This is a genomic window from Flavobacterium sp. (genome assembly GCF_027531905.1).
GTDB lineage: Bacteria > Bacteroidota > Bacteroidia > Flavobacteriales > Flavobacteriaceae > Flavobacterium.
Map to the genome: position 1 here is coordinate 1 of NZ_JAPZSU010000014.1, position 57,671 is coordinate 57,671.

The window sequence follows — 57,671 nt, forward strand, 5'->3', positions numbered from 1 at the left end:
GCAGAAAGAATTAACGGTGCAATTGAAGAGCTAAAACGAATCGGTAGAGGATATAGAAACAAGCAAAATTTTAGAACAGCTATTCTTTTTTTTCACGGTGACTTAAATGGATATTCACACAAAACCCAGTAGAACCATAAATTTAAGGAATCGTATTTTTTTTTATTCTTATGCCCGTTGAGTAAAATTATTTTTTACCACATAGGAGAAACAGAAAACTTATAGTTTTTAAAAGAAAAAGATAGACGTTTTACTATTCACATAGCTATACTATGTGCAAAATAGTGCTATTTCTATTTATTCTTTGCCTAATTAGTTCAACCTATGATGCTCCTATGTGGTTAAAACTTTATTGTAATTTCACCCAATGGTTTTTATTCTTATATGACCTTACATTCCTTAAATGGTTATTTTATTGCTTCTGTAATTACTTACAAAGTTGAAGGTGCTGCCCCAAAATCAAAGAATGCGTTTTCTTTTGAACCAAAAATAGATGACCAAAGCAATGACTACCATCACGCCCAAGGTCATAAAATAGCCGAGAGGCCATTGCAATTCGGGCATATTTTCAAAGTTCATTCCATAGATACCTGCAATAAAAGTCAGCGGCAAAAAAAAAGCCGAAAAAATGGTCAACAATTTCATGACATCATTACTTTTTTGCGCATTGACCGAAAGATAGGTATTGAGTAGGTTATTCGCATTTTCAAGTACCTCGTCATAATTGAGCAGCAAACTCAGCAGCTTGTCTTTGATGTCTTGCAAAGCAGTTTTGGAGGACTCACTCACTTCGAGTTGGTGAATGACATTTTGAAATATCTGCAACAACTTTTTGGTGATACGGGTTTGCGCTTTCAGGAAATAGAGCTCTTCCAAGGATATTCTGGAATAATCTTGCAGGAAAATCGTCTTTTCGATTTGAATGATTTTTTCATCCAAATCGTTCAAAGGCACTTGATAGGTTTCTACCATTTTATGAATTAAATAAATCAAAATGGCTTCGGGTGTTTTGTGGTCTTTTTTTACGGTTTCCAAAAACGCAAACGGACTGCGATGCACCGTGATGATTTTGTGTCCGTTGTAAAAAAAAGCAATTTTATGCGACAATTCATTGATGGTAGTCGCTTTGCTGGCCATTCTCGGCGTAAAAGCCCTCAGAATTAAAAAATTATAATTGGGCTGCTTTTCAAATTTAGGCAAATGGCCTCGCTCCAAACTGTCTTTAATTTGAAAATAATCCAACTGGTATTCTTTGGCAATTTGATCTAGATTTTCTTGGCTCGGTTGACAAATGTCTATCCAAACAAAGTTATCGAATTGTGTTTTTTTTGGGGTTGGTGGTGTCATTTTATTTTGGGTTTGAATAGATGCGCTCATCGAAAGTTCAAGAAACCAAATATGAGAAGCATCACGAATTTTCATTGGGAGACGAATATAGAAAAAGGTATGAAAACTTTGAGATGTTAAGATTAAAATAATTTCTTAAAAGAAATCTTTAAAATTCTATATCAATTGTATAAGGTTCTATGGGTTCTTCTGCTAAATAAATTTGCAATTGATTTTTAGTTTCGAAACCATTCATTTTTTGACGATAATTAGTTGCAACTTTTTCGTCCTGAATTTCTAGTTTTCTATTCTTACTTATTTCTAAAAACTCTTTTTCCATATCTATCCCAAGAAATCTTCTGTTAGCAAGATTAGCAGCAATACCTGTTGTAGAACTGCCTGCAAATGGATCTAAAATCCAAGCTCCAGGTTTGGTTGAAGCTAAAATAATACGGGTTAACACTGACAAAGGTTTTTGTGTGGGGTGTTTACCACATGATTTTTCCCATTTGGCGATCGCAGGCAATTTCCAAACATCCTTCATTTGCTTGTTACCATTTAGTTGCTTCATTAACTCATAGTTGTAGTAATGTGGTACCTTTTCTTTTTTACGTGCCCAAATAATCAATTCAGCTGAATGCGTAAAAAACCTACATGAAAAATTAGGTGGTGGATTGTTTTTCTCCCATGTAATTACATTTAAGATTTTAAAATCTAATTCTTGTAATAATTGACCGATTGAGAAAATGTTATGATAAGTTCCACTTATCCAGATAGTACCATTATCTTTTAGTTTTTCTCTTACCAATTTTAACCAAGTACGATTAAAATCATATATAAAATCAAACCCTTCCGATTTGTCCCAAGCTCCTTTGTTTAAGGAGATAATTTTGTAGTTTTTCAAAAGAGATTAAGTTATATTTCTGTATATCAATTACTTCTATTTTTATTTCATAATATATTGAAAATGATCATATTACATTTGTTTAATCAAAAAAATGATCTAATATTTGCAATCAAATTTAAGCAAATGAATACATCTTTTGAGCGTTGTGAAAACACTAAAGTTGAATGGTTAACTCCTCCAGAACTTGTTAAGAAACTTGGAGAATTTGATTTAGACCCATGTAGTCCAGTAGGAGCACCTTTTTTACACGCACAACATAATTTCACAATTTTAGATGACGGTTTAAATAGAGACTGGTTTGGTAGAGTCTATCTTAATCCACCATATGGTCGTGGAATGGAATTATGGCTTGAAAAATTAAAGACTCATGGAAATGGAATTGCTCTAATTTTTGCAAGAACAGAAACTAGACTATTTTTTCAACATATTTGGAATGATGCAGACGCAGTTTTATTTGTTAAAGGAAGAATAAGATTTTATCATGTCAGTGGTATACAGGGAGGCACTCCTGGGGCACCAAGTGTATTCATAGCTTATGGTAAAGAAAATGCGATGTCATTAAAAAACTCAGGAATTGAAGGGAAATATTTAAATTTAAAATAATATTTCTAAAGAAAATTTAAGAAATTTCATAGCATATAAATTCAGCAACATTAAATTCAGCATCAATTATCCATTCATTTTCAATCAATAATTTTTTTAAAGCTTCATTTTCATTTTCTACATTCTCAACTGTACCAATAACTTGCATGTTCTCAACTTCATCACCATTTGGTGAAAATGTTGTTCCTTCTGGTGTAATAAATATGTATTGTTTCATAATCATAATTTATTATAACTTCCTCTTCCATTAAACTCGATTATTCCTTTATCTCTTAAAATCTGTAATTGCTGTCTAATTTTATCTTTGATATGATTATTGTTTGGATATTTTGTTTTTAGATAAGTTTCAAAAATATAAATTTCTTTTAATGAAAATGTATCATTATTTATTTTATCGATACAACTCATAATATCTAAAATCCAACCTCTACTTTCTATACTTTTAGATTTTAAAAAATCTGTGCTAGACCATTTTTCTTGTACCTTTTCTTGTGAAATTATTTCTGAATTTTTAATCAAAAAAATTCTGCCACTTTCAGGAACTTTTGAAATATCAATATTACAGCCTACCCAACCTGCTCGTTTTGCAGTTACACTTAATGGTTTTCTTTTTTCTATAATTTCTGGAACAAAAAAGTGCTTTGGAATTATTAGAAAATTATTTACCCTAAGATTAGTTTTGCTGTAATTTAAAAAGAAAAAGTTTGGATTGTTTTCAGAATTAATTCTTTCTATCATTGTTGAATAAGCACCATCTACAATTTTATCTCCAACTTTATTACCATCTTTGCTTTTTAATTCAAACTCTTCTAAACATTTATTACAAAAAAAATCGGCTACAGGTTTGTTATTTTCAAATTCTGATAACTTAGAGTTTCCACAACTTGGACAGTAACTATTGTGTTTGACCCAATTTTCAGTTAATACTCTAGCAATTTGAGAATTATTCGTATAATTATTTGCAAGATTAATATCAAATTGAAGATTCATTTTTAAGCAGATAGTTTTGCGTTAAGGATTGTAGAGGAAATCCTTTTGCTTTTTCCTTTAAAAAGCAAAAGATTGGAACGGAAAGCCTGGCCCTTTTGGGAAACGCCCATATTAAATTTATCAGCATTAGCATTGATACTTCTTCTTGCAAAAACTCTATTAATATTAAAATCTTCATAGATATCATCAAAGAAATTATCTTCTAAGTCTTTGCCTTTCACATCGGAATTGCTTAAAATCCAATTGTGTCCTAGGTTATTCAAGGTTTTACAAAAATCTCTCAAACGTATTTGTTCATTATCATCAAATTCTTCCTTAGCATACGAATTAAAACTAGAGGTTTTATTCAATGGTTTGTATGGTGGATCGAAATAAAATAGTGCTGGTTTTTCAGCATGTGAAAGTGTTTGTTGATAATCACCTGTTAATATTTCTACTTTTTGAAGTGCTTCGCTAACTGCTAATAAATTATCAGCATCGCAAATCATAGGCTTTTTATAACTTCCTATTGGAACATTAAACGCATTACTTTTATTTACTCTGAACAATCCATTGAAACAAGTTCTGTTTAAGAAGATGAATAATGCAGCTTGTGTTTCTTTATCTGTTGAACGTGTATTGAATAATGTTCTTTTAGCTGTATAATATTCTCTTTTGAGTTCTGTATCAATATCAATGTAGTGATATTCAGTTTGGAATTCTTTCAATAAAGAAATAAGCTCATTTGGGTTTGAAGCAATAACTTTATAAGTATTTGTTAAGTCTGTATTGATATCATTGATAACTGCCTTTTCTATTTTTGGAAAATTATTTAACATCCAAAATAAAATGGCTCCACTACCAACAAATGGTTCAATATAAGTGATTTTATTAGCAATAAATTTCTTTGGCAATACATTTTCTATATCTCCTATCAATTGTGTTTTACCACCAGCCCACTTTAAAAAAGGTTTTGCAATTTTGTCTGTCATTACTTTTTTACTATTAAAATTTAAGTTTTGCAAACATACGTTTATAAATTATTTTTACTTCCGTTTTAAGGTCCAATTTGATGCACAACATTATCATTTCCATTGTTTTTTTTTTAAGAAACTAGCTTAAGTATTCAAATACAAAAAAACTCCTTCTTAACTACCAAATCACAACAATCGACAAAAGTTGGTTTCACTGTATGCTTCCAAATATAACAATAATCCCTTTCAAAAATCGATAAAAGCAGTTTCTTTTCAACTTACAATTCCATCAAAAGTTTTGGTTTCCTACTGCCCTAGCCCCGATTGTAATGGAAAGCCCGGAGCACACAAAGCCAATTTTTCTTGCCCTAAAAGAGCGACCAACGGAAGCTCCTTTTGGGGCGTAGAAAAATGGCTTTGGGTGCGAGGACTTGTAATGAAAAGCGGGAATAGCTCCTAAAAATTAAACATATAAGTCATTGCAGTAATTGTTTTTACCACATAGAAACATAGAATTCATAGTTTTTAAAAGAAAAAAATAGACGTTTTACTTTTCACATAGATTTCTATGTGTAAAATAGTACTATTTCTATTTATTCTTTAAATGACCCACATCACTCTATGATTCTATGTGGTTCATTTTTTTTTCAATAAGTATTCCTTTAAAGCTGAAGTATTCATAATGGAATTTAACCGCAAAGAGCGCAAAGCATTTCGCAAGGTTCGCAAAGTAGTAAACTAGGTACGCTCTTTTTTCTATCAGCATTAATAGGCGAAATAAAAAAATTAGGAGGCTTTTAGATTTAAAATTAAGTGTTTTTTGAAAACCAAACTTGTAACAAAAATTGTATTTTCGTGACAAACTTACATGATGCTAAAATTATTCAAAGAAAATATTAAAATTGCGTTGGGTTCGATCAAAACGCAATTGCTGCGTACCATTCTTACGGTACTGATTATTGCTATTGGAATCACGGCTTTGGTGGGAATTTTGACCGTGGTGGCGGCTTTAGAAAATCAAATTTCGTCGGATTTTGCCTCGATGGGCGCCAATACTTTCAACATCAATCAATACGAAAATACAACGAGAAACCGTGGCGGCGGCGAACGAGAAATCATCAACCCGATTATCTCCTACCCCGATGCCGTGGCGTTTAGAAACAAATACAAATATCCTTTTACCGAAACTTCGATTTCGTTTACCGCAAGCTCGGCCGCCGAAGTGAAATACGGGAACACCAAAACCGATCCCGAAAACAAAATCGTAGGCGTAGACGAAATGTATGCCGTGAATTCGGGATTAGAATTTAGTGCTGGGCGTAATTTTACGAGTTTCGATATTGCCAACAATGCGTTTGTGTGTGTGGTTGGTTCGGATTTTGAGAAAGGACTTTTAAAGGATGTTAACCCAATTGATAAAATAATTTCAATTCGCGGGGCCAAATTCAGAGTCATTGGTGTACTCAAAGAAAAAGGCTCGACTTTTGGTAACAGTCAGGATTTACGTGTGTTGATACCGATCCAAGTGGCGCGTTCTCTTTTCAGCGCACCCAATATCAATTACAGTGTGAGTGTAATGGTAGGCAAAAAAGAATTACTCGACCAAGCCGTAGACAACGCCACTAGCGTAATGCGTCGCGTGCGAAAATTAAGCCCAGTAAAAGACAACAATTTTGGGGTAGTGCGCAGCGATGATTTGATCAACCGTATTTTAGGCATCACGCAATATTTAGGTGTAGCTGCCTGGCTCATCGGGGTGATTACCATTTTTGGTTCTTCCATCGCCTTAATGAATATCATGATTGTTTCGGTAACCGAAAGAACCCGAGAAATTGGCGTTCGAAAAGCCTTAGGCGCCAAGAAATCGACCGTTGCGATTCAGTTTTTCATAGAGACGCTACTCATAGGACAAATTGGTGGACTCGTTGGCATTATCTTCGGAATCCTAATAGGTTTTGGAATCGCTAGCGCCATGGATTTTGCCTTCGTCATCCCTTGGGGCGCCATATTCGCTGCCTTTGCTACAAGTTTTATGGTAGCCATTGTTTCTGGACTCTACCCTGCCGTAAAAGCTTCAAAACTCGACCCAATTGAGGCATTGCGATATGAATAAGTATTTGGGCGTGACCCCATAAAAAAAGGGACCCACTCAGCAATCGTGCTAGTGGGTCCCTTTTTTTATGCGGTCGGGCTATACGCGCTACTTCGGTAGCCAGCTGCTATCCCTCACGCGGAACGAAAAGATTTATGATCATAAATTTGAGCTCAAAATATCAATAGGAATGGGCTTTAGCCCATTCTGTATAATGAGTTTTGCATTGGGCTTTAGCCAAAATCTACTATGATTTTAGTTCAACAACTCCACTTACAAAGAAGCCAAAATCATCCTATAATTCCCGTAAATGTCTTTTTTCAACTCTACCTTTTGAAAGCCTAAAGTCATTAACAAATCAACCGTTTCCTTACCCAAATACTGATTGATTTCAAAAAACAACTTTCCGTTTGAACGCAAACTTTTCAATGCCAACTCCCCAATTTTTCTGTAAAAAATCAAAGCATCATCATCGGCTACAAACAAAGCCAAATGAGGCTCATATTCCAATACATTGTTCTTTATTTCTTGCTTTTCCATATTCCGAACATAAGGAGGATTCGAAACAATCACATCATAACTTTCCAACAAATCGGCTGTTTCTAAAATGTTTTGCAGCATAAAATGCACTTCCACTCCATTTAACTTCGCATTGCCTTTAGCAACCTCCAAAGCTTTTTCCGAAACATCAATAGCTGAAACTTTGGCCTGAGGCAACTGTTTTTTCAAACTAATCGGAATACAGCCACTTCCCGTTCCTATATCAAGAATGGAGAAATTATTTGTTGTTTCTCTTTTGCCACAATCCTCAAGAATCCATTCGACCAACTCTTCGGTTTCGGGCCTTGGAATCAACACGTTTTCGTTGACTTCAAAATCCAATCCGTAAAAACTGGTTTTTCCTAAAAGGTACTGAATCGGGATTTCTTTTTTTAAATCTTCTAAAATGCTGTTCCAAACCACGAGTTCGACCTCCAAAAAAGCCAAATCGGGTTGCAATGCCAAATCGATTCGTTTGAGTTGGTGCTTGGCTTCCAAAATCAGATAGAAAAAACTTTCGGCCTCAACTTCCTCATAAATAGAAGAAAGTTCCTGAATAAAATGAGTTCTGTAGGCTCTTATTGTCATAATTTATAGTACTAAATATCGAATCAAATTATTGAGGTGTTACAAATCCTTAAGCATCCAAACCGGACAACTGCTATGTCCCGTATTGCCCATAGCACTGCACAAGTACTCAAAACCTGTTTTCTTATACAACTTTTGAGCGGAATGCATAAACGGCATCGTTTCGAGATAGCATTGCTCAAACCCAAAGTCTTTGGCGGCTTGCAAACAAATAGCCATCATTTCGCTTCCAATTCCTTTTCCGCGGGTAGCAGGCAAAAAGTACATTTTTTGCAATTCGCAAATGGTTTCCTTTTCATTGGCCAAAGGCGCAATGCCTGCACAACCTACTACTTCGCTATCTTGCTCTACCACAAAATAAACAGAACGTGGCTTACTGTATTCCTCAAACATCAAATCCAAATAAGGGTCTTCGTAAGCGGTGCCTACTTTTGGAATTTCTAATTCATCAAAAACAGCCCTAATTAGCTGCGCCACGGCAGGATTGTCTTTTTTTTCTATTTTTCTAATGGTCCAAGATGTCATTACAGTTTATTTTCTTTGGTTACTCTGACAAAAATAGCATTGTTAATTGACAAATTAGCGAAATCTAACTCCTAAAAAATAGTACTTTTGCATAGTGAACACAAATAAAACTTATATAAAACGTTGCATCGAACTAGCCAAAAATGGCTTAGGCACTACATACCCTAACCCGATGGTGGGAAGCGTAATTGTTGCCAATGGAAAAATTATTGGCGAAGGTTGGCACAGAAAAGCCGGAGAACCTCACGCAGAAGTGCACGCCATTAATAGCGTAAAAGACAAATCGCAATTAAAAGACGCTACTATTTATGTAAGTCTTGAACCTTGCAGTCATTTCGGAAAAACACCGCCTTGTGCTGATTTAATTGTTCGAAGTGAAATTCCTAGAGTGGTTATCGGAACCGTTGACCCCAACCATCAAGTGGCAGGTAAAGGCATAGAACGTTTGAAAAATGCTGGTATTGAAGTGACTGTTGGTGTACTCGAAAAAGAATGCCAAGAACTCAACAAACGCTTTTTTACGTTTCACAACCAAAAACGCCCTTACATTATCCTAAAATGGGCCGAAAGCCAAGATGGTTTCATCGCTCCAAGTTCAAAACCAGATCAGCAAAGAGTCCCAATTTGGATCTCTAATCCCTATTCTCGGCAATTGGTGCACAAATGGCGCAGCGAAGAACAGGCAATTTTGGTGGGAACGCAAACAGTACTTGCAGATAATCCAAAGTTAGATACTAGAGATTGGCACGGACAACATCCAACTCGAGTAATTATTGACCGAGAAGGACGCCTACCTGAGGAAAGTTTTGTTTTGGACCAAAGTGTTCCTACACTGATTTTCACAGCAAACAAACACAATGAAAACAAGGAGAATTGTACTTTTGAAATCCTAGATTTCAATCAAAACATTGTACCACAACTCCTGCAAAGGTTATACGAGCACCGTCTTCAATCTGTTATTATTGAAGGTGGCACCACTACCATTCAGCATTTTATCGATTTGAATATGTGGGATGAAGCACGGATTTTTATTGGAGCAATTTCTTTTCATTCTGGAATAAAAGCACCGATACTCCAAAAAAAGAATCCAAATAAGTCAACTATTGCAACTGACGAACTTTTAATACTTAGCAATCATGATTAATGCCATCATTTTTGATTTTGGAGATGTATTTATCAATCTAGACAAGCAAGCCACGCAAGACCAATTACAAGCATTGGGTCTCAAAGCTTGGAATGAAGAATTGGACGCTTTAAACATCGCTTTTGAAAAAGGCGATTGTACACGAGAAGCTTTTTTAAACGGTTTTCAAAAACAAATTCCCAATGCGAGTCACGAAGAAATTCTTGCAGCTTGGAATGCAGTTTTACTTGATTTTCCCTTGTATCGTTTAGAGTTTTTACAATTATTGTCGCAAAAATACCGCTTGTTTTTGTTGAGCAATACCGATGCTATTCATATTGACACTTTTGAACAAAAAACAGGAAGTTCGTTTTATGGCGCTTTTTACCAATGTTTTGAAAAAGTGTATTTTTCTTTTGAAGTAGGGATGCGAAAACCCGATGCTGAAATTTACTTGCACGTTTTGCAACAAAATGATTTGTCACCCAAAAGAACCTTGTTTGTAGACGATAAAAAAGAAAACACTGATGCAGCTCAAGCTCTCGGACTTCAGGTCTGGAACCTGCAAGTAGGAAAAGAAGATGTAGTCGATTTATTCGAAAAAAACAGCTTGGGATAAAACTTTAAAATGTATCCAAAAAAGCCAACTGCTACTCCTTTAGCCCCGATAGCAGGCATCCTTTTTTATTTTACCCTGTCAGGGTTTTGAACCCTGACAGGGTAAAATAAAAAAAGATATAGCGGATAGCGGGAACCCTTGCCTACTAAAAATGCCTTGGGTTGGGCTCCAAAAAAAACTACTTTTGCATCAAAAAATATCCCTTTTGGAGAAGTACACCTAATGAAAGACACCTACCAAACCATTGCTGCACCCAACGAACCCATATTGTTTAAGGAGAAAAACAGTAAGTTTTTTGGCTATACGTTTCCGATTCGCAGCGAGGAGGAAGTAAAACCCATCATTGAAATACTCAAAAAAGAACATCCGCATGCGGTGCATTATTGCTATGCGTATCAAATTGGGACCGAATCGGTGGTTTTTAGGGCCAATGACGATGGGGAACCGAGTAACACCGCTGGCACGCCAATATATGGGCAAATTCAATCGTTTGGTCTAACGAATATATTGATTGTGGCGGTTCGCATCTTTGGCGGCACTAAATTGGGAGTTGGCGGATTGATTGCGGCTTACAAAACCACGGCTCAATTAGCGATAGAAGCGAGTGAAATTGTAGAGAAAACCATTGATGTTTTTTTCGTAATCACTTTCGATTATAAGAACATGAACAAAGTCATGCGCGTTATTAAAGAAAAGCAACTTCAAATTGTAAATCAAGAAATGGAAATCGATGCCGAAACAAATTTACCGATTGGCAAAATTGAGTGTTGTATTCGAAAAAAAAATGCCGAAATGGTATTCGACATTTTTGAAAATATGTTTGAAATACAAATCGCAAAAAAAGGATAAAATAGTGTTTTTCGTCGATGATTTTTGTCGTTAATCGATGGTTTTCAATAATTCCAAAATATAATCTGGAGGAGCGACTGGACGACCCGTTTTTAAGGACACAAAAACCAACACAAATTCAGCAGTTGTTAACAACTCTTGTAACTCATTATAAATTGCGCACTCAAATTCTATCTTCACAGTCGTCTGACTTTTGAAACGAGTATGCACCGTCAATAAATCATCATACCGCGCCGACTTTTTGTAATTAATATTCATAGAGACTATAGGAAGGGCTATTCCGTTTTCTTCCATCACTTTATACGAAACCCCTTTATTTCTAAGCCATTCCACGCGTCCTATCTCAAAATAAGGGATGTAATTACCGTGATAAACGACTCCCATTTGATCGGTTTCAGAATAACGAACACGTACTTGAACTTGATGATTTTTCATTAGTTATGCTTTAAAAAATTTAAATTTTGAAACGCCCCTTACGACATTTTTTTCTAAAATAATTGTTCAATATATTTTTTTATACAAAAAATTATTCACACTTTTGTTAACCTGAAAATCGCAAAAAAACGACGCCTTTTTTTGCAAAAAAAATCAACTAAAGTTAAAATAATTTCGCCAAATCTATGAATAAAACTGCACAATCGGTATGGGAAAACTGTTTATCTTTTATAAAGGACAATATTCAAGAGCAAGCGTTCAAAACTTGGTTTGAACCTATTAAATCAGTTGAGCTAACCGATAATGCTTTATATATTCAGGTACCTAGTAAATTTTTCTACGAATGGCTAGAAGAACATTACGTGAAATTGTTAAAAGTTGCCCTTACCAAAGAATTAGGTAAGAACGCAAAATTGCTTTACAAAATCAAAATGGAGAACACTTATGGCAACAAGCAACCGTTTACAGAACAGTTGCCAAGTGCCAATCGTGTGGTTATGAAACCACAGGAAGTAGATGCTCCTATCAAAAATTTGAATCCAGAATTGAAAAATCCTTTTGTAATTCCTGGTATTCGTAATTTGAAAATTGAATCCCAATTAAATCCTAACTACAGCTTCGACAATTTCCTAGAAGGAGATTCTAATAGATTGGCTCGTTCTGCGGGTATGGCTGTTGCCAACAAACCGGGTGGAACTTCTTTCAATCCGTTATTAATTTTTGGTGGCGTTGGATTAGGAAAAACACACTTAGCTCACGCTATTGGTGTAGAGATTAAAGACAAATATCCTGAAAAAACGGTTTTATACATTTCGGCCGAAATTTTCACACAACAATATATCGACTCTGTTAAGAAAAACAACCGTAACGATTTCATTCACTTCTATCAATTAATCGACGTGTTAATTATAGACGATGTTCAGTTTTTATCTGGAAAATCAGGAACTCAAGATGTATTTTTCCACATCTTCAATTATTTGCATCAAAACGGTAAGCAAGTAATTTTGACTTCGGACAAAGCTCCTGTTGATATGCAAGATATTGAGCAACGTTTGTTGTCTCGTTTCAAATGGGGATTATCTGCAGAATTACACCAACCAGATTACGAAACTAGAATTTCGATTCTTAAAAACATTTTGTATCGTGACGGTGTTGACATTCCTGATGACATCATTGAGTATGTTGCTAGAAATATCAAATCAAACGTTCGTGAATTAGAAGGCGCTATCATTTCGTTAATCGCACAATCTTCTTTCAACAAAAAAGAAGTAACCATCGAGTTGGCTAAAAGTGTGGTGGAGAAATTTGTCAAAAACGTCAAAAGAGAAATCTCAATCGATTATATTCAAAAAATTGTTTCGGATTATTTCCAGCTGGATTTAGAAACCCTACAATCTAAAACCAGAAAAAGACACGTGGTTCAAGCCCGCCAATTAGCAATGTTTTTTGCCAAAAAATTCACTAAAGCCTCACTAGCGAATATTGGTTCACAAATAGGCGATCGCGATCACGCTACAGTTTTACACGCTTGTAAAACGGTAGACAACTTAGTAGCAACAGACAAACAATTCAAAAAATTTGTTGACGATATCAACTCTAAATTAACGCTATAAACGCGGATTATGCCTGTAAAGATTTTAATGGTATGTTTAGGCAATATTTGCCGTTCTCCCTTGGCAGAAGAAATATTAGCCTCAAAACTACCAGAGGATCAATTTCTTGTTGATTCTGCCGGAACAGGCTCTTGGCACATCGGTCATGCACCAGACAAGCGCTCCATTGCAGTAGCAGAGCACCATAACCTTTCGATTGCTCACCAAAAAGGGAGACAATTTAGCACAAAAGATTTCGATACCTTCGATTATATCTATGTAATGGACGCCTCCAATTATGACACTGTGATGGAGATGGCCAAAAACGACACCCAGAAAAACAAAGTTCAAATGATTTTGAACGAATTATTTCCAGGAGAAAATGTCGATGTACCCGATCCATACTATGGCTTAGCCAATGGCTTTGAAAATGTATATCAAATGCTAGACGAAGCTTGCGAGGTGATTGCCAAAAAAATCATTGAGAAGCATTCTTAAGTACAATAAGAATTCATACTTACAAGTTAAAGGATAACGCTTAGTATCTTTATTGGGCATAAGAGATTAAAAACACCGCTGTTATTATCGCTCAATTGCAAAAAATCATAGACAAGTTAAGATAGTTTTATAACTTTGTGAAAAACACAGCATATGTCAGTAGTAAAAAATTTTTCAGACTTAGACTTGACAAAAACATACACCTATTCCGATTATTTGCTATGGCAATTTTCAGAGCGAGTGGAGCTAATCAAAGGATTTATTCGTAAAATGAGCCCTGCCCCAAGCCGAAAACATCAAACAATAAGTTATAATTTAACATTGAGCATAGGGAAGTTTTTTCAAAATCATCCTTGCAGTGTTTTCGTTGCCCCTTTTGACGTAAGACTTCCGATTGCCTCTTCAAAAAAAGATACGACTGTCGTACAACCCGATTTGTGCATTATTTGTGATGAAAACAAATTAGATGACAAAGGCTGCAACGGCGCACCAGATTTAATTGTAGAAATATTATCACCCAACAACAGCAAGCATGATGTAGATACCAAATTCAGTTTATACCAAGAAAGTGGCGTAAAAGAATATTGGATAGTAGAACCCGAAGAGTGTTTTGTTTTAGTGTACACGTTACAAAACGAAGAATACATCGGATTAAAACCCTTTTCTGAAGGGCAAATAATTAAAAGTCCACTGTTTTCAGAAATGCAAATTACAGTTGACGAGGTATTCAAAAGAATAAACAAAGAAAACCACTAAATGAAACCAACTCTTTCGCTAGGAAAATTATACTTAATCCCAACCACTATGGGCGATTGCGACCCAATGGATGTGTTACCGCAAACCATCAAAAGAAGCATCGATTTTATTGACCATTACATTGTAGAAAACGAAAAAACGGCAAGAAAATCAATCAAAATAGTACAACCCGAAAAAAAACAATCAGAACTCGTACTTTTTACCCTAAACAAACACACCGAAACCAAAGAACATTTGGCTATGATTCAACCCTTGCTTGAGGGAAAAAACATGGGACTCATGAGCGAAGCCGGTTGCCCTGGTGTAGCCGATCCCGGAGCAGTAATTGTAAAAATCGCACACGACAAAGGCATACAAGTCGTTCCGCTGGTTGGCCCGTCCTCTATCCTACTAGCCCTTATGGCTTCTGGTATGAACGGACAAAGCTTTACCTTCAACGGCTATTTACCTATCGAAAAAGAGGAGAAAAAAACGGCCTTGAAGTTTTTAGAAAAATTATCTTTCGACAAAAACCAATCCCAAATTTTCATCGAAACCCCATATCGCAACAACAAACTACTCGAAGATTTGATTCAAATCCTACATCCCGAGACCCATCTTTGCGTAGCGACCGATATCACTTTGCCCACCGAATACATCAAAACCAAAAAAATTAACGCTTGGAAAAAAGAAAAAGTAGACTTACACAAGCGTCCTAGTATTTTTATTTTGCACAAAATGTAACTTTGTTTGTTTTTTATTACATTAGCAACATTAACTAATACTATAACTAATGAAAATCACCAAACGCGATGTGTCTGTTTTTATCTTCGGCATGTTAACATGGATGGCAGTTGAGATCATTTACGATTGGGAAGGTCACAAAAAAAGTTTTAATGAAGGCTATCAACAAGGAGAAAAAGCCTTCAAATAATTCAAGTAACCTGTAATTAAAACTTACAGGTTTTTTTTATTTTCAAAAATAGAAGCAGAAAAAATAGGCTTATCAGGAAACATCGTCCCGTGATCCGCTCTATCTTTACTGCCGAACCCCGGCAGCAAAGGATGCCACTCCTCCCGGGGCTAAAAGACAAAAACGAAACCTTGCCCACATTTAAAAAACCAAATCCTTTTACAACCCATCACGGCTACTATTTTAAACTCCAAGGCTTTTAAAAATAGTCCGAAAAAACAAATCGGTATCTCTTTAAATTCTTATTTTTGTAACAAAATTTAAAACTAAAGTTAGTATGCTCATCATAGGAATTGCAGGAGGAACCGGAAGTGGAAAAACAACAGTAGTACATCAAATCATGAATGAACTACCCGATGCCGAAGTGGGTATCATTTCTCAAGATTCTTATTACAAAGAAAACAAAAACATGAGTTATGAGGAGCGTTCCAACATCAATTTTGACCATCCTAGAGCCATCGATTTCGAGCTCTTAGTAGCACATTTAAAAGAACTAAAACAAGGTAACATCATCGATCAACCTGTTTACTCTTTTATCAAACACAACAGAACCGACGATGTAATCATCACACACCCAAGAAAAGTGATGATTGTAGAGGGTATTTTAATATTTACCAATCCGGAATTACGTGATTTATTCGACATCAAAGTCTATGTCCATGCCGATTCAGACGAACGACTAATTCGTAGATTACGCAGAGATATTTCCGAAAGAGGTCGCGACATGGAAGAAGTATTGAGCCGTTACCAACACACACTTAAACCGATGCACGAACAATTCATCGAACCAACCAAAGCCCACGCCGACATCATTATTCCTAATGACAAGTTCAACACAGTAGCCATTGATGTGGTTCGTGCCGTAATTAACCAACGTATTTTGTAAACCAACAATTTCCTATTCCTAATATCTAGCAATGAAAAATCCCTATAAAGATAAAAAGTGGTTCAAATTACTCAGTAACAAATACATCTGGGTATCCTTGTTTTTTATCGTTTGGATGACTTTCCTAGACAATTATTCTTATTTTGATCACCGAATTCTAAACAAAGACATTGAGGAATTGAAAGAAAATAAAAAATACTACGAAGAAGAAATAAAAAAGGATAAACAACATATCCAACAATTACATAATTCTGAACAAATAGAAAAATACGCTCGCGAAAAATACTATATGAAAAAAGATAGCGAAGACATCTATATCATAGAATTTGAAGGCGATAGCATTATTAAAAACGACCCAAACTAATACAACTACAATGGCGCAAAATCTATTTGAAGATTTCAATGCTGTTTCGGCTAAACAGTGGAAACAAAAAATCCAATTTGAACTCAAAGGTGCCGATTACAACGAAACAGTGATTTGGAATTCCCCAGAGGAAATAAAAGTAAAACCATTCTACGACAAAGAAGATTTAAAAGGTAGTGCTAGCATTAGCACCCAAGCAACTGCCTTCAGTATTTGCCAAAACATCTTTGTACACGATTTAGACAAATCCATCGAAAGAGCTTTAGATACACTACAACGCGGAGCAACTAGCCTCCGATTTACGATTCCTAATGAGAATATTGCTGTAGAAAAATTACTTGCAGCACTTCCTTTAGCAACAACAACTCTTTATTTTCATTTCCAATTTCTTTCAATCGATTTCGTTGCAAAAATTGATCAAATTGCAAAAGAAAAAGAAGCTACGATTTTCTGCTTATTGGATCCTATCGGACAATTAGCCCAAGACGGCAATTGGTTTTCATCAGCAGAAAAAGACAATTTCGAAATCCTTAAATCGCTTTTTAACAGTAACCAAAATTGCTCATTATTAAGTATCAATATGGGATTGTATCAAAATGCAGGAGCCACTATGGTTCAGGAATTAGCCTATGGTTTAGCACATGCCAATGAGTATTTCAACCATATCCCGAATGGCAAGAAAAGTGTGGTGTTTCAAGTCGCCATAGGAAGTAACTACTTCTTCGAAATTGCAAAATTAAGAGCCTTACGTCAACTTTTTGAAATCGTATCCAATGCCTATGAATTGGATATCGATTGTCATATTCTAGCCACTCCAACTAAAAGAAACAAAACGATTTACGACTACAATGTCAATATGTTACGAACTACTACAGAATGCATGAGTGCCATTTTGGGAGGAGCAGATGCAGTTGCCAATTTGCCATATGACGCCTTGTATCACAAAGACAACGAATTTGGAGACCGTATTGCTAGAAATCAATTGTTGATTTTGAAAAACGAATCGTATTTCGACAAAGTCAACAATCCAGCTGACGGAAGTTATTATATAGAAAGCATCACCCAACAGTTAGCAGAAAAAGCACTTCAATTGTTTAAAGACATCGAAAAAAATGGTGGTTTCTTAAAGCAATTGAAAGAAGGTACCGTCAAAAGAAAAATCCAAGAAAGTGCCGACAAGGAGCAAGCTTTATTTGATACTGGTAAAAAAATATTATTAGGAACCAACAAACATCCCAACCAAGCTGACCGAATGAAGCACGATTTGGAATTGTTTCCTTTTGTGAAAATCAATCCACGAAAAACACTGATTACCCCGATAATCGAAAAACGTTTGGCCGAAAAAATCGAACAAGAACGACTCGCAACTGAGTAAGCTTATTCTATCCAAAACGTTTCACCATTACTATTCAGCCATGAAAAGAAAAGACCTTCAATATATTACCTTAGACCATTCCGCAAAAAGTGCTAGTTTACCTAGTCACGAGCCTTTCCTTACAGCGGAAGGTATTACGATTCCACCTACCTATTCTGAAAAAGACATTGAAACCTTAGAGCATTTGGACTTTGGGGCTGGTTTTGCGCCCAACTTACGTGGACCATATGCGACCATGTATGTTCGTAGACCGTGGACGATACGACAATATGCGGGCTTTTCTACTGCCGAAGAAAGCAATGCTTTCTACCGACGCAATTTAGCCGCGGGTCAAAAAGGATTGTCCATTGCTTTTGATCTTCCTACGCACAGAGGCTATGATTCCGATCACGAACGTGTGGTTGGAGACGTTGGAAAAGCAGGTGTAGCCATTGACACCGTGGAAGACATGAAGGTATTGTTTGACCAAATTCCACTGCAAGAAATGTCGGTTTCTATGACTATGAATGGAGCCGTTTTGCCAATTATGGCTTTTTATATTGTAGCAGCAGAAGAACAAGGCGTAGCTCCAGAACACCTTTCTGGAACGATACAAAATGACATTTTAAAGGAGTTCATGGTGCGAAATACCTACATCTATCCTCCTACTCCTTCTATGAAAATTATAGCTGATATTTTTGAATTTACCAGCAAAAAAATGCCCAAATTTAACTCTATATCCATCTCTGGTTACCATATGCAAGAAGCGGGAGCTACCGCAGATATTGAGTTGGCTTACACCCTAGCCGATGGCTTAGAGTACATTCGAACGGGTTTAGCCACCGGAATGAAAATTGATGAATTTGCGCCAAGATTATCTTTTTTCTGGGCCATTGGAATGAATCATTTTATGGAAATTGCCAAAATGCGTGCTGGTAGAATGCTCTGGGCCAAATTGCTCAAAGAATTCAACCCTGCGGATGAAAAATCATTGGCCTTGCGAACCCATTGTCAAACTTCTGGCTGGAGTTTAACCGAACAAGACCCTTTTAACAACGTAGCACGAACCGTAGTCGAAGCGGCTGCAGCTGCTTTTGGAGGCACTCAATCATTACATACCAACGCACTAGACGAAGCCATTGCTTTACCAACTGATTTCTCCGCAAGAATTGCAAGAAATACCCAAATCTATTTACAAGAAGAAACCCTAATTACCAAAACCGTAGACCCTTGGGGAGGCAGTTACTATGTAGAAAGTCTTACGAATGAAATTGCCGAAAAAGCTTGGCAATTGATTCAAGAAGTAGAAGCCTTGGGCGGAATGACCAAAGCCATTGAGGCCGGTATTCCAAAATTGAGAATTGAAGAAGCTGCCGCTAGAAAACAAGCGCGAATCGACAGCGGACAAGATATTATTGTAGGGGTCAATCAATACCGATTGGAGAAAGAAGACCCTTTGCAAATCTTGGATGTAGACAACCAAATGGTTCGTAAACAACAGTTAGCGCAATTGGAAAAAATCAAAGCCAACAGAGACTCCGAAAAAGTAAAAAGTAGTCTCGAAAAATTGATTCATTGTGCCAAAACCAATGAAGGTAATTTGTTAGAAATAGCCGTAGAAGCCGCAAGAAACCGAGCAACACTTGGCGAAATAAGCGATGCCTTAGAAACGGTTTTTGGACGTTACAAAGCACAAATTAAATCCTTTAGTGGCGTGTATAGCAAAGAAATTAAAGACGACAAAAGTTTTGAAAAAGCCAAGCAACTTGCCGATGCTTTTGCCAAACAAGACGGAAGAAGACCCCGAATCATGATTGCTAAAATGGGGCAAGATGGACACGACCGTGGCGCCAAAGTAGTAGCCACAGGTTATGCTGATGTAGGTTTTGATGTAGACATTGGCCCATTGTTTCAAACTCCTGAAGAGGCGGCTAAACAAGCGGTAGAAAACGATGTGCATATCCTTGGCGTCTCATCCTTGGCGGCAGGTCACAAAACCTTAGTCCCACAAGTGATTGAAGAACTCAAAAAATACGGTCGCGAAGATATTATGGTCGTAGTAGGTGGCGTCATCCCAGTGCAAGATTACCAATTCCTTTTTGATGCTGGAGCGGTTGCCGTTTTTGGTCCTGGAACCAAAATTAGTGAGGCTGCGATTAGTATTTTGGAGATATTGATGGAGGAATAATTGTGTTTTCAAACCTGACAGGTTTTTAAAACCAGTCAGGTTTAAACAATTCTAAACCCACTCTTTAGCTTCGATATACGCTTCACTAATATAGCTTAGGTATTGCACCATACGTGGTGAAGTACCGTAATTTGGTGTTGCGCAATGTGGCAGGGCTTGATGCCAAATCACCATATCGCCAGCAGAGGCGGTAATGGCTTGGGGTTTGAGTGTTGCTAAAGCGTGTGCTCTCGGATGAACACCTTCGGGAATCTCCTCCATCCAAGTAGCAATCTGATGATGAAAACCAGGCACACAATGAAAAGCCCCATCTTGTGGTCCGCAATCAGATAAATAAATCAAGCCTTGCAATCGGAACGGAATGGGTAATTGCAAACTCACATCCCAATGTAAATCACTACCCTTAAAAGAATAACTCTGAGTCACTGGTGGGTTAAAACTTATTTTATCGATGGTTTTGTAAATAGCTTCAGACTTATACAGCTGTTCAAAAGCTTTCTTGATTCTCGCCGAAGCTCTGTTTTTTTCTAACAACGGATGGTCAAAAAAATTAACCATCATTCCGCGTTGTTGGGGATGGCTTTGGTACCAAGTTTCGGGTTGTTCTGGATGCATTCCCAAAAACTCCCAAATCAGCTGTTGGGTTGCAGCACAATCCTCCTTTGAAATTGCATTAGGTAATATAAGATACCCGTTGGTTTCAAAAAACTGCAATTCGTCATCACTTAAAACTGAAGTTTCTTGAGTGACCGATTGAATAAGTTTTCCTTCTTTTTCTTGCACCCAACTTTCAAATTCTTCAATAGAAGGTTTTTCAAAGTACAAATAATGCAAGGCTTCATCAATTCCGACGCCTCTTTTGTATAAATATTCTATTTCATGTGTCCAGTTTGAGGTCGTTTCTTTGACTCCTAAGGCTCGATTTCTGAAAGCAACAAGTAAGTGATTGGTGTTCATAAGTAAATCATTAACGCTATATCAAATATAACAAATGCAAAATGCTTCATAATCTTAGATGTACTAAAGTCCAACTTTTTAGTTATGAAATCTGATTTTACGGTGTGAATCATAAAAAAAACCAGCTCTAAAGCTGGTTCTCTCATTTCTTCTTGACAATTTTATCCGATTTCTTCTTCTTTGATTTTTCCTTTGGCTTTAGCAAATCCTTTTTGGCTTTTAACCGCTTGGTTACTTCATCAATTTCGAAAGAATCGTTTGCAAAAGAGGCTAATTTTACTTCTTTCAATACTTTTATGGCCGCTTTTATCTTATATTGACGTTCCAACAATTGTACTTTTTTCAATAAAATCGCCATTTTGTCAATCCCTTTAATCGTTAAGGCAAAATCAATTAATTTAGAAGCTTCTTCATAATCTTCATTCAAAAGCAAGGTTTCTAAATAATAAGGATAAACCGACACGGCATCGATATTAATCGCTAATGCTTCTTGAAAATAGTTTTTTGCTGCTTCGTAATTTTGCAATTGCTCTGTTTGAATTCTTCCATGCAAACACAAAGCAGTTGTGTTTTTTGCATCGTATGACATTGCATAATCCAAAGATTCAATTGTTTCTTCTAAAGAATAAGGATAGTTATCCAAGGCCTGAAACAAATATTTATCTGTATTTTTCATTTTTTAATTCGTTTTTTAATTGCTGTCGTACAGCTTTAAATTTCTTCTCAGTTTTGAGTTTTTTAAAATCAGAACCTTCAAACGTTCGAATTGGATTTCCGCGTTCTACTGCTAGTTGATTAGTCCATTGACTTTGAAATTGTTGTTTCAAAAGATGCAATTGGGCTTCATTTAGTTTTAGCAACAAACGCTCCGTAGCCAATTTTTTATTTTGATGTTGCGAACGTGAATCCATGCTAACCACACTAATTCCCGTTGGTACATGTGTCGCTCGAATCGCCGAACTTACTTTATTCACATGTTGACCACCAGCTCCCGAACTTCGCATTGCTTGATACTGAATGTCTTTTTCAGAAAAAGCACGAGATGGAATCGTATCTATTTCGAAAATTCCAATAAACCAATTACTACGTTTGTGAAACTTTCTAAAGGTACTTTTCCCAATCCATTGAATGGTTCCCACCCATGATTCCTTAAATTCAGAAGCATCTTTTCCAATAATTTGGACCATTGCCGAAGCTACTGTTCCATTTTCGGAACCTGCTTCGTGCTGCAAAACAGTCGCTTTTAATTGTAAAGTTTCTGCTTCTTGCAACACTTTTTTCAGGACTTGAGCCACTACCCAAGTGCATTCCGCAGGTCCTCTTCCCGATGTTATTTGTAAAATCTTTTCCATCTTATCGGTCCATTCTAACAATTTTTGGTGTAAAAGTGCCTAACACATCCACCAAATCCGTTTGCAAATTCATCACCGTATGAATGTTTTTATACGCCATTGGTGCTTCGTCAATATTGCCTCCGATTAAGATAACATCATTATCAGCCAAAACTTTTTTAACCTGACTTTGTGTAAAAGTAGCTTTGCATTTCGCTCTCGAAAACAAACGTCCCGCTCCGTGCGAAGCCGATTGCAAACTTTCTTCATTCCCTTTACCCATTACAATAAATCCTGGCGCCGTCATCGAACCCGGAATGATTCCTAATTGTCCTTTAGCAGCTGGCGTGGCTCCTTTTCGGTGTACTATACATTCTTTGCCATCAACCATTTCTTTCCAAGCAAAATTGTGATGATTTTCGATGGTTACCACAATGCGTTTTCCTAACGCTTTAGCTAATCTTCTGTGAATATCTTCATGACAAGCTTTGGCATAATCGCCTGCTAAATTCATAGCCAACCAATACTCTTGACCATCATGTGTATTCAAATCCAACCAAGCCAAATGTTGTACATTTTTGGGTAACGGACATTGTTTACTTGCCAAATACGTGTAATGTTTGGCGATATTGGCACCCAAGCCGCGTGAACCGCTATGCGATAAAACTGCCACGTATTCTTTGGCTTCCAACTTCCATTCAGGTAAGGGATTGTCTAATTTCACCATTCCGAATTCCACAAAATGGTTTCCTCCGCCAGACGAACCTAATTGCTTGTACGCTTTGTCTAACAACTGTTTTACAACTGGAATAGTTTTGAATTCGTCTCGGTAAAAGACTTCATGATCGACTTTAATCTTATGTGTTTCACTCATTCCAAATTTGGTATTGTCTTTCAAAATGGCTTGCAATTGATGGTCTTTTCCTTTAAGAAAAGACGCAGGCAAATCGAAAATCGATAAGCTCATTCTGCAACCAATATCTACTCCTACACCATACGGAATTACCGCATTATCTGTGGCTAAAACACCCCCAATTGGCAATCCGTAACCAGAATGTGCGTCAGGCATTAAAGCACCTTTTACCGAAATAGGCAATTTTAAAGCGTCGTACAATTGAAACTTTGCTTGTTCGTCAATTTCGTTTTCTCCAAAGATGGAAAAAGGGGCTCGAGTCGTTTTCAATTGATTGAATTTTACTTGAACGGGATTGACTAAACCTTCAGCTACTTTTCCCCAAGTACCGTCTCCTTTGAATTTTTCTGGATGTAGCAATACTTGTTTAGCTTCGGTTAAAATACTTTCCTTTTTCTCTTTTTTTCGATATCTGTTGATTTGCCCTAAGGCAATATTTATGGCATTATTTTTTGGGAAGCCTAATTTGATTAAGTCTTTCCCGGATAGTTTATTTCCCATGATTATTTTAAAAATGATTCATAACAATGCGCAAAAACTTACCAAGAAGGCAGAGCAATAGCACATTGCATTTTTTTTGAATACGTTTCGGGAAAATTTTTGAAGGTTCTAGAATAAACAAAAAAAAGCCCGAAACTAAATGTCTTCGGGCTTTTTCATATATGTTATTTTATCTATGATTGTGTGAAGCCGCGAAGAAAAGCCACACCAGTTCCAACTGATGCAATGCTTTGAGGTAATGATTTAAATACAAACATTTTCTTCGCTGTTAAAAGGTTACTAATTTTCTGCCACAAAGATTTATTTTAATTTTTTAATTTTCCTAATTAATTTTGCATTTTTTTTAAATAAATAGCACAAAAAACTAATAATCAACATTTTAAATTTATAAAATAAATTATAAATATTGTTTAAAAATGGTTCTAAACAAAAAAAGCTATGAATTAAATCACAGCTTTTTTAAAAAATAATTGTAAAATTTTTAAATAGAATGTACTGTTGCATTATTGTTTGCCACAATAATTGAGGTGTCATACCCTCCAAAAGCTTTTAAATAACTTCGCAATGAAGTTCCATAAGCATCCCGGAAATACTTTTTACCATTGTACCTAAAAAATTTCTTTACAGATCCTGCACCAGCTAAATGAGCTGCTGCCAATATGCCCGACTCGGTAATTAGAATTCCATCGATAACACTTCCTTCGTGTTTTTCGATAACATCTTCAAGAAGATGTTTGTTTTTGGATAGAAGTGCTACAAACGCTTTCTCTTGCAAATCTGGACTGTTTAAAAACTTTTTAGGGCTTTTAACACCGACTGCTTTTAGGGTTTGTACTCCAAATTGATATTTTCCCAAATATCCCAAAGAATTTACTTTTTTATATTTACCTCGAGATTCTTTGTGAGCTACTGCTTCTTTAAAACCAATGAACTCATTTTTGGTAAAGGCAATGTCTGAAATAGACGTTTCGGTGGAAGGAAAAGCTGTTGTTGTAGTTTCCTTTTCTACAGGTTGAGCCACTGGACTGAGGCTCTTTTTTTCGTTTTTGAAACTTAAGCTCAAAAAGGCAATAATACCTAGTAAACCTAAGAAAAAATACCATCTCTTTATCATAAATTGAATTTCTTCACACGCTGTCACCCTGTGAAATTTCTATGCGCAAAGATACCACTTTAAAAAAGGAGACTGAAAAACAGTGAGTTAAAAATTGTTAAAAGTAAAAGGTGTGTGCCTTAAAACCAGTGTGAGTGCTATATGACAAAGTTGGAGCAGGTACTTTTATGGTGTTAAAAACCGAAAAAAGGGTCTTTAGAAAAGAATTTTTAGTAGTAATTTTCGTTAGATCAACATCAAAACTGAGATAAAACTGTCTGTATCGCTGATCTGTTGGATCAATTCCTGAGCGCATCCCGTCAGCGCCGTATCCAAATGCTAGGTTCAACCATTTTGGAATTTTAGACCCTTTAAAAAAAGAATGCATATTGACCGATAACCAATAGGTTTGTCCATTGTAATCTTTAAGCAACTGCTCTGAAAAAGTACTGCCTAATTTATTGGGATTTTGTGCTGCAAATGAAGTCGTGTGAAAAGAAAACTTTGGGGTAATTCGTTGTTCCTTCCAAAGCAACTCTTGCGAAACGTAAAGTCCAGTTCCAAGTGCATTGGCCACAATATCACCAGATGAAGCTCCCCATTCAGCAGAAAAGCCATCCATCATTTCAACTATAGACAAAAAGGCAAATCCTAAAGTAGCGCCATAAATCAGTTGATCTTGTTTCCGAACACCACTCCATTGCAAAGCTTCGGAACCAAAACGTCCCAAATGATAAGCAGAATATAAATGTCCTATTTTGTCCATCTGCAACCACTCGGCATTGTCGTTAATAAAGTGAAAATTTGATTTAGGATAATCCGCGTACCAGAGTTGATTCAGTCCCACCAAAGTAGCACCTCCCAACACCGTTTCGGTAATGATAACAGCGTTTCTTCTTTGAATATTTAAAGAATCGGATGGGGTAAAAAAAGAGTTTGGAGCCTCTTGTGCAAAAAGCCCAAAAGTGCTCCAAAAAAAAAGTAGCAATCGAAACATCGTATTTCGAAAGGAAATGATTATCGTTTTACACCTTGATTGTTGATCCAATCTGAATACTTTTTAGCATTAACATTATGTTCTGGCAACGTGGCTGCAAACTCATGATATCCAAAACGATCTACACTAGCACAAAAATAAAGGTAATTGTGTTTTTCGGGTGCCAAAACCGCTTCGAGTGCCGTGATATCAGGCATAGCAATTGGACCTGGAGGCAAGCCAATATTCTTATAGGTATTGTAAGGCGAATTCAAGAACAAATCATTGTAAAAGACGCGTTTTATCACTTGATTAAAATCATTGCTTTTCTTTTTTAAGGCAAAAATCACTGTAGGATCTGCTTGTAAAGGCATTTCTTGCTTCAAACGGTTCAAATAGACTCCTGCGATACGAGGTCTTTCGTCTTTTTTAACCGATTCTTTATGAACAATAGAAGCTAAAATCGTTGCTGTAACAGGAGTTAAACCTTGTTGAGCCGCTTGTTGGGTTCTTTTTTCATTCCAAAAAGTACGGTATTCTTTGATCATTTTATCACGGAACTTTTCAGCTGTAATATTCCAATATACTTCATAAGTATTGGCAATAAACATTACAAAAACATTATCCTCTGTAAAACCGTTTTCTTTAAGAAAAGTAGAATCTTTGAACGTAGTCAATAATGACAAACTATCTGGTTCGATTTGTGAGCCCACACGACCTGCTAAGTTTTCTAAACGCTCTTGGTTGTTGAAAGCCAATTTCACAGGTTCATTGATTCGCATGGTTTTTACCAAATCATAACTACTCATTCCGTTTTTAAGTAAAAATCGTCCTGACTTCACATTTTCTGGATAACTCGTTTTCCCAGCTACCAATTCAAATCGTTGCATGTCTTCAACATAAGGTGAAATGAGTTTTTTGACTGCCTCATAATCAGAACCCGTTGGAACATAAACGTATACTTTCTCTTCTGTGAATTTAGTATTGACACTAAAAATTTGACGAATCAATACAAAACCGTACACTAATAACACAGCGGCAACTACTACAGCTCCGATTGAAATGATTTTTTTTACGTTCAAAATATAAAACTTTAAAATTTATGATTAATTAACTGAAAGATAGCCTCGTCTTTGTAAGAACCATTTACTAAAATCCAATCTTTTTTTGTTCCAATTTTTTCGAAGCCAAATTTAGTAAAAAGAGCAATACTAGCGGTGTTTTCAACGCTTATATTTGCATAAAGCTGATGTAAATTCAAGTCATAAAAAGAATACCGAATCAAAAGTTCTAAAGCTTCAGAACCTATTTGCTGATTTCTATTTCCTGCTGACTGAATAACGATTCCAATGCCTGCTTTATTATTTTTGGGGTCAAATTCAAACAAATCAATGAGTCCAACAGCAGGAAAATCTTGGTCTTTACATATCGCTAATCGCAATTGCTTAGCTTCGTAAATATCTTGGTGCGCATTTTCTAAATACTGCTTGACCAAGAAGCGACTGTAGGGCGTTTGCGTATTGCTCACTTCCCAAATACTTTGGTCGTTTTCCATAGCATATACAAACTCCAAGTCATTGGGTTCTAAAGCTCGTAAATAAATGGTATTCCCTTTTAATGTATTCATCAAGATGTTAGAATAATTAGATTTCGATTTGGCCTTTGAAGACGAATTGAGCAGGTCCTTTTAAGAATACATTGGTATACTGACCTCCTAATTGCTCAAAAGACACTTCAAGCTTTCCTCCTTCTACCTTCAAATGAATCGCATTAGAAGCGGTAACTCCCGTTGCATTCATAGCTATTGCAACTGCTGTAACCCCTGTACCACAAGCCAAAGTTTCATCTTCTACACCGCGTTCGTATGTGCGAACTACAAACGTATCTTCATTTATTTGAGAAACAAAATTGACATTACTACCCGCCTTGCCGTACAAATCACTGTAACGAATTGCTGCACCATTTTCCTTTACATTATAATGTTCAAGGTCATCTACAATTTGAACGTGATGAGGCGATCCTGTATTCAAAAAAGAAAATTCAGGCGTGATTTTTAATTCATTTACATCGATCATCTGCAAGGAAACCAATCCATCTGGAGCAACAGTAGCATGATGTAGCCCATCTGTAGCAATAAAAGTTGTGGCATTCTCAATTACATTCAATTGTTTTGCAAAAGCCACTAAGCAACGGCCTCCGTTTCCACACATCGAACTTTCATTCCCATCAGAATTATAGTAAACCATACGGAAATCCGTATCGTTATCATTTTCGAGTAAAATCAAACCATCCGCACCAATTCCAAATCGTCTATCGCATAAACGCTCTATTAGCACAACATCCTCTTTAGGAAAAAAAAGAGAACGATTATCAATCATCACAAAATCGTTTCCTGTTCCTTGGTACTTATAAAAATCTAGTAGCATTTTTAGTAATTTTAATGCACAAAAGTACGATTAATAATGAAAAGTTAAACACTGTTAAAGTGCGTTAAACTACTTTTTTAGTAAAAAGACATCTATTAAATTTGTGACCAAATAACTAATAAAACTAAATTGTATTATGAAAAAATTTTCATCCTTATTTTTGGTATCGTTGCTTAGTGGTGCTACCACTTTGGGAGCTTACAAGCTTTTATTTGAGGGCAATGGGTATTTTTCTAATGACAAAAAAGGCATTGTAACAGTCGCATCAGAAAATTACGGAAGAAATGTAGGTCTCTCAGCAGAAGCAGTCGATTTTACTGAAGCAGCTGACAAAGCCGTTCACTCAGTAGTTCACGTAAAAAATGTATCTCGTAGAACCGTAAGTAATCCTATTATGGAATTTTTCTACGGCTATGGAGGCGGACAATTACAAGAACAAGTAGGAACAGGTTCAGGAGTAATTATTTCTGAAGATGGCTATATCGTAACGAATAATCACGTAATCAAAGACGCTTCAGAAATCGAAATCACACTAAACAATAAAAAGACCTATCCTGCCAAATTAATCGGAACCGATTCTAAAATGGATATCGCTTTATTGAAAATCACTGCCGATGAGAAATTGCCTTATACGGTTTTTGCTAACTCTGATAACGTAAAAGTAGGTGAATGGGTTTTGGCTGTTGGTAATCCTTACAACTTAAACTCAACAGTAACTGCAGGAATCGTTTCCGCCAAAGCTAGAAACTTAGACGCAAGAGGCATACAGTCGTTTATTCAAACCGATGCCGCTGTAAATCCAGGAAATTCAGGTGGTGCGTTGGTAAATGCAAGAGGAGAATTAATCGGAATCAATACGATGATTTCTTCACCAACTGGAAGTTATACGGGTTATTCTTTTGCTGTACCTTCTAATAATGCTAGAAAAATCATTGAAGATTTAATGGAATTTGGAAACGTACAACGAGGCATTCTTGGTGTAGAAGGTAGAGAATTGAATAGTCCAGCTTCTAAAGATTTGGGAATAAAAGAAACGGAAGGTTTTTACATCAATAAAGTAAGTAAAAACTCGGGAGCTGAAAAAGCAGGTTTACAAAAAGGAGACATCATCGTAAAAATTGACAATCAAAACATAGCGACATATGCTGACTTGTCTGGATACATTAGTACCAAACGTCCTAACGACAAAGTGGCTGTCAACTATATTCGTGAGGGTAAAAACAAATCGACCACTGTAACCTTGAGTAAAAACGATTATTTCAGTTCAGAACTCAAAGGAATCGAGGTAGAAAATATTGATGCTGCCGACAAAAAGAAATTCAAAATTGATTATGGTGTAAAAATCAAAGCCATCACCAATGAACGTTACCTACAATATGCCGATGAATTACAAGGCAATATCATTTTGAGTATCGACAATGTAAAAGCTACGAATGTAGAAACTGTTTCAAAAATCATGAAAAACAAAGAGGAGCAACAAAGCATCCGAATAGAAATGATCAACCGAAATGGAGAAATTTTCAGAATAATTATCTAGCACTACATAACAGAAATCCAATAGCCATCACGCTCCAAAGCATGATGGCTTTTTTTTATGAAAAAAAATCACAAAACAGTTTACGAAATCGATTGAAATAGGGTACTTTTGCAAAAAATTTAAAAAACACAACTTTATTTTTTTACAAAAAAACCCATATGAGTACAACACAATTATACGAAAAAGAAGTTACGTTACAAGCCGACAGAAGACGGTCTGGAGTAGAATTAATCAAGATTATTAGTGATTTGTGGTATGACAAATCCATCGAATTGGTTTTATTCAGAAACCATTTGATTGACAGAAATGTGAGCGAAATTCTAAACTTGCACGAATATGCAGGAGAATTTGTTGGAAAACCCATTTCAATTTCTGATTCTGTAGAAATCGCTAGTGTAATTCTAACTTTAGACTTACCGCCTTCTAAATTAGATATCGGAAAATTGACTTACGAATACGGTCTTTTGGACGAAAAATATCCAGACGCTAGACATTTTGTTATTGACAAATTAAAAGAAGCCAAAACAAGTGATGAAATTCAACCAAAAGATGTTGTATTGTATGGCTTTGGACGTATCGGACGTTTATTAGCTCGTGAGTTGATGTCTAAAACAGGTAAAGGTGACCAAATGCGTTTGAGAGCCATTGTAACTCGAGATAAAAACGATGCTACTAGCTTAGAAAAAAGAGCTTCTTTATTGCGTTACGATTCCATTCATGGCGATTTTAATGGTTCTGTTATTGCCGATCTAGCCAACAATGCTTTAATCATCAACGGGACCACCGTTCATATGATTACTGCCAATACTCCAGAAGAAATTGATTATACTATTTACAATATTAACAATGCCTTAGTAATCGACAACACGGGAGCATTCACTACTCAAGAAGCTTTGAGTCGTCACTTGACTTCAAAAGGAACCGATAAAGTATTGCTTACGGCACCAGGAAAAGGAATACCAAATATTGTTCATGGCGTAAACCAAAACGAATACAATCCAGACGAAGTGTCTATTTTTTCAGCGGCTTCTTGCACAACTAATGCCATCACTCCAATTTTGAAAGCCATCGAAGATACTTTAGGAGTTGTAAAAGGACATTTAGAAACCATTCACGCTTACACCAACGATCAGAATTTGGTTGACAACATGCACAAAAAATACCGTCGTGGTAGAGCTGCTGCCTTAAATATGGTAATTACCGAAACAGGTGCTGGTAGTGCGGTTGCCAAAGCCTTACCATCATTAGAAGGAAAATTAACTTCAAACGCGATTCGTGTTCCTGTTCCAAATGGTTCATTAGTAGTTTTGAATCTTGAAGTTAACAAAGCAACTTCTGTCGAAGGCATTAACAACATTATGAAAAAATACGCTTTAGAAGGCGAATTGGTAGAACAAATCAAATACTCGTTGAACAACGAATTGGTTTCTTCGGATATTGTGGGCACTACAGCCCCTTCAATCTATGATAGCAATGCCACTATTGTTTCGAAAGACGGAAAAAACATAGTATTGTACATTTGGTACGACAACGAATACGGCTATAGCCATCAAGTAATTCGTTTGGCCAAATACATTTCAAAAGTAAGACGTTATACTTACTATTAGTAGATAAAACCAACGTTAATTATAATTCAACAAACCATCAAGAGGCAACTTTTGATGGTTTTTTTTTAACTAAGATGAAAGAAAGTAGCAATTCAACAATACACAGTTAACTTAACCGCAAGGTTCGCAAAGATTTACGCAAAGTTCGCAAAGGCCAAGATAACAACTATAAACTACAAACAATAAACAATAAACAACAAACAATTTTTTAAATCGGTAATACCGTTGTACTTTTCACTTCAGAGATGATAAAGAAACTATTGATCAAACTAACCTCGGTCAACACCGATAATTTCTTTTGATGAAAATGATGGTAACTTTCCATATCAGGCAAGACCACTTTTAGCAAATAATCAAAGCTACCCGAAACAAAATCACATTCCACTACTTCAGGTAAATTTAGAATCGCTTCATTAAAGGCTTCCGAGATATCAAACGTTTGTTTTACAAGAGTAACTTGGCAAAAAACGGTCAAGTTCTTCCCTAACTTTTTCTTATTGAGCACCGTAACATATTTATCAATAACTCCCTCTTTTTCAAGACGTTTCACTCGGTCGTGAACTGGTGTTAAAGACAAATTAATTTGGTTTGCAATGTCTTTTAGCGTCAAATGCGCGTTCGCTTGCAAAAGCCGTAAGATTTTTTTGTCGGTTTCATCTATATTCATAATCAAGGTATTTTTTCTAGATGGGATTCTTTAGATAATTTTTCTTTTTAAATCAGAAAAAACGTTTTCGTAAAGAAATATTTAATGCTAAATTACACAAATAAATTAATTTTTTCCTATTTAATGGTAGTATGTAAAAACTTTTTCTTTTTAAATTACTTTTATACTTTCAAACAAGTAGTAATTTAAATCTCTCTCATATGATTATTGGTGTTCCAAAAGAAATCAAAAATAACGAAAACCGCGTAGCTCTTACACCAGCTGGTGTAGCCGAATTCAAAAAACAAGGTCATACCGTATATGTACAAACCAATGCTGGAATCAACAGCGGTTTTGGGGATCAATCTTATATAGATGCAGGAGCATCCATTCTTCCAACTATCGAAGCAGTGTATGACATTGCTGAAATGATCATAAAAGTAAAAGAGCCAATCGCTTCTGAATATCCTTTGATTAAAAAAGACCAATTATTATTCACTTATTTCCACTTTGCTTCTTCTGAGCCTTTAACACACGCAATGTTAGAGCGCGGAGCCGTTTGTTTGGCTTACGAAACGGTAGAAAAAGCAGATCGTAGCTTGCCTTTATTGGTGCCAATGTCTGAAGTAGCGGGACGTATGTCTATCCAAGAAGGAGCTAAATATTTAGAAAAACCAATGAAAGGAAAAGGAATCCTTTTAGGTGGTGTACCAGGTGTTCCTCCAGCGAACGTAGTAGTTTTAGGTGGTGGAATCGTAGGAACTCAAGCTGCTAGAATGGCCGCTGGTTTCGGAGCAAGAGTAACCATTATGGACGTAAGCTTACCACGTTTGAGATATTTGTCTGATGTAATGCCAGCTAACGTAGTAACTCAAATGTCAAATCATTACAACATTTGCGAAGCGGTAAAAACTGCCGATTTAGTAATTGGTGGTGTATTGATTCCAGGAGCGAAAGCGCCTCACTTAATCACTCGCGATATGCTAAAATTAATGAGCCCTGGAACCGTAGTAGTAGACGTAGCTGTTGACCAAGGAGGTTGTATCGAAACTTGTAAACCAACCACTCACGAAGACCCAACTTTCATCATTGATGATATTGTTCACTATTGTGTGGCCAATATGCCAGGTGCAGTGCCTTACACTTCAACTTTAGCGTTGACGAATGCGACTTTGCCTTACGCGATTCAATTGGCCAACAAAGGATGGAGAAAAGCCTGCGAAGAAAACAAAGAATTAAAATTAGGATTGAACGTAGCCAACGGAAAAGTAGTATACCGTGGCGTTGCCGAAGCTTGGGATTTACCTTTGCACGAAGTAGAAAGCGTTCTAGCTGAAGAAGCTGTTTGCTAATTCCTTTTTACAATACATACAAAATCCGTCTCGTTGCAAAACCAGACGGATTTTTTTTATGCTTATTTTGGAGCGGAAAGAATAGGCTTTTTTGTGGTCATCGTCCTGCTCTCCGCTATATCTTTGCTTTTTAACCCAAAAAGCAAAGGATGCCGCTGCGATCAGGGCTAAAAGCTGGAAATTGGCTTTCTTGGAGAGAATTACAAAAATTAGCTTTTATTATCTAGATACTTTACTACTTTCTTATAAAGTTTTACGACAAAATATACAATTGTAATTAGCAAAACTAAAACAAACAATTGCCATAAAAACAAACCTATACTTAAATCATTTATAGTTTTTTCCATTTTTTAATCTACTTTTAGAACAGATAGTAATGCTCATCGTTTATTATTAATGATTGCTAAAAGGATAACCTTATTCACCATTCTTCTTTATTTCTTTTAATTTATATTGATAATATTCCGTTTTAACATCTAAATATTTTTTCACTAAAACATAAGTTCTTATCAAAAAAAGAATAAAAACAATAACAAGTAAACTTGGTATTAAACTTATCGCTACATCTATAAAATTTTCCATAATTATTTATTTTTAATATTTTTTGTTGTAACACAACATATTTTACCTGTTACCTTATCTACTAATAATTCAATTAATTTTCTTTGCTTTATACCAAACTCAAGCCCTTCCATTTTAATTCCGACTAGAATATATCCTGAAATTTGAATTTTGGCAACATCAGTCGAAAATGACGCATCAGATAAAAGCATTGAATTTTGAACCCAATCAAGTCCTACAACAGTATTTGATATAAAAGTTTTGGATTCCCCTTTATCAAACGAATATGGTGTTCCTGAATTAGACACAATTTCAATTGATAAATCAACTATAGGAGTTAATGGGATTGTCTTTGTAGCCCATATTTGGTTTTGAAGAATTCTAAAATCATTACTATCTGAATAATCACTAACTTCAGTTTTTAATTGTTCCATTACTTCTAATAGTCCCGAAAAATTGCTTATTAATACAGGATTTGATATCTCTGATTGAGCAACAATTTCAAAACTATCATTGCCAGTAAACCAATATTCAAACTGCTCTATACTTACATCAGGATTTTGCTTCAAGAAAGCATTAGCCCAATGAGGAAAACTATCATTGCCAAGAATGTAATTTAATCCTTCTAAATTTGGTATAATAGAAACTCCTTCACTATCACTTATTCCTGTACCACCCTCACCAGAACCTCCAGAACCTCCTCCTATAACACTTCCTCCTGCATCAATATATACAGGATCAGGTCCAACTGGTTCGGAACCACATAATCTATAACTTTCATAACCAACACATAAATTACATTGGTCACAAGTGCCACTCGCACAATCACCTGTTCTTGTGCAATGCCAAAACTCAACAAAAATTGTTGTACAATTAAGTTGGGAACTTCTAGAAGTTTTTCCTGAATTTGATAAATTGGATTGATATAAACGGCTAATAGTTCCTTCAAATTTGGAATTAACCCCTTGTTTTAAAGATAATAAATACTCCTTAGTTGGTTTTAATTCTACAAGAATACTTTGCCACCCTTGTTTATAAAACATGGTTAAGTTATAAATATTATTTGATTTTATGTTCTTAGGATGAACTTGAAAGGTATAGGTTGTCTTCTTATCTCTTACTAACTTTTTGATTACGATAGTGTCGATAACAAATTCATTTAATACATGCTTGTTTGTATTCTCTTTTTTAAGTCCCGCATCCAATGTCCCATCAATTTTGAATTTGTTTTCGAAATCCAAAAGTCCTGATTCCTTCTTAAAACGATCAAAAGTAATGTCTTTTTCATTAAAACTACTCTGTTTTTCGAAAGAATCATAACTATCCTTACTACAATTGATAAAAAATAAAAAACAAGCCATAACACTAAGATATAAAGTTGCTTTTTTTCTAAAAGGCTGACTTCTTGTGTGTGTGTGTGTGTGTGTGTAATTTCATAATTATTTATATTTGTTAATAAAATCAAAGATATTTAAATTTAATTAACAAACATATACCCACATTTAGTGATATTTCAATAAAAAATAAATCTTATAAAATTCATTTACTGACAAACTACTTTCTGAGTTTCACAAAATTTAGACAAATTACTGCGAGCAACTAATGCCTATATTCTTTTAAAAATAAAACCTTACATTACATGTTTTCACACCTGCCAATTTTCAAAAACCTATCAAATTAATAATTCAAAAGAACTATTAAAAAATTCACTTTTCTATACAACGGATTAAAATCCGTTGCTACAAAATGTTTCGTTCCTACGGAACTAGCACAACCCAAAAAGAGCCGTAGACTCGGCATATATTATAGGGCTGGACTTCAGTTGCTACAAAATATTTCGTTCCTACGGAACTTGCACACCCCAAAAAGAGTCGTAGACTCGGCATATCTTATAGGGCTGGACTTCAGTCCAGTTAACAGCAAACCATATGAATAAAAGAGCCATAGGCTCGGTCCATTTTATTTTACAAAAAAAAGCAACGGATTACAATCCGTTGCTATAAAAAACATTCTCTCTTTGAGTCTTGTCTATTCTATATAGAACACTACTCCTTCAACACTTTACGCTGCGTAACATAATACACTGGAATTCCAGTAAGCATAATCAGTACGCCCCAACCACAAGTAGAGAATTTGGTAAACAATAACGAAATACAAATTGCCGAAGCAATTACGATATACAAACCTGGCAAAAACGGATAGCCAAACGCTTTGTAAGGACGCTCAGCGTCGGGCATTTTTTTACGCAGAATAAAAATACCGTAGATGGTCAAAATGTAAAAAATCAAAACAATGATGATTACAAAATCCAATAAATCGCCGTATTTGCCTGTCAAACACAATGCCGAAGCCCAAAAACACTGTGCCCAAAGCGCCCAACCTGGTACACTTTTCTCATTCAATTGTGCAGCTTGTTTGAAAAACAAACCGTCTTTTGCCATCGTATAATACACTCGGGAGCCCGCCATAATCAATCCGTTGTTGCAGGCAAAAGTCGAAATCATAATCATCACCGCAATAATCACTGTACCATAATCGCCAAACGTATACTGAGAAGCAACCACCGCTACCCTATCGGATTTGGCTGTAGCAATTTCTTCTATTGGAATAACCGCCAAATACATCAAATTGGTCAACACATAAATAATCGTCACAATGAAAGTCCCTAGAAACAAACTCAAGCCCACATTACGTTTTGGATTTTTCAATTCGGCTGCAATAAAAGTAACTCCGTTCCAAGCATCACTAGAGAATAACGACCCCACCATAGCTGCCGAAATTCCAGTCAATAAAGCCGTTCCTGCAATTGGTGTCCATTGTTTTGTGTCTAAATTATAAGATTTGGTTTCCCATACATCCGTCCAGTTTACGTCCCAAACTTCGGCTTTTGCTGCCAGAATGAATCCAAAAACAATCAAACCAAAAAGAGACAAAATTTTGATAATCGTAAGCACGGTTTGCAACGTTTTGCTGTCTTTTACGCCGCGACTGTTGAGATAGGTTAAGAAAACAATCGTAATAATGGAAACAATTTGAGCCGCATTGAGTTGAAAAGCACCCAAATCGAGTAAAATGTTTTCATCGCTCAACGATGGAACCAAATAAGCGGCAAACTTAGAAAAACCTACACCTACCGCAGCAATAGTTCCAGTTTGAATCACTGCAAAAAAACTCCAACCGAACAGAAACGCAATCAATTTATTATACGCTTCCTTAAGATACACGTATTGTCCGCCAGCATTGGGCATCATGGCACTCAATTCGCCATAACTCACCGCAGCAATCATGGTGATTAGTCCAGAAATAATCCAAATTAAAGTAAGCCAAGCAGCTGAACCTACTTGTCTGGCAATATCGGCACTTACAATAAAAATTCCTGAGCCAATCATAGAACCTACTACGAGCATGGTACCGTCTAAAAGTCCGAGTTCGCGTTTAAAATCTTCGGGTTTGTTGTCTTGCATGGGTTGTTTTTTTGATTTTAGTTGGCTAAAGATATACTTTTTTGTTAAAATTTGAACTTCTTACAAAAAAGAAAAGAACATAATTTACAACTCATTCAATAGAAAGGAAACTGAAAAACTATACTTGTATAACGAAAGAAAATGCAAATACTAATTTTTAAAGAACTACCTCAAAACACAACCCTCTAGAAGAAAAGCAATTGTTTTTTTTAGTATTTTTGAAGATGTCTCCAAAAGGGTACTATGATAACTTATAGCCCCGGGAGGAGTGGCATCCTTTGTCTTTTTTCTTTAAAAAGACAAAGATATAGCGGATCACGGGACTTTGATGGCCAAAAAGCCTCTTGTTACTGCTCCTAAAAATCAACCAATTAAAATTTTAAAATGTTAGAGCGCATCGACATCATCAATAATTTTAATCCCTTAAAAGGAGATTCAGACACTGACACTTTTGTGAGATACAGAAAGAGTAAATGGCTCTTACTCGTGAATGGAGTTTTGGCAGGAATTTGTTTTTTGTTTGTTTTTTTTGCAATTATAAATGAATACTTAGGACTTGAATATCTGCCAAAATGGAGCAAAAGCGGAACAATGTTTCTGGTTTCATTTTCGTTTTTTATTAATCTACAAAGTGAAATTTATAAAACGCTTTTACTACAACATTTGATTAGAATTGAAAATAAAAACAGTAGCCAAATTGAAGAAATAAATTCGAAATTGGAGGCTATTCTTCGTAATATAACCAATACCAAAAAAGGATTACCTATCATTCTACTTGCAATTTTACTAATTATCGGAAGTGTAATCCAAATGCTTTCTGAGGGAGGCTTTCAATATTGGAATTATTTCATACTCCCTTTAATCGTCTTATTGTTTTTAAGTTTTTATAGAACGTTTTCCAATTACAAAGCCTTAAAAGAAAACATTACTACATTTGAAAATCAAACACTTTACACCTAATTCCCTAATGAAAAAACTACTCCTATCCCTATTATTTTTGGTTTTCAGTGTTTCTGCTGCTACTGCACAAACGCAGTTAGAGATGAACGAAAAAGCGTCACTAGATTACAAGAAAGCCGATGCGGAACTTAACAAAGTTTATAAAAAGTTGGTATCGCTTTTGGACAAAAATGAAAAAGTGTTACTCATTCAAGCGCAAAAAGATTGGATAAAATACAGAGATTCGCATTGTAAATTTGAAGCTGACCCTTATACAGGTGGAAGCATAAAACCTTTAATTTTGCTGACTTGTTTGGAGGAAATCACCAGAGAAAGAACCAAACATTTGAAGGAAAGTCTCAAAAATTTAAACCGATAAGACATGGAAACCGTAGACTCCTATTTAGCGAAATTTCCCGAAGCGAGTCAGAAAAGAATGCAGCAAATTAGAGCGCTCATTTTGGAAAAAGCGCCAGAGGCACAAGAAAGTATTAGCTACGGAATGCCCGCCTACAAAACCAATGGGAAGCCGTTGATTTACTTTGCGGCTTTCAAAAATCATATTGGTTTGTATGCCACGCCCTCTGGACATTCGCATTTCGCTGAAGCACTTTCGTCCTACAAACAAGGCAAAGGCTCCGTGCAATTTCCGAATGAACAGCCGCTGCCGCTTGATTTAATCGCTGAAATTATAGCATTTAGAATAGAAGAAAACGCCTCTAAAACGCAGTAAAAAAACCTCATTTCGCTATGACAGCAAAATGAGGTTTTAAAAACAAACCATCTACAAGCAACAAACTAAACTAGTATAGCAAATTCTGCTATTTTTTTAAGCAATCGCGCAAAGCGAAATCAAGATTCTTAAATTGAAAGCGGAATCCCAAATGCAATAATTTATCATTGGATATTCGTCTTCCGGTAAGGACTAGAACCGACATTTCCCCGAGAACCCATTGCAACACAAAAGCTGGAACATTAGGCAACCAAACCGAATAACCATAAATGTAAGCTAGGGTTTTGGAAAAAAGAGTATTTGTGGTACTATCTTCTATTGCCGCATTGTAAGCGCCTTCCATTGCTTCATTTTCTATCGTTTCAAGATAAATTCCGCACAAATCGTGAATATGAATCCAAGGCATGTATTGATTACCAGAACCCAATGCAGAACCGAATCCGTATCGAAAAATTGGAATCATTTTTTGCAAAAATCCTTCATTTTTACCCAAAACCAATCCTGTTCTCACTTTTACAGTTCGGATACCAAGTGCGGCTATGCTATCAGCGTTTTTTTCCCATTCTAGGCATACTTTACCCAAAAAATCGTGCGCTGCTGGTGAAGTTTCAGTACAAATTCCTTCGCCATTCAACGCGCCGTAAATTCCGATTCCAGATGCAGAAATAAAAGCTTTAACATTATTCTTCTTTGACTGTAAAACCGATGCCAATAAAGCAGTAGATTGTACTCTACTATCTAAAATTGCTTTTTTTCGGGTTACCGTCCAACGCTTATCGCCAATGGATTCTCCAGCCAAATGGATGATATAGTCGGCATCCAAAACGGCTTTTTCCTCGATGTTGCCAGTAGAAACATCCCAAGTATAATAAGAAATATCTTCCGTGTTCTCCTTTGGTGTTCGTGTCAATACATTGACTGCATATCCCTTGTTGTGTAACATTTGAGTCAAATATTTCCCAACAAAACCAGTACCTCCTGTCAACAATACCCTCTTTTTCATTTTATTTTTTTTGTGTTATCAAAATAACTTATGCAAACATAGGTTAAAATTTTGTTTAACATTATTAATAATAAGTTAAACAACAGTATCTTTATACTCTAATTTAAACGGAACTAAAATGGCAACTAAAAAAACAGTACTTACCAAAGACAAAATCGTATCATTCTATATGAATCACGTATTGGAAAACAATGAAAAACCAAAATCGATTTATCAATTTGCTCAGCAAAACGGATTTAGCGAAGCCGAGTTTTATACTTTTTTTGGAACACTTGAAGCTATCGAGAAGGAAATCTTCATTCAATTTTTTGATAAAACCATCGAATTGCTAGAAAAAAACCCAGCATATGCTAGTTATGAAATGCGTTCCAAACTGTTGAGTTTCTATTTTACTTTCTTTGAATTGCTTACTGCGAATCGAAGTTATGTTTTATATGCTTTGCAACAGCATAAAAATCAGTTAAAAAACGTAATGATTTTGGCTGATGTTCGTAAAAAATTCAAAAATTATATAGGTGAAATTACCACAGATGATTTCCGCATTCAAATCGAGCGTTTTCAGGAATACCAAGAAAAAGCGACAACCGAGTCATTATGGATTCAGTTTTTACTCACCTTAAAGTTTTGGATGGACGACAGTTCCGCTGGATTTGAAAAAACAGACATCTATATCGAAAAATCAGTAAAAGCTGCTTTCGAATTAATGAACATTACTCCTATTGAAAGTTTAATCGATTTTGGCAAATTTATTTTCAAAGAAAAAATACAAAAACAAGACTAAAAATGCGGTGACTCTCTGCTTGTTGTAACCAACAACAGCACACAAACCCCTTCATTACAGTAAAAAAAATATAAATGAAAACTATAGACTATATTCCTACTTCAAAGATTGAAAGAGCGACCAAATTGGTGCAAACGGGTGCAAAAGTAGGCGTGAATTACCTAAAATATTACGGCGAAAAAATAGTCAACTCAGATTTAACGAGAGATAAACTCAATGAAGACAATGCCGAAGATATTTATGATGGACTAAAAAGCTTGAAAGGAAGTGCGCTGAAAGTAGCACAAATGCTGAGTATGGACAAAAATTTTCTACCGCAAGCTTATGTAGAAAAATTTTCATTGTCGCAGTTTTCTGTTCCGCCGCTTTCAGCTCCTTTGGTACTCAAAACCTTCAAATCGAATTTTGGCAAAACCCCTTATGAGATTTTTGATGAATTCAATGCCGAATCGGTAAACGCAGCAAGTATTGGTCAAGTGCATTTGGCCAAGAAAAACGGAAAAAAATTGGCCGTAAAAATTCAATATCCAGGTGTTGCCAATAGCATTTCTTCGGATTTGGCTTTGGTAAAACCAATGGCGATTCGAATGTTTAATCTACAAGGCAAAGATTCTGATAAATACTTTAAAGAAGTAGAGGACAAATTGATTGAAGAAACCAATTATACGCTTGAACTAAAACAGAGTCAAGAAGTAGTCGCTGCCTGCCAAAAGATAGACAACTTGGTTTTCCCTGCTTACTATCCTGAATTTTCATCCGAAAAAATCCTGACGATGGATTGGATGACAGGCAAACATTTATCTGAGTTCACTGCTGAAAATACCAATCAAGAAACTGCCAACAAAGTGGGACAAGCGCTTTGGGATTTTTATATGTACCAAATTCACGTCTTACGAAAAGTGCACGCCGACCCACATCCTGGTAACTTTTTGGTAGATAATAACCAACAATTGGTCGCATTGGATTTTGGCTGTATGAAAAGCATTCCGAAGGACTTTTATGTGCCTTACTTTGAATTAATCAACAAAGAAATCATCGACAACAAACAGCTTTTTAATGCCAAATTATTTGAACTTGAGATTTTAAGAAAAGAAGACACTCCAGAAGAAATCGCGTATTTCACGAGTATGTTTTATGACTTGCTATCGCTATTCACTTTGCCATTTCAAAATACACATTTCGATTTTTCGGATGAAGCCTTCTTTAACAATATTGCGCAATTGGGCGAGCGATTTGCAAAAGACACCAACCTGCGCAAGATGAATGGTAATCGCGGTTCCAAGCATTTTATTTATATGAACAGAACATTCTTTGGCTTGTATAATTTGATGTTTGACCTCAAGGCTTCCATTGCCGTAAATCAATACCAAAACTATTTATAAAATTGAAAAAAACGCACTTGCCTTCCAAAATATGCGTGGTCTGTAATCGCCCTTTTGATTGGAGAAAAAAATGGGAAAAAGTTTGGGACGAAGTAAAATATTGTAGCGAAAAATGCAAAAGAAACAAAAAGGAATCGTTTGGTTCAAAAATGACCTAAGAATCGCGGATAATCCAGCGCTACAACAGGCTATTGCCGAAAATGAAAGCGTCGTTGGAGTCTATTGTTTTGACCCAAAACAGTATGCAACCACGGCTTTTGGATTTAAAAAAACGGCACATTTTAGAGCACAGTTTACTATAGAATCGGTTCAAGAATTAAGGGCAAATTTGGCAAGCCTTGGCATTACGCTTTTGGTGTATCACGATTCGGTTGCGCATGTCATTCCGACTTTGATTGATTCTTCTATCCAAACTGCGATTTACTTTCAAAACGAATGGACGAGCGAGGAAAAAGTGGAAATCGATAGCCTGAAAAAAAATTGCGGTTCAACTGTAGAATTTGTCGCTACTTATCATCAATTTTTATACCCGCCAGAAGTCATTCCGTTTGCTATAGCCGAAATACCAGCGGTTTTTACACAATTCAGAAATGCTTGTGAAAAAAAAGCTGTAGTCCCAAAAATTGGCAAGCTAACAGTTCTACCCGAGTCCAATACAATTGACATACAAACCACAATTCCTACTTTGGAAGATTTAGGATTTACAACATTTGAAGAAGATCGAAGAACTGCTTTTCCTTTTCGTGGTGGCGAAAATCAAGCTTTAGCAAGAGTGCAAGAATACCTTTGGAACACCCGAAAAATAAGTCAGTACAAACAAACCCGAAATGGATTACTTGGAACGGATTACAGCTCAAAATTTTCGCCATGGTTGGCCAATGGATGCCTTTCGCCAAAAACCATTTATTGGGAAATTAAGCGCTACGAAAAAGAAGTAGAAGCTAACGAATCTACCTATTGGTTGATTTTTGAATTGCTTTGGAGGGATTATTTCAAATACATCTCGCTTCAAAACGGCAATGCAATTTTTAAAATTGGTGGCATTCAAAACCGAGATTATCAATGGTCTCAAGACAACAAAGCAATCCAACAATGGATTAATGGCACTACAGCAGAACCTTTTGTGAATGCCAACATGCTGGAACTGCAACAAACGGGTTGGATGAGCAACCGCGGACGACAAAATGTAGCTTCTTATTTTGCCAAAACCTTACTCCTAGATTGGAGAATTGGCGCAGCCTATTTTGAGTCGATGTTATTGGATTATGATGTGCACAGCAATTACGGCAATTGGATGTACGTCTCTGGAGTAGGAAACGATCCCCGCGATAGAAAATTCAATATCGCTTTGCAAGCCCAAAACTATGATCAACAGTCGAAATTTCAACAACGCTGGTTACAACAACAACTTTTCTAAAAGATGAATACCTCTAAAAAACATATCAATATTGTCTGGTTCAAAAGAGACCTTCGTTTGCATGACAATGAAGCCCTGTATGCGGCTTTACAACATGAAGAACCTACGCTTTTACTGTATGTTTTTGAAAAATCGTTGCAAACCGATCCGCACTACAGCGCAAGGCATTGGAATTTCATCAAACAATCTCTCGTAGCGCTCAACACACAATTACTGCCTTACAATACAAAAGTTTTGGCTGTAGATGGCGAAGTTATAGGTACTATCAACACTATTTTGGATTTGTACAGCGTCAAAAAAGTATTTTCTCATCAAGAAACAGGCATCAGAATTACGTACGAAAGAGATAAATCCTTCAAAAGATTTTGCAAAAACAACCAAATTGATTGGGTCGAAAATAGCAACAATGGCATTTTTAGAGGGCTAAAAAACCGAAGCAATTGGGTGGTGCAATGGGAAAAATATATGAATGAACCGCAATTTGCATTCTTACCAAATGACAATAGCTTTTTAGAATTGCCCCAAATTGAACAGCTAGAACGCTTGTTAGAAAAGACAAATTTGGTCACCATTCCCGATGCTATTTTTCAAAAAGGAGGGACAGAAATGGGACAGAAATATTTAGACTCCTTTTTTAAAAATCGTTATTTCAATTACAGCAATCATATTTCCAAACCTTTACTAGCGAGAAAAAGTTGCAGCAGAATTTCACCTTATATTGCTTGGGGAAATTTATCTACCCGAGAAGTATTGCAAAAAGCCGCTACATTCCGACAAATTTGTTCGAATAAAAAACAAATTGACAGCTTTGTATCGCGACTCACTTGGCAAGCCCATTTTATTCAAAAATTTGAAATGGAAGAAATCATGGAGTTTGAGAGCATCAACAAAGGATACCATGATTTACAGAAGAAAATTAATTGGAACTATGTCGAAGCTTGGAAAAAAGGACAAACGGGTGTTCCGCTTGTGGATGCATCTATGCGCTGTTTGAACGAAACGGGCTACCTCAACTTTAGAATGCGGGCCCTTTTGGTATCGTTTTTTACCCATAACCTTTGGCAACCGTGGCAAGAAGCTACACAACATTTGTCGCAAATGTTTTTGGATTTTGAGCCAGGCATTCACTACCCGCAATTGCAAATGCAAGCCGGCGAAACGGGTGTCAACTTATTGCGCATTTACAATCCGATTAAAAATAGTTTGGAACACGACCCACAAGGAGAATTTATCAAACAATGGGTACCTGAGTTACGAAATTTGCCATTGCCTTTCGTTCATCAACCTAGTAAAATGACTTTTTTGGACCAAAAATTCAACAACTTCGAACTAGGAAAAGACTATCCAAAACCGATTGTTAATATAGACAGAACTAGAAAATTTGCTTCAGATTATTTATGGAAAATGAAGAAAAACCCATTGGTTAAAGAAGAAAGTAATCGGATTTTAAAATTACATACCCTAGCCGATATTGGCGATAGCGATTAAAAATACTATTCATAAAATAAACAAACATTTAATACTAAACATATAAGCCAACTAAGTTTTTTAAAAAAGCCAATTCATCCAATTAGTCAAAAGTAAAAATGAGACACTAGTAGTTTCAACTACTTATTTGAACTATAAATTTCACTTTAGTAATTCAAAGTAAAACTTATTTGACTTATATTTTTAAATATTTTTTTTGATAAAAGGGATTCAGATATAACCAAAAAAAATCATAAAATGCTTTAGCTATGCCTAACAAAACAGCCCTTACCGAATTAGAAATCGACCGAATTATAGAAATGGCTTGGGAAGACCGAACCACTTTCGAAGCCATTCAATTGCAATTTGGATTAAAAGAACAAGAAGTCATCGACTTGATGCGTGCCGAAATGAAGCCTTCGAGTTTCAGACTTTGGCGCGCGCGAGTACAAGGTCGAAAAACCAAACACGAGAAACTTCGAAATTTTACCGAAGGAAGATTCAAATGTACTTTACAGCAACAAATCACGCATAACAAAATATCAAAACGATAAACCAAACTCAAAACGTATATGAAAAACATCGTAATTATTGGCGGTAGCAAAGGAATTGGTAGCGCGATACTAATGCAACAATTGCAATCGAATCAAGTAATCAACATCAGTAGAACAGCGCCAGATGTATCGCATCCCAATTTAACGCACTATGCCGTTGATGTTTTACAAGACCCACTTCCAGACATTGAAGACGTTGATACTTTGATTTATTGTCCTGGTTCGATTAACTTAAAACCAATCGGAAACCTCAGCATATCCGATTTTAAAAACGATTTTGAAATCAATGTTATTGGGGCTGTAAAAGCCATACAAAAATATTTGCCGGCCTTACGAAAAGGTAAACAACCCTCAATTCTATTATTTAGCACTGTTGCTGCAAAATTAGGAATGCCTTTTCACGCTAGTATTGCAACTGCCAAAGCAGGTGTAGAAGGATTAGTAAAATCATTAGGAGCGGAACTGGCTTCAGTTGTACGCGTAAACGCCATTGCGCCCACAATTACCGAAACTTCATTAGCAGCGGGTATTTTAAGAAATGACAGAATGAAAGAAAACATGATTGAACGCCATCCGATGAAAGGGTATCTAAAACCAGATGAAGTAGCACAGATGGCAAATTTTCTAATTTCAGAAGAAGCCAAATCCATTTCGGGACAAGTTTTTGCCATGGATTATGGTATGGTTAGTTTTAAAATATAAAATCATTTGATTGAAATTAAAGTAATACAAAAAAATCAGTCCAATAGAAGTCTAGATTACCAACAGTAATTGACCAGAAAAAATATAAGAATTAGTAATCAAAAAAACATGATTCAGACAATTTTATCGATAATTTCAGCAATTCTATCGGTTATTTCTAAGATTATACAATTTTTTTAACTATATTGTTATCAATCAATTAACAAACCAAATGAATATTCTTTTAACAGGAGCCACAGGATATATTGGAAAGCGACTATTGCCTTTGCTAGTGGCTCAAGGACATCATGTGATTTGCTGTGTAAGAGATAAAGATCGTTTTTATTTACCCGAAAATTTAATTGATAAAGTACAAGTTATAGAAGTCGATTTTTTGAATCAAGAAAGTTTAAGTGCTATTCCCAACGAAATTGATGCCGCTTATTATTTGATTCATTCCATGTCAGGTTCGGCTAAGAACTATGATGAGCTGGAGTATGCCTCGGCTATGAATTTTGTAGACCGAATGAACCTTACCCAAGTCAAACAAGTCATTTACTTGAGTGGCATTGTCAATGATACTATTTTGTCTAAGCATTTAGCTTCTCGCAAAGCCGTAGAGGATGTCCTGAAAACGGGTCTTTTTGCCATAACTACCTTAAGAGCAGGTATTATTGTAGGCTCAGGCAGTGCTTCTTTTGAAATCATCCGTGATTTGGTCAACAAACTTCCAGTAATGATTACTCCAAAATGGCTCAATACCAAATGCCAACCGATAGCTATTTCGGATGTGTTGGATTTTTTGATGGGAAGTTTACATCAACCTGAAACTTACGATCAAAACTTTGACATAGGTGGTCCTGATATTTTAACTTACAAAGAAATGCTCTTGGGGTTTGCACAAGCCGCAGGATTGAAACGCTACATCTATACAGTTCCGGTAATGACACCCAAATTGTCATCGTATTGGTTGTATTTTGTTACTTCAACAACTTACAAACTCGCTGCTGCTTTGGTAAGCAGTATGAAAGTAGAAGTAGTTTGCAAAGACAACCGAATTAACGCATTACTAGGAGTTGTGCCTATGACCTACAACGAAGCGGTTGCAAGAGCGCTTGTCAAAATAGACAAAGACGACATTGTGTCAAGTTGGAAAGACGCTATGATTAGCGGTCAATTCACTGGGAGTGTTGCCGATTATCTCAAAGTACCTAAAAAGAATTGCTTCATCGATCGTCGCAAAAAAGAAATCCTCAACCGCTCCTATACCACAGAACGCATTTGGTCTATTGGCGGTGAAACAGGTTGGTATTATGGCGACTGGCTTTGGGAAATACGCGGTTTTCTTGACAAATTAGTTGGAGGTGTGGGGCTTCGCAGAGGACGTACTAACAAGCACGACATTCATTCAGGCGATGTTTTGGATTTTTGGCGGGTATTGTATGCCAACAAAAAAGAAGGCAAGCTCGTTTTGTATGCCGAAATGAAACTCCCTGGAGAAGCTTGGCTAGAATTCAAAATCATACATAATACGTTATACCAAGCCGCCACTTTCAAACCGCATGGTTTTTGGGGCAAATTGTATTGGTACTCCGTTCTGCCCTTTCATGGCTTTATCTTTGAGGGCATGATTAATAAATTGATTAAAAAATAGATTTAATTCTTGAAAGAAATTTCAAATTCCAAAATTTAAATTCCAAATTCCAAGGCTTGTGCAAAACCTTAGGATTTGGAATTTATTTTTTTTGGAATTTAGCTCAGCTATGAAAAAACATCTCAAAATCATTTACGTAAAGCTTTTGCAAAAAAAAGAATATATTTGGTTAGGATTAAAGAAAAGGATTTAATTAGCTGAAAAGAAAAAGTATGGCGAAAGACAATTGAAAAATCAACACTAATAGCGAATTAATACTACGTTCTTCTTCAGTAGGATATTTGACATTTATGCAGATGAAACTATTTGGCTGACACAAAAAATGATGGGAACACTTTATAATGTAAATGTAAGAACCATTAGCGACCATCTTCAAAAAGTATTTGTAGACAACGAATTAGAAAAAGATTCAGTTATCCGAAAATTTCGGATAACTGTCACTGACAACAAAAAATACAATACTAAGCACTACAATCACAAGTATAAAACGAAACCTAAAATATGACATTTAGATACGCAAGACATACAACTGACTTAAAACAGATTCAAAAATTTTACACAGAAATCGTTGGGCTTGAAAAATTAGGTGGCTTTGAAAATCACAACAATTATGATGGACTTTTTTTGGGACACAAGAATGCTAATTGGCATTTAGAATTCACGACTTCCATAGAAAAACCAGAAAGTAAGTTTGACGAAGACGATATTCTTGTATTTTATGTAAACTCCGAAATTGAATTTAAGAAAATAAAAAAAACACTACAGCAAAAAAATATAAATCTTGAAATTCCTAAAAATCCATATTGGGTAGAAAACGGAATTATGATTTCAGACCCTGACAATTTTAAAGTAATTTTTTCGGTAAGACATCAAAACTTCAATTCTACTGATAATTTAACGACATTTGTCAAAGACAATGGAATTGAAAATTGGAGCGAATTAATTGAATTTATACAAAAGTTACCCTATGGAAGAAATCAAAATCGTGAAGATTTTTCACTTGTTATAAAAGAAAAAAAAGGCACGTGTAGTTCTAAACATTCATTTTTAAAAAAAGTTGCTGAGCTAAATAATTTTGACAATGTAAAACTAATTTTAGGAATGTATCGAATGAACAATTTGAACACACCAAAAATTGGAGAGACCCTTTTAGAAAGTGGTTTAGAATATATTCCAGAAGCACATTGTTATTTAAAATTGAATAACCAACGTATTGACATAACAAATTGCAACTCTGACATTGAAAATTTAATTGGTGACATCATTGAAGAAATTGAAATTGAGCCTGAACAAGTGAATACGTTTAAAGTAGATTATCACAAAAAATACATACAAAATTGGGTTATTGAAAACGAAGTTAGAATGGACTTTGAAAAAATCTGGGAAATTAGAGAGCAATGTATAAAGAAACTCGAACTATAATACCACAGCACCCAACACACTATACTATCACTGTTAGCTAAAAAGTAAATTCTGAGCGAGCTGTTCAATTCAGAAAAAGGTACATCCAAATAGTGAAAGAGTTTATGAAGACTTAGTAAAATTATCCATTTTATTTGTTGTTTCGTTTAGAAAAAAATAATCCGCTAAAAAACACCAAACTCAAACAAGCAATTAGAATTAATTAGATTGAACAAAAACATAAAATATCTTCTTTCTCTCATTCTAGTTTTTGGACTAGTTGTTAATGATTGTACTTTACATTCTCAAACAAATTCAGCAGCTTATTATCAATTCTCGAACGTAATTCTCAAAACAGAATTAAACACGAAAGATTCCGGATTATACTTCTTCAAGCAAGTAAATTCATCTAAGATTACCTCCTTTCCAATTCTATTTTTATGTCTAGACATCAAAGATTTTATTAATCTTCAAGTCAAGGTTCTTTTAAAAATTCAAACACTACTTTATCAAGAAGTAAGTGCTATGATGTCCCAAAACATCTTTATAAATGAATTGATTACTTCAAAAAACGCATACAAAAGTTTATACATAGCATAAATTAATTTTTAAGCATTTATGCCAATCAGCGCATAAGAATATAAAAAATGTATAATCTTTTATCATTTACTAAATGTATAAACATAATAACAAAACACGTTTAGAGAAATCTAAACGACCTCTTCTTTGGATAAAAAGAAAAATTATTCTAATTATTACAGCATTTATGGTCGGAATGTCAAACGGACTAAACGAGGGAGACACAATGCTTAATGGAAATCAAAATCATACCGAACAACAACATAAAAAAGATTAATTTTTAATTTGACAAATCCCCATCCCGAAGTTTCGAGATAAATCCCAAGATTTTAATTCCAAATTCCAAGGCTCCTGCGGCCACTTGGAATTTGGAATTTGTTTTTTTTAAAGCTTACTTCCCTACAACTTTTTCAATTTCAATAGCAAACTATTACTTACCACACTCACGCTGCTAAGCGCCATAGCTGCACCTGCAAGCATTGGGTTAAGTAAGAAACCATTGAAAGGAAATAAAATACCTGCCGCGATAGGAATCCCAATTACATTGTATATAAAGGCCCAAAATAAGTTTTGGTGAATCATAGCAACAGTAGCTTTAGACAAGCGAATCGATTGTGGAATCTTATGCAAATCGGAGGTCATTAGCGTCATATTGGCGACTTCCATAGCAATGGCGCTTCCTTTTCCCATAGCAATACTCACATCGGCTTGAGCCAATGCGGTGCTGTCATTTATGCCGTCACCCACCATCGCTACTTTTTTGCCTTGAGCTTGTAATTCCTTGATGAAATCGGCTTTTTGTTGAGGTAACACTCCGCCTTTGTAATGAGTAATTCCCGTTTGTTCGGCCATTGCGTGGGCTGCTTTTTCAGTATCGCCGGTTAGCATATAGACCGCAATGCCCATTTGTTCCAACTCACGAATCGCAGCCACCGAAGTAGGTTTTACCGCATCCGAAATGGCCAAAAGGGCTAAAACACTAGTTGCATTAGCAAAGCCAATTACGGTTTTGGCTTCGGCTTCCCAAGCAGTACTTTTTTGAAGGAAGTCATCGTTTATTTCGATTTGGTTGGCTTTTAAAAAAGAGGGATTCCCGATAAAATACTCCTCACCTCCTACTTTGGCTCGAACGCCTTGCCCCGTAACACTCTCGAAATTCGCAATTGGAACCGTTGGAACTCCTTGTAAATGTTGCACCACAGCTTCCGCCAAGGGATGTTCCGATTGCGATTCGATACTCAACAAAATAGAACGTAAATTGGAATCCTTGCTATTCCACAATTCCTCGGTTACTTTAGGTTTTCCTTCGGTGATGGTACCTGTTTTATCTAGAACAATGGTGTCTATCTTTTGTGCCAATTCTAAACTCAGTGCATCTTTGATGAGAATTCCATTTTCGGCACCCTTGCCTACTCCAACCATAATGGCAGTAGGAGTTGCCAATCCCAAGGCACACGGACAAGCAATCACCAAAACAGTAACTAAAGCCAAAATTCCTTGTGTAAAACCATTTTCTCCTCCTAAAATCCACCACAAAACAAAAGCTACAACCGCAATCGCCATAACCACAGGCACAAAAATACTAGCGATAAAATCGACCTTTTTTTGGACTGGCGCTTTACTTCCTTGTGCGTCTTGGACTGTTTTGACGATGTGTGCCAAAAGGGTTTCGGAGCCAATTTGAACTGCTTGGAATACCAAACTCCCTTTTTGGTTGAGTGTTCCCGCCCAAACCTTTTCATTTGCCATTTTGAGTACAGGAATGGGTTCGCCACTTAACATACTTTCATCTACATAGGAATCCCCACTTATTACGACCCCATCGACCGCAATTCGCTCGCCGGGTTTTACCAACAATTTATCCCCTACTTTGACTTGGGCAATAGGAATTACTTTTTGTTGCTCGTTGTCTAGCCACAAAGTCACCTCATTAGGTTGCAACGCCATCAACTTTTTTATGGCGGTGGAAGTATTGGATTTGGCGTTTTCTTCCAACCATTTACCCAATAAAATAAAAGCAATCACTACTGCTGCTGCTTCAAAATAGACGTGTCCGTGTAGGCCTTTTTGATGCCAATACTCTGGAAATAATGTATTGAATACACTAAATATATACGCGACTCCCGTACTCAATGCCACGAGTGTGTCCATATTGGCTGTGCGATGTTGAGCTTGCTTCCAAGCATTTACAAAAAAACTACTTCCTAATCCGAAAACAACTGGAGTTGCTAATACCCACATAATTTCGTTAGCATAGGGCATTTCCATAAAAAACATTCCAATAATTACAATAGGCAAAGCCAATAGCAAAGCCCAAATGGTTTTGTTTTTTAAAGTGGTCATTTTTTCTTCTTGTATCGAAGCCAAGGTTTTGTTTTCGTTGGCTTCTTCTTCAATAAACAAATCATAGCCTGCGTCTTGCACCGCTTTTTGGACTTCGGATAGGGTAATAATTTTGGGCAGGAACTCAAGGGAAAGCATAGCCGAAGCATAGTTGACTTCGGCTGAAACAATCCCATTTAAGACTTGAACTGAAGAAGCGATTTTATTGGCGCAAGACGCACATCCCATTTGTAAAACGGGAATTTGTCTCTTTATAGTAGTTTTCATAATGAACTGTTTAAATTACAGTACAAAATTACTTAGAATCAAATTGAGAAGTATTACACAATTATCCTAAAGAATTACAACAATTTCGGAAGGTGAACAATAAAAATTATGCTTTCACTTGGTCTAGGGGAATGCGACGGTCAGCGCGAAGATTTTTGAAATAACTCGGAGTTAAACCTGTCACACTTTTGAATTGATTGCTCAAATGTGCCACGCTGGAATAATGCAACTGGAAGGCGATTTCACTCAATGTTAATTCGTTGTACACCAACAATTCTTTGACTTTTTCGATTTTTTGAGCGATGAAATATTTCTCAATCGTAGTGCCCTCAAGTTCTGTAAATAAAGTAGTAATGTATTTATAGTCACAATTCAATTGTGTACTCAAATAGTCGGAAAGGGTGTTTTTGAGTACCGAATTTTGATTTTGAACCAAATCAATAATCAAGTTTTTCACTTTTTCAACACCTTGCTTTTTTTGGTCTTCGATGATTTCAAAACCAACATTTTGAAGTGTTTTAGCTATAATTTCTTGGTCACTTACAGCAAGTTCCTTTTCAAAAACTACTTCGCCAAGAGATACGGAAAGTGGCGTAAACCCGCTCTTTTCCAACTCAGATTGTACCACCATAATGCAACGAGGGCACACCATATTTTTGATATAGATTATCATTTGTTTTTTTACCATTAGTTTTGATTCTCTTTAATAATTCAAATTAATTCCAAATCCAAGCCCCATATCACTATCATAGTGTGTAGTAATACCAAAATTCCTTCCGGTAATATAGCGTAATCCTGCCATATACTCTTTATCCGTATTCCACATCACATTCATTCGTAAGCGTTTCGAAATTGGGATATCCTTTCGTTCTAATTGTAGTCGAACATTTCCATCCGAATACACTTCAGTTTGTAGTTTTACCAACATAGGTAATACATATTCTATTCCCAAACTTACTACAGAACGGTTATCTTTTGTATTAGATTGTCCGAACAGATTTTTTTCCTGTTGTCCTAAATTCATTTTTCTGTATCTCCAATCAAATCCAACAAAGGGCATTATCCACTGCATTTTACCCAAGTACCGCCCAACATGTGTTTCTGTTTCATACCCATGATGATCGTTGTATCCCAATCTCCATTCGGTTCCAATGCTCCATCGTGTATTACTAAACATGGCTTCTCCATCGTTTCCATTGGTTGCAAAATCATTTTCTGCCATAAAATGAAACTTTCTATCCTCGGCAAACAATTGCTTTTGCGCCAATTTAGGATTGGGAATCAAAGGATTTGCAGCCTGATTCTCATAAGTAAAAACCCTACCCATTCCTGCCATCATGTGGTACAAGATATGACAATGAAAAAACCAATCTCCTTCCACATTAGCATTAAATTCCAACGTATCTGTTTCCATTGGCATGATATCAACCACATTTTTCAAAGGAGCATAATCACCTTGATTGTTAAGTAACCTAAAATCATGACCATGCAAATGCATTGGATGTCTCATCATGGATCCATTATAAATGGTAATCCGAACGTTTTCTCCCTTTTTAATCAATATTTTATCGGTTTCAGAAACTACTTTATTATTTAAGCTCCATACGTACCGATTCATATTTCCAGTAAGTTCAAAACGCAATTCTTTTACTGGAGCATCCTTGGGCAAACTAGTTTTCCAAGGTGATTTTAACATAGCATAATTGAGCGTTACAATATCGGAAAGGGCATTACTATCATAGTCACTTTCAGACATATTCATAGTCTTTTTACTCGTAGCTTTTTTTGCTTCACCCGTAATTTCAGGATACATTACTACATTCATATCCATTTGATTCAAACTCATGCTCATTCCCATATCATCTAAATCCCCATTCATTTTCATCATACCATTCATCATTTTCATTCCCTCAAAATACTTTAATTTAGGTAATGGTTTGGCTAATTGCTTTGGGCCATTTCCTAAATACAATGAAGTTGATTTCGTTCTGTCTTCAGCGGTTGCCAAAAATTCGTAGGACGCTCCATCATTTGGTATAGTAACTACTACATCGTAGGTTTCAGAAACAGCTATAAGCAAGCGATCCACCTCGATAGGTTCAACATCATTTCCGTCGTTAGCCACAACTGTTATTTTTCCGCCAGCATAAGTTAGCCAAAAATAAGTAGAAGCGCCTCCATTTGAAATGCGTAAGCGTACTTTATCACCGGCCTTGAATTGCGATAATTGCGTTTCCTTTTTACCATTAATTAAAAAAGCATCATAGAAAACATCGCTTACATCCATAGCGTTCATGCGCTTCCATTCATTATTCAATTTAGTACCAAAGTGTCCTTGGTTAATTGCTTCAGCATAACTTTGAGTAGTCCCTTTTTTTATAGCAAACCAATCGGTCGCATTATGCAACATTCTATGCACATTATTAGGATTGATATCGGTCCACTCACTTAAAATAATGGGTACAGTAGGCAGATTATCTATTCCATCTCTAAACCGCTCATCCGTCGAACGCTTTTTCAAAACCATTGATCCATACATTCCTATTTGCTCTTGTAAACCTGAATGGCTGTGATACCAATGGGTTCCGTTTTGTATAATGGGAAAAGTATATTTGTGTGTGGTATTAGGAGCAATTGGCATTTGAGTCAAATTGGGAACACCATCTTCTTGGTTGGGCAAAAACAAACCGTGCCAATGCAAAGAGGTGGATTCCTTTAGCTCATTATGCACATAAATTTCTGCAATATCCCCTTCGGTAAAAGTTAAAGTCGGCATTGGAATTTGACCGTTTACTGCAATAGCTCTCTTGGGGTTACCGGTAAAATTGACTACAGTATCACGAACATACAAATCATATCGAACCACATTTTGAGCAAAACTTAAAACTGAAAACAGCATTAACAGTAAAGAGACTTTCAGTAGCCTCATCCTTTTTTTTATATCTATCATAGTACATCTAATTAATAAGGCGAAATGAAAACATTTCGCCTTAAAATTATTTTATAGTTTCCACTACTTTACCACAAGTTAGCATCATTGATCCATAATATGGATTTTTGACAGTACTCTCTTTACTAAGCCAATTGGCTCCTTTTCCACCATTTGCCATTGGACAATGTTGGAAGTAAACAGGCTCAGCTTGTTTGGATACTTTCATTAATTGATAAACATTTTTAGACAAAGTAATAAAATGATCTCTTTGGTGTTTTGGATCTTTTGTCTCTGAAATATGTTCAGCATCTTCAGTCAAATCTTTCACAACCTTCATCCAAACCATATGAACTTTCATGTCTAATTTTTCCATTTTAACGCTTTTAATAGCCAAAAGCATTTGCTTTGCTTTTCCCGCCACATCATTACCGTTACTACTAACTAAAGCGTCTTTAACTGTAAAGTAAGTATCAAAAACTGGGGTGAGCTGATCCACTTTTTGCGTCTCACCCATTGATTTGATATCTACTGACTCGTTATTAGTATTTTGAAATTGGTTAATTCCTTTTACAGGAATTACTTGTTTTGCCTGTGAAGTTACGGTTGATAATAATACAGCGATTACTCCCAACATTTTTGATGTTTGTTTCATTTTTTTTCTATTTAGATATAATACAATTTTTTCTCATAAGTCTCCATTCTCAAGAAAACAGACCTATGGCTAGGAACAAAAAAATTATATTATTTTTGGGGGTAACCAAATAGAAACATGACCAGTAGAAACGAAAGGATCTACATAATAAAAAGTAGTTTTTTGAATGAAATTTTCAAAGATGCTTGATTCAAATGTAAACTCAATATTTAGAAATAAATTAAATGAAGTGCAAGAAGTTAAGCATTTGGTGCTTCCACATTTTCCTGAACATGGATTAGACTTCTTATTTGAATGATTTTCGCAACACGTTTGCTTTTGTGTTTTTGAAGACTCGCATTTTGAAGTACTGATTTTATCAGTCGATTTCTTTGTAGCACAAGCATAGCCTTTCATTGGAACACAAAAGAGTCCAAAAAAAACAAGCAATAGCACAAAAAACCATTTTTTCATGATGCAAAACTAATCATTTATTTGTTTTTATTCTAAATTGTAAAATTAATTATCATTTAAAATAAGTATTCACTTCAAAATTCCCGCTTTATACCTTGCAATGGCACGATCTCTTGCCATAGCGTGTTCGACCATAGGTGCGCCGTAGCCTAAGTCAAATTCAGGTATCCATTTTCGAATGTAGTGGCCTTTAGAATCAAATTTTTGTAATTGAATATCAGGATTAAACACTCTAAAATAAGGAGCAGCATCGCAACCTGTACCGGCAGCCCATTGCCAATTACCTACATTGGCAGACAAATCATAGTCTAAGAGCTTTTGAGCGAAATAGGCTTCGCCCCATTGCCAAGGCAATAACAAATGCTTACACAAAAAGCTTGCTACCACCATACGCACTCGATTGTGCATATAGCCTGTCGCATTGAGTTCACGCATACCAGCATCGACCATTGGATAACCTGTAGTTCCTGAACACCAACGTTGAAAATCGTCTTGGTCATTGCGCCATTCTATGCCGTCGTAGGCCGATTTAAAATTGTGTTGCACTACTTTGGGGAAATGATACAGGATTTGCATAAAAAATTCTCTCCAAATGAGTTCACTCAAGAAAACATCATTTTTTCGTGCGGCCCAATTCACTAATTTACGAACACTAACGGTACCAAATCGCAAATGTGGAGATAAATATGAGGTAGTATCTAATGCGGGAAAATCACGCGTTTCGTGATAGGTAACAATTTTAGTCAAATTATGGGGTTTGACTTTGATGGCACTGGCTTCAAAACCAATAGCAGACAAAGCAGGAAATGCAAAAGTACTTACCAACCAATTCTTAGAAAAAACAGTAGTATCATATTCCACAACGGGAGCTAGTGTACGATATTTTTCTAACCATTTGTTTTTATAAGGCGTGTAAACGGTGTAAGGCA

At 35.9% G+C, this 57,671-nt stretch carries 58 protein-coding genes (1 of these 58 running past the window's edge); 31 read left to right on the plus strand and 27 right to left on the minus strand.

Going from position 1 to position 57,671, the window contains the following annotated elements; all coding sequences use genetic code 11:
- Window positions 1–459: 459 nt before the first annotated feature.
- Together O9307_RS04485 and O9307_RS04490 are read right to left on the minus strand one after the other, a co-directional pair.
- Window positions 460–1,422 (minus strand): CorA family divalent cation transporter, encoded by a 963-nt coding sequence (locus O9307_RS04485; protein ID WP_298295762.1) that lies wholly within the window; start codon window positions 1,420–1,422, stop codon window positions 460–462.
- Between the two features lie 73 nt (window positions 1,423–1,495).
- On the minus strand, window positions 1,496–2,230 hold the full coding sequence (locus O9307_RS04490) for a site-specific DNA-methyltransferase (protein WP_298295764.1): 735 nt from the start codon (window positions 2,228–2,230) through the stop codon (window positions 1,496–1,498).
- Between the two features lie 63 nt (window positions 2,231–2,293).
- On the opposite strand from O9307_RS04490, the gene O9307_RS04495 reads away from it, so the two are divergent.
- Window positions 2,294–2,836, plus strand: coding sequence for a DNA N-6-adenine-methyltransferase (locus tag O9307_RS04495; protein WP_298295766.1), 543 nt, complete (start codon window positions 2,294–2,296; stop codon window positions 2,834–2,836).
- Window positions 2,837–2,852: 16 nt separating this feature from the next.
- Here O9307_RS04495 and O9307_RS04500 read toward each other — a convergent pair whose 3' ends face one another.
- The 3 genes from O9307_RS04500 to O9307_RS04510 are packed head-to-tail and all read right to left on the minus strand — an operon-like array spanning window position 2,853 to window position 4,797.
- Entirely contained in the window at window positions 2,853–3,053 is a 201-nt protein-coding gene (locus O9307_RS04500) for a hypothetical protein (RefSeq protein ID WP_298295768.1), read from the minus strand.
- A 2-nt stretch (window positions 3,054–3,055) separates the two neighbouring features.
- Window positions 3,056–3,826 carry a DpnI domain-containing protein gene (locus tag O9307_RS04505; protein WP_298295770.1) on the minus strand — a complete coding sequence of 257 codons (771 nt, stop codon included), beginning with the start codon at window positions 3,824–3,826 and terminating at the stop codon, window positions 3,056–3,058.
- Between the two features lie 2 nt (window positions 3,827–3,828).
- On the minus strand, window positions 3,829–4,797 hold the full coding sequence (locus O9307_RS04510; RefSeq protein WP_298295772.1) for a DNA adenine methylase: 969 nt from the start codon (window positions 4,795–4,797) through the stop codon (window positions 3,829–3,831).
- 187 nt (window positions 4,798–4,984) lie between these two features.
- Between O9307_RS04510 and O9307_RS04515 the strand changes: the two genes are divergently transcribed.
- Both O9307_RS04515 and O9307_RS04520 read left to right on the plus strand, forming a co-directional pair.
- Window positions 4,985–5,239, plus strand: coding sequence for a hypothetical protein (locus tag O9307_RS04515; RefSeq protein WP_298295774.1), 255 nt, complete (start codon window positions 4,985–4,987; stop codon window positions 5,237–5,239).
- A 408-nt stretch (window positions 5,240–5,647) separates the two neighbouring features.
- Window positions 5,648–6,892 (plus strand): ABC transporter permease, encoded by a 1,245-nt coding sequence (locus O9307_RS04520; RefSeq protein WP_298295776.1) that lies wholly within the window; start codon window positions 5,648–5,650, stop codon window positions 6,890–6,892.
- A 252-nt stretch (window positions 6,893–7,144) separates the two neighbouring features.
- Here O9307_RS04520 and prmC read toward each other — a convergent pair whose 3' ends face one another.
- Both prmC and O9307_RS04530 read right to left on the minus strand, forming a co-directional pair.
- Window positions 7,145–7,999 carry a peptide chain release factor N(5)-glutamine methyltransferase gene (gene prmC, locus O9307_RS04525; RefSeq protein ID WP_298295778.1) on the minus strand — a complete coding sequence of 285 codons (855 nt, stop codon included), beginning with the start codon at window positions 7,997–7,999 and terminating at the stop codon, window positions 7,145–7,147.
- A gap of 39 nt (window positions 8,000–8,038) precedes the next feature.
- On the minus strand, window positions 8,039–8,524 hold the full coding sequence (locus O9307_RS04530) for a GNAT family N-acetyltransferase (RefSeq protein ID WP_298295780.1): 486 nt from the start codon (window positions 8,522–8,524) through the stop codon (window positions 8,039–8,041).
- A 94-nt stretch (window positions 8,525–8,618) separates the two neighbouring features.
- On the opposite strand from O9307_RS04530, the gene ribD reads away from it, so the two are divergent.
- The 3 genes from ribD to O9307_RS04545 all read left to right on the plus strand — a co-directional run bounded on the left by ribD (window position 8,619) and on the right by O9307_RS04545 (window position 11,115).
- Window positions 8,619–9,668, plus strand: a complete 1,050-nt coding sequence (ribD, locus tag O9307_RS04535; RefSeq protein ID WP_298295782.1) for a bifunctional diaminohydroxyphosphoribosylaminopyrimidine deaminase/5-amino-6-(5-phosphoribosylamino)uracil reductase RibD — start codon at window positions 8,619–8,621, stop codon at window positions 9,666–9,668.
- Complete coding sequence (locus O9307_RS04540) at window positions 9,661–10,266, plus strand: HAD family phosphatase (RefSeq protein WP_298295784.1); 606 nt, start codon at window positions 9,661–9,663, stop codon at window positions 10,264–10,266. The genes ribD and O9307_RS04540 overlap by 8 nt, the downstream gene beginning before the upstream one ends.
- Before the next feature lie 222 nt (window positions 10,267–10,488).
- Window positions 10,489–11,115, plus strand: coding sequence for a YigZ family protein (locus O9307_RS04545; protein ID WP_298295786.1), 627 nt, complete (start codon window positions 10,489–10,491; stop codon window positions 11,113–11,115).
- 30 nt (window positions 11,116–11,145) lie between these two features.
- Here the strand turns inward: O9307_RS04545 and O9307_RS04550 are convergent, their stop codons facing one another.
- Window positions 11,146–11,550: a thioesterase family protein gene (locus O9307_RS04550; RefSeq protein WP_298295788.1), complete on the minus strand. Its 405-nt coding sequence runs from the start codon at window positions 11,548–11,550 to the stop codon at window positions 11,146–11,148.
- Between the two features lie 185 nt (window positions 11,551–11,735).
- Between O9307_RS04550 and dnaA the strand changes: the two genes are divergently transcribed.
- From dnaA to scpA, 9 genes are all read left to right on the plus strand, one after another.
- Window positions 11,736–13,163, plus strand: coding sequence for a chromosomal replication initiator protein DnaA (dnaA, locus tag O9307_RS04555; RefSeq protein WP_298295790.1), 1,428 nt, complete (start codon window positions 11,736–11,738; stop codon window positions 13,161–13,163).
- A 9-nt stretch (window positions 13,164–13,172) separates the two neighbouring features.
- Window positions 13,173–13,640, plus strand: a complete 468-nt coding sequence (locus tag O9307_RS04560; RefSeq protein WP_298295792.1) for a low molecular weight protein-tyrosine-phosphatase — start codon at window positions 13,173–13,175, stop codon at window positions 13,638–13,640.
- Between the two features lie 153 nt (window positions 13,641–13,793).
- Window positions 13,794–14,396 (plus strand): Uma2 family endonuclease, encoded by a 603-nt coding sequence (locus O9307_RS04565; protein ID WP_298295794.1) that lies wholly within the window; start codon window positions 13,794–13,796, stop codon window positions 14,394–14,396.
- Window positions 14,397–15,119, plus strand: coding sequence for an SAM-dependent methyltransferase (locus tag O9307_RS04570; protein WP_298295796.1), 723 nt, complete (start codon window positions 14,397–14,399; stop codon window positions 15,117–15,119).
- Window positions 15,120–15,168: 49 nt separating this feature from the next.
- Window positions 15,169–15,309 carry a hypothetical protein gene (locus tag O9307_RS04575; protein ID WP_298295798.1) on the plus strand — a complete coding sequence of 47 codons (141 nt, stop codon included), beginning with the start codon at window positions 15,169–15,171 and terminating at the stop codon, window positions 15,307–15,309.
- 316 nt (window positions 15,310–15,625) lie between these two features.
- Window positions 15,626–16,234 carry a uridine kinase gene (udk, locus tag O9307_RS04580; RefSeq protein ID WP_298295801.1) on the plus strand — a complete coding sequence of 203 codons (609 nt, stop codon included), beginning with the start codon at window positions 15,626–15,628 and terminating at the stop codon, window positions 16,232–16,234.
- A gap of 31 nt (window positions 16,235–16,265) precedes the next feature.
- On the plus strand, window positions 16,266–16,598 hold the full coding sequence (locus O9307_RS04585; protein ID WP_298295803.1) for a septum formation initiator family protein: 333 nt from the start codon (window positions 16,266–16,268) through the stop codon (window positions 16,596–16,598).
- Window positions 16,599–16,608: 10 nt separating this feature from the next.
- Window positions 16,609–17,973: a methylmalonyl-CoA mutase subunit beta gene (locus tag O9307_RS04590; protein WP_298295805.1), complete on the plus strand. Its 1,365-nt coding sequence runs from the start codon at window positions 16,609–16,611 to the stop codon at window positions 17,971–17,973.
- 40 nt (window positions 17,974–18,013) lie between these two features.
- Entirely contained in the window at window positions 18,014–20,140 is a 2,127-nt protein-coding gene (gene scpA, locus O9307_RS04595; protein ID WP_298295807.1) for a methylmalonyl-CoA mutase, read from the plus strand.
- Between the two features lie 51 nt (window positions 20,141–20,191).
- Here the strand turns inward: scpA and O9307_RS04600 are convergent, their stop codons facing one another.
- The 9 genes from O9307_RS04600 to dapF form a co-directional block, all read right to left on the minus strand.
- Window positions 20,192–21,097 carry a phytanoyl-CoA dioxygenase family protein gene (locus tag O9307_RS04600; protein ID WP_298295809.1) on the minus strand — a complete coding sequence of 302 codons (906 nt, stop codon included), beginning with the start codon at window positions 21,095–21,097 and terminating at the stop codon, window positions 20,192–20,194.
- A gap of 142 nt (window positions 21,098–21,239) precedes the next feature.
- Window positions 21,240–21,773 carry a hypothetical protein gene (locus O9307_RS04605; protein ID WP_298295811.1) on the minus strand — a complete coding sequence of 178 codons (534 nt, stop codon included), beginning with the start codon at window positions 21,771–21,773 and terminating at the stop codon, window positions 21,240–21,242.
- Window positions 21,757–22,449: a peptide chain release factor H gene (gene prfH, locus O9307_RS04610; protein WP_298295813.1), complete on the minus strand. Its 693-nt coding sequence runs from the start codon at window positions 22,447–22,449 to the stop codon at window positions 21,757–21,759. Before prfH ends, O9307_RS04605 begins: the two co-directional genes overlap by 17 nt.
- 1 nt (window position 22,450) lies before the next feature.
- Window positions 22,451–23,842: an RtcB family protein gene (locus O9307_RS04615; protein WP_298295815.1), complete on the minus strand. Its 1,392-nt coding sequence runs from the start codon at window positions 23,840–23,842 to the stop codon at window positions 22,451–22,453.
- 481 nt (window positions 23,843–24,323) lie between these two features.
- The gene (locus O9307_RS04620; RefSeq protein ID WP_298295817.1) at window positions 24,324–24,956 is read right to left on the minus strand and encodes a peptidoglycan-binding protein LysM; all 633 of its coding nucleotides are present in this window, start codon (window positions 24,954–24,956) and stop codon (window positions 24,324–24,326) included.
- 97 nt (window positions 24,957–25,053) lie between these two features.
- Complete coding sequence (locus O9307_RS04625) at window positions 25,054–25,932, minus strand: DUF2279 domain-containing protein (protein WP_298295981.1); 879 nt, start codon at window positions 25,930–25,932, stop codon at window positions 25,054–25,056.
- A gap of 20 nt (window positions 25,933–25,952) precedes the next feature.
- Window positions 25,953–26,993 carry an endolytic transglycosylase MltG gene (mltG, locus tag O9307_RS04630; protein ID WP_298295819.1) on the minus strand — a complete coding sequence of 347 codons (1,041 nt, stop codon included), beginning with the start codon at window positions 26,991–26,993 and terminating at the stop codon, window positions 25,953–25,955.
- Between the two features lie 11 nt (window positions 26,994–27,004).
- Window positions 27,005–27,538 carry a GNAT family protein gene (locus O9307_RS04635; protein ID WP_298295821.1) on the minus strand — a complete coding sequence of 178 codons (534 nt, stop codon included), beginning with the start codon at window positions 27,536–27,538 and terminating at the stop codon, window positions 27,005–27,007.
- Between the two features lie 16 nt (window positions 27,539–27,554).
- Complete coding sequence (gene dapF, locus O9307_RS04640) at window positions 27,555–28,337, minus strand: diaminopimelate epimerase (RefSeq protein WP_298295823.1); 783 nt, start codon at window positions 28,335–28,337, stop codon at window positions 27,555–27,557.
- 136 nt (window positions 28,338–28,473) lie between these two features.
- On the opposite strand from dapF, the gene O9307_RS04645 reads away from it, so the two are divergent.
- Together O9307_RS04645 and O9307_RS04650 are read left to right on the plus strand one after the other, a co-directional pair.
- Window positions 28,474–29,874 (plus strand): Do family serine endopeptidase, encoded by a 1,401-nt coding sequence (locus O9307_RS04645; RefSeq protein ID WP_298295825.1) that lies wholly within the window; start codon window positions 28,474–28,476, stop codon window positions 29,872–29,874.
- 158 nt (window positions 29,875–30,032) lie between these two features.
- Window positions 30,033–31,481, plus strand: a complete 1,449-nt coding sequence (locus O9307_RS04650; protein WP_298295827.1) for a glyceraldehyde-3-phosphate dehydrogenase — start codon at window positions 30,033–30,035, stop codon at window positions 31,479–31,481.
- A 208-nt stretch (window positions 31,482–31,689) separates the two neighbouring features.
- On the opposite strand, the gene O9307_RS04655 is transcribed toward O9307_RS04650, so the two are convergent.
- Window positions 31,690–32,148 carry an Lrp/AsnC family transcriptional regulator gene (locus O9307_RS04655; RefSeq protein WP_298295829.1) on the minus strand — a complete coding sequence of 153 codons (459 nt, stop codon included), beginning with the start codon at window positions 32,146–32,148 and terminating at the stop codon, window positions 31,690–31,692.
- A 200-nt stretch (window positions 32,149–32,348) separates the two neighbouring features.
- Here O9307_RS04655 and ald point away from each other — a divergent pair, with 200 nt between their 5' ends.
- Window positions 32,349–33,479, plus strand: a complete 1,131-nt coding sequence (gene ald, locus O9307_RS04660) for an alanine dehydrogenase (protein ID WP_298295831.1) — start codon at window positions 32,349–32,351, stop codon at window positions 33,477–33,479.
- Window positions 33,480–33,896: 417 nt separating this feature from the next.
- Here the strand turns inward: ald and O9307_RS04665 are convergent, their stop codons facing one another.
- From O9307_RS04665 to O9307_RS04675, 3 genes are all read right to left on the minus strand, one after another.
- Complete coding sequence (locus O9307_RS04665; RefSeq protein ID WP_298295833.1) at window positions 33,897–34,061, minus strand: hypothetical protein; 165 nt, start codon at window positions 34,059–34,061, stop codon at window positions 33,897–33,899.
- Between the two features lie 2 nt (window positions 34,062–34,063).
- Entirely contained in the window at window positions 34,064–35,401 is a 1,338-nt protein-coding gene (locus O9307_RS04670; RefSeq protein WP_298295834.1) for a hypothetical protein, read from the minus strand.
- A 684-nt stretch (window positions 35,402–36,085) separates the two neighbouring features.
- On the minus strand, window positions 36,086–37,504 hold the full coding sequence (locus O9307_RS04675; RefSeq protein WP_298295836.1) for an amino acid permease: 1,419 nt from the start codon (window positions 37,502–37,504) through the stop codon (window positions 36,086–36,088).
- A gap of 384 nt (window positions 37,505–37,888) precedes the next feature.
- On the opposite strand from O9307_RS04675, the gene O9307_RS04680 reads away from it, so the two are divergent.
- The 3 genes from O9307_RS04680 to O9307_RS04690 are packed head-to-tail and all read left to right on the plus strand — an operon-like array spanning window position 37,889 to window position 39,176.
- Window positions 37,889–38,464: a hypothetical protein gene (locus O9307_RS04680; RefSeq protein WP_298295838.1), complete on the plus strand. Its 576-nt coding sequence runs from the start codon at window positions 37,889–37,891 to the stop codon at window positions 38,462–38,464.
- Between the two features lie 7 nt (window positions 38,465–38,471).
- Window positions 38,472–38,822, plus strand: coding sequence for a lysozyme inhibitor LprI family protein (locus O9307_RS04685; protein ID WP_298295840.1), 351 nt, complete (start codon window positions 38,472–38,474; stop codon window positions 38,820–38,822).
- A gap of 3 nt (window positions 38,823–38,825) precedes the next feature.
- Window positions 38,826–39,176 (plus strand): DUF1801 domain-containing protein, encoded by a 351-nt coding sequence (locus O9307_RS04690; RefSeq protein WP_298295842.1) that lies wholly within the window; start codon window positions 38,826–38,828, stop codon window positions 39,174–39,176.
- 88 nt (window positions 39,177–39,264) lie between these two features.
- On the opposite strand, the gene O9307_RS04695 is transcribed toward O9307_RS04690, so the two are convergent.
- Complete coding sequence (locus tag O9307_RS04695; RefSeq protein WP_298295844.1) at window positions 39,265–40,179, minus strand: TIGR01777 family oxidoreductase; 915 nt, start codon at window positions 40,177–40,179, stop codon at window positions 39,265–39,267.
- Between the two features lie 118 nt (window positions 40,180–40,297).
- Here O9307_RS04695 and O9307_RS04700 point away from each other — a divergent pair, with 118 nt between their 5' ends.
- From O9307_RS04700 to O9307_RS04745, 10 genes are all read left to right on the plus strand, one after another.
- Window positions 40,298–40,960, plus strand: coding sequence for a TetR family transcriptional regulator C-terminal domain-containing protein (locus tag O9307_RS04700; RefSeq protein WP_298295846.1), 663 nt, complete (start codon window positions 40,298–40,300; stop codon window positions 40,958–40,960).
- 74 nt (window positions 40,961–41,034) lie between these two features.
- On the plus strand, window positions 41,035–42,342 hold the full coding sequence (locus O9307_RS04705; RefSeq protein WP_298295848.1) for an AarF/ABC1/UbiB kinase family protein: 1,308 nt from the start codon (window positions 41,035–41,037) through the stop codon (window positions 42,340–42,342).
- 2 nt (window positions 42,343–42,344) lie between these two features.
- Window positions 42,345–42,500, plus strand: coding sequence for a DUF2256 domain-containing protein (locus tag O9307_RS04710; RefSeq protein WP_298295851.1), 156 nt, complete (start codon window positions 42,345–42,347; stop codon window positions 42,498–42,500).
- Window positions 42,455–43,759, plus strand: coding sequence for a DASH family cryptochrome (locus O9307_RS04715; RefSeq protein WP_298295853.1), 1,305 nt, complete (start codon window positions 42,455–42,457; stop codon window positions 43,757–43,759). The genes O9307_RS04710 and O9307_RS04715 overlap by 46 nt, the downstream gene beginning before the upstream one ends.
- Before the next feature lie 3 nt (window positions 43,760–43,762).
- Window positions 43,763–45,247, plus strand: coding sequence for an FAD-binding domain-containing protein (locus O9307_RS04720; protein ID WP_298295855.1), 1,485 nt, complete (start codon window positions 43,763–43,765; stop codon window positions 45,245–45,247).
- A 248-nt stretch (window positions 45,248–45,495) separates the two neighbouring features.
- The gene (locus O9307_RS04725; RefSeq protein WP_298295857.1) at window positions 45,496–45,780 is read left to right on the plus strand and encodes a TIGR03643 family protein; all 285 of its coding nucleotides are present in this window, start codon (window positions 45,496–45,498) and stop codon (window positions 45,778–45,780) included.
- Between the two features lie 18 nt (window positions 45,781–45,798).
- Entirely contained in the window at window positions 45,799–46,482 is a 684-nt protein-coding gene (locus O9307_RS04730) for an SDR family oxidoreductase (protein WP_024981267.1), read from the plus strand.
- A 211-nt stretch (window positions 46,483–46,693) separates the two neighbouring features.
- Complete coding sequence (locus O9307_RS04735) at window positions 46,694–48,115, plus strand: SDR family oxidoreductase (protein ID WP_298295860.1); 1,422 nt, start codon at window positions 46,694–46,696, stop codon at window positions 48,113–48,115.
- A gap of 322 nt (window positions 48,116–48,437) precedes the next feature.
- The gene (locus O9307_RS04740; protein ID WP_298295862.1) at window positions 48,438–48,620 is read left to right on the plus strand and encodes a hypothetical protein; all 183 of its coding nucleotides are present in this window, start codon (window positions 48,438–48,440) and stop codon (window positions 48,618–48,620) included.
- Window positions 48,617–49,537 carry a VOC family protein gene (locus O9307_RS04745; protein WP_298295864.1) on the plus strand — a complete coding sequence of 307 codons (921 nt, stop codon included), beginning with the start codon at window positions 48,617–48,619 and terminating at the stop codon, window positions 49,535–49,537. The genes O9307_RS04740 and O9307_RS04745 overlap by 4 nt, the downstream gene beginning before the upstream one ends.
- A 957-nt stretch (window positions 49,538–50,494) precedes the next feature.
- Here the strand turns inward: O9307_RS04745 and O9307_RS04755 are convergent.
- From O9307_RS04755 to O9307_RS04775, 5 genes are all read right to left on the minus strand, one after another.
- Window positions 50,495–52,705, minus strand: coding sequence for a heavy metal translocating P-type ATPase (locus O9307_RS04755; RefSeq protein ID WP_298295867.1), 2,211 nt, complete (start codon window positions 52,703–52,705; stop codon window positions 50,495–50,497).
- 106 nt (window positions 52,706–52,811) lie between these two features.
- Window positions 52,812–53,378 carry an AraC family transcriptional regulator gene (locus tag O9307_RS04760; protein ID WP_298295869.1) on the minus strand — a complete coding sequence of 189 codons (567 nt, stop codon included), beginning with the start codon at window positions 53,376–53,378 and terminating at the stop codon, window positions 52,812–52,814.
- A 30-nt stretch (window positions 53,379–53,408) separates the two neighbouring features.
- A complete protein-coding gene (locus tag O9307_RS04765; protein WP_298295871.1) occupies window positions 53,409–55,655 on the minus strand; it encodes a multicopper oxidase domain-containing protein in 2,247 nt (748 codons plus the stop codon).
- Window positions 55,656–55,701: 46 nt separating this feature from the next.
- Window positions 55,702–56,289, minus strand: a complete 588-nt coding sequence (locus O9307_RS04770) for a DUF3347 domain-containing protein (RefSeq protein ID WP_298295873.1) — start codon at window positions 56,287–56,289, stop codon at window positions 55,702–55,704.
- 522 nt (window positions 56,290–56,811) lie between these two features.
- Window positions 56,812–57,671, minus strand: partial view of a deoxyribodipyrimidine photo-lyase gene (locus O9307_RS04775; RefSeq protein ID WP_298295875.1) — the 3' portion only. 436 nt of this gene lie beyond the right edge of the window; only the last 860 of its 1,296 coding nucleotides appear in the window; its start codon lies beyond the right edge, outside the window — the gene reads right to left on this strand; the stop codon is at window positions 56,812–56,814.

What these genes read in the sequence shown, in the direction of transcription:
- O9307_RS04485 (WP_298295762.1), bottom strand. Translation starts at nt 1,422, where the DNA reads ATGAAAATTCGTGATGCTTCTCATATTTGGTTTCTTGAACTTTCGATG.
- O9307_RS04495 (WP_298295766.1), top strand. Translation starts at nt 2,294, where the DNA reads ATGATCATATTACATTTGTTTAATCAAAAAAATGATCTAATATTTGCA.
- O9307_RS04500 (WP_298295768.1), bottom strand. Translation starts at nt 3,053, where the DNA reads ATGAAACAATACATATTTATTACACCAGAAGGAACAACATTTTCACCA.
- O9307_RS04505 (WP_298295770.1), bottom strand. Translation starts at nt 3,826, where the DNA reads ATGAATCTTCAATTTGATATTAATCTTGCAAATAATTATACGAATAAT.
- O9307_RS04510 (WP_298295772.1), bottom strand. Translation starts at nt 4,797, where the DNA reads ATGACAGACAAAATTGCAAAACCTTTTTTAAAGTGGGCTGGTGGTAAA.
- O9307_RS04520 (WP_298295776.1), top strand. Translation starts at nt 5,648, where the DNA reads ATGATGCTAAAATTATTCAAAGAAAATATTAAAATTGCGTTGGGTTCG.
- prmC (WP_298295778.1), bottom strand. Translation starts at nt 7,999, where the DNA reads ATGACAATAAGAGCCTACAGAACTCATTTTATTCAGGAACTTTCTTCT.
- O9307_RS04530 (WP_298295780.1), bottom strand. Translation starts at nt 8,524, where the DNA reads ATGACATCTTGGACCATTAGAAAAATAGAAAAAAAAGACAATCCTGCC.
- O9307_RS04540 (WP_298295784.1), top strand. Translation starts at nt 9,661, where the DNA reads ATGATTAATGCCATCATTTTTGATTTTGGAGATGTATTTATCAATCTA.
- O9307_RS04545 (WP_298295786.1), top strand. Translation starts at nt 10,489, where the DNA reads ATGAAAGACACCTACCAAACCATTGCTGCACCCAACGAACCCATATTG.
- O9307_RS04550 (WP_298295788.1), bottom strand. Translation starts at nt 11,550, where the DNA reads ATGAAAAATCATCAAGTTCAAGTACGTGTTCGTTATTCTGAAACCGAT.
- dnaA (WP_298295790.1), top strand. Translation starts at nt 11,736, where the DNA reads ATGAATAAAACTGCACAATCGGTATGGGAAAACTGTTTATCTTTTATA.
- O9307_RS04560 (WP_298295792.1), top strand. Translation starts at nt 13,173, where the DNA reads ATGCCTGTAAAGATTTTAATGGTATGTTTAGGCAATATTTGCCGTTCT.
- O9307_RS04565 (WP_298295794.1), top strand. Translation starts at nt 13,794, where the DNA reads ATGTCAGTAGTAAAAAATTTTTCAGACTTAGACTTGACAAAAACATAC.
- O9307_RS04570 (WP_298295796.1), top strand. Translation starts at nt 14,397, where the DNA reads ATGAAACCAACTCTTTCGCTAGGAAAATTATACTTAATCCCAACCACT.
- O9307_RS04575 (WP_298295798.1), top strand. Translation starts at nt 15,169, where the DNA reads ATGAAAATCACCAAACGCGATGTGTCTGTTTTTATCTTCGGCATGTTA.
- udk (WP_298295801.1), top strand. Translation starts at nt 15,626, where the DNA reads ATGCTCATCATAGGAATTGCAGGAGGAACCGGAAGTGGAAAAACAACA.
- O9307_RS04585 (WP_298295803.1), top strand. Translation starts at nt 16,266, where the DNA reads ATGAAAAATCCCTATAAAGATAAAAAGTGGTTCAAATTACTCAGTAAC.
- O9307_RS04590 (WP_298295805.1), top strand. Translation starts at nt 16,609, where the DNA reads ATGGCGCAAAATCTATTTGAAGATTTCAATGCTGTTTCGGCTAAACAG.
- scpA (WP_298295807.1), top strand. Translation starts at nt 18,014, where the DNA reads ATGAAAAGAAAAGACCTTCAATATATTACCTTAGACCATTCCGCAAAA.
- O9307_RS04600 (WP_298295809.1), bottom strand. Translation starts at nt 21,097, where the DNA reads ATGAACACCAATCACTTACTTGTTGCTTTCAGAAATCGAGCCTTAGGA.
- O9307_RS04605 (WP_298295811.1), bottom strand. Translation starts at nt 21,773, where the DNA reads ATGAAAAATACAGATAAATATTTGTTTCAGGCCTTGGATAACTATCCT.
- prfH (WP_298295813.1), bottom strand. Translation starts at nt 22,449, where the DNA reads ATGGAAAAGATTTTACAAATAACATCGGGAAGAGGACCTGCGGAATGC.
- O9307_RS04615 (WP_298295815.1), bottom strand. Translation starts at nt 23,842, where the DNA reads ATGGGAAATAAACTATCCGGGAAAGACTTAATCAAATTAGGCTTCCCA.
- O9307_RS04620 (WP_298295817.1), bottom strand. Translation starts at nt 24,956, where the DNA reads ATGATAAAGAGATGGTATTTTTTCTTAGGTTTACTAGGTATTATTGCC.
- O9307_RS04625 (WP_298295981.1), bottom strand. Translation starts at nt 25,932, where the DNA reads ATGTTTCGATTGCTACTTTTTTTTTGGAGCACTTTTGGGCTTTTTGCA.
- O9307_RS04635 (WP_298295821.1), bottom strand. Translation starts at nt 27,538, where the DNA reads ATGAATACATTAAAAGGGAATACCATTTATTTACGAGCTTTAGAACCC.
- dapF (WP_298295823.1), bottom strand. Translation starts at nt 28,337, where the DNA reads ATGCTACTAGATTTTTATAAGTACCAAGGAACAGGAAACGATTTTGTG.
- O9307_RS04645 (WP_298295825.1), top strand. Translation starts at nt 28,474, where the DNA reads ATGAAAAAATTTTCATCCTTATTTTTGGTATCGTTGCTTAGTGGTGCT.
- O9307_RS04650 (WP_298295827.1), top strand. Translation starts at nt 30,033, where the DNA reads ATGAGTACAACACAATTATACGAAAAAGAAGTTACGTTACAAGCCGAC.
- O9307_RS04655 (WP_298295829.1), bottom strand. Translation starts at nt 32,148, where the DNA reads ATGAATATAGATGAAACCGACAAAAAAATCTTACGGCTTTTGCAAGCG.
- ald (WP_298295831.1), top strand. Translation starts at nt 32,349, where the DNA reads ATGATTATTGGTGTTCCAAAAGAAATCAAAAATAACGAAAACCGCGTA.
- O9307_RS04665 (WP_298295833.1), bottom strand. Translation starts at nt 34,061, where the DNA reads ATGGAAAATTTTATAGATGTAGCGATAAGTTTAATACCAAGTTTACTT.
- O9307_RS04670 (WP_298295834.1), bottom strand. Translation starts at nt 35,401, where the DNA reads ATGGCTTGTTTTTTATTTTTTATCAATTGTAGTAAGGATAGTTATGAT.
- O9307_RS04675 (WP_298295836.1), bottom strand. Translation starts at nt 37,504, where the DNA reads ATGCAAGACAACAAACCCGAAGATTTTAAACGCGAACTCGGACTTTTA.
- O9307_RS04680 (WP_298295838.1), top strand. Translation starts at nt 37,889, where the DNA reads ATGTTAGAGCGCATCGACATCATCAATAATTTTAATCCCTTAAAAGGA.
- O9307_RS04685 (WP_298295840.1), top strand. Translation starts at nt 38,472, where the DNA reads ATGAAAAAACTACTCCTATCCCTATTATTTTTGGTTTTCAGTGTTTCT.
- O9307_RS04690 (WP_298295842.1), top strand. Translation starts at nt 38,826, where the DNA reads ATGGAAACCGTAGACTCCTATTTAGCGAAATTTCCCGAAGCGAGTCAG.
- O9307_RS04695 (WP_298295844.1), bottom strand. Translation starts at nt 40,179, where the DNA reads ATGAAAAAGAGGGTATTGTTGACAGGAGGTACTGGTTTTGTTGGGAAA.
- O9307_RS04700 (WP_298295846.1), top strand. Translation starts at nt 40,298, where the DNA reads ATGGCAACTAAAAAAACAGTACTTACCAAAGACAAAATCGTATCATTC.
- O9307_RS04705 (WP_298295848.1), top strand. Translation starts at nt 41,035, where the DNA reads ATGAAAACTATAGACTATATTCCTACTTCAAAGATTGAAAGAGCGACC.
- O9307_RS04715 (WP_298295853.1), top strand. Translation starts at nt 42,455, where the DNA reads ATGCAAAAGAAACAAAAAGGAATCGTTTGGTTCAAAAATGACCTAAGA.
- O9307_RS04720 (WP_298295855.1), top strand. Translation starts at nt 43,763, where the DNA reads ATGAATACCTCTAAAAAACATATCAATATTGTCTGGTTCAAAAGAGAC.
- O9307_RS04725 (WP_298295857.1), top strand. Translation starts at nt 45,496, where the DNA reads ATGCCTAACAAAACAGCCCTTACCGAATTAGAAATCGACCGAATTATA.
- O9307_RS04730 (WP_024981267.1), top strand. Translation starts at nt 45,799, where the DNA reads ATGAAAAACATCGTAATTATTGGCGGTAGCAAAGGAATTGGTAGCGCG.
- O9307_RS04735 (WP_298295860.1), top strand. Translation starts at nt 46,694, where the DNA reads ATGAATATTCTTTTAACAGGAGCCACAGGATATATTGGAAAGCGACTA.
- O9307_RS04740 (WP_298295862.1), top strand. Translation starts at nt 48,438, where the DNA reads ATGATGGGAACACTTTATAATGTAAATGTAAGAACCATTAGCGACCAT.
- O9307_RS04745 (WP_298295864.1), top strand. Translation starts at nt 48,617, where the DNA reads ATGACATTTAGATACGCAAGACATACAACTGACTTAAAACAGATTCAA.
- O9307_RS04755 (WP_298295867.1), bottom strand. Translation starts at nt 52,705, where the DNA reads ATGAAAACTACTATAAAGAGACAAATTCCCGTTTTACAAATGGGATGT.
- O9307_RS04760 (WP_298295869.1), bottom strand. Translation starts at nt 53,378, where the DNA reads ATGATAATCTATATCAAAAATATGGTGTGCCCTCGTTGCATTATGGTG.
- O9307_RS04765 (WP_298295871.1), bottom strand. Translation starts at nt 55,655, where the DNA reads ATGATAGATATAAAAAAAAGGATGAGGCTACTGAAAGTCTCTTTACTG.
- O9307_RS04770 (WP_298295873.1), bottom strand. Translation starts at nt 56,289, where the DNA reads ATGAAACAAACATCAAAAATGTTGGGAGTAATCGCTGTATTATTATCA.